Source organism: Aquabacterium sp. A3, from assembly GCF_038069945.1.
In the GTDB taxonomy this organism is placed as follows: domain Bacteria; phylum Pseudomonadota; class Gammaproteobacteria; order Burkholderiales; family Burkholderiaceae_C; genus Aquabacterium.
Genome location: NZ_JBBPEV010000001.1, coordinates 57,672 through 114,986, shown reverse-complemented (window position 1 = coordinate 114,986; position 57,315 = coordinate 57,672). Strand labels below are relative to the sequence as shown.

Annotated in this window: 52 protein-coding genes (2 of these 52 running past the window's edge); 27 read left to right on the top strand and 25 right to left on the bottom strand. The window is 63.7% G+C overall.

The annotated features are described in order from the left end of the window. Together rpiA and WNB94_RS00480 are read right to left on the bottom strand one after the other, a co-directional pair. On the bottom strand, positions 1-363 hold the 5' portion of the coding sequence (rpiA, locus tag WNB94_RS00485) for a ribose-5-phosphate isomerase RpiA (protein ID WP_341387634.1). 309 nt of this gene lie to the left of the window's left edge; only the first 363 of its 672 coding nucleotides appear in the window; the start codon lies at positions 361-363; its stop codon lies off the left edge, out of view. A gap of 47 nt (positions 364-410) precedes the next feature. After that, positions 411-1,217, bottom strand: a complete 807-nt coding sequence (locus WNB94_RS00480) for an acetyltransferase domain-containing protein (protein ID WP_341387633.1) — start codon at positions 1,215-1,217, stop codon at positions 411-413. Positions 1,218-1,257: 40 nt separating this feature from the next. Here WNB94_RS00480 and WNB94_RS00475 point away from each other — a divergent pair, with 40 nt between their 5' ends. From WNB94_RS00475 to WNB94_RS00455, 5 genes are all read left to right on the top strand, one after another. Continuing rightward, positions 1,258-3,255, top strand: a complete 1,998-nt coding sequence (locus WNB94_RS00475) for a peptidase U32 family protein (RefSeq protein ID WP_341387632.1) — start codon at positions 1,258-1,260, stop codon at positions 3,253-3,255. A gap of 76 nt (positions 3,256-3,331) precedes the next feature. Further along, positions 3,332-4,240, top strand: a complete 909-nt coding sequence (locus WNB94_RS00470) for a UDP-2,3-diacylglucosamine diphosphatase (RefSeq protein WP_445819007.1) — start codon at positions 3,332-3,334, stop codon at positions 4,238-4,240. A gap of 66 nt (positions 4,241-4,306) precedes the next feature. Continuing rightward, positions 4,307-4,621, top strand: coding sequence for a DUF2322 family protein (locus WNB94_RS00465; RefSeq protein ID WP_341387631.1), 315 nt, complete (start codon positions 4,307-4,309; stop codon positions 4,619-4,621). A gap of 54 nt (positions 4,622-4,675) precedes the next feature. Further along, positions 4,676-6,457 (top strand): YncE family protein, encoded by a 1,782-nt coding sequence (locus WNB94_RS00460; RefSeq protein ID WP_341387629.1) that lies wholly within the window; start codon positions 4,676-4,678, stop codon positions 6,455-6,457. After that, on the top strand, positions 6,454-7,071 hold the full coding sequence (locus WNB94_RS00455; RefSeq protein ID WP_341387627.1) for a class I SAM-dependent methyltransferase: 618 nt from the start codon (positions 6,454-6,456) through the stop codon (positions 7,069-7,071). The genes WNB94_RS00460 and WNB94_RS00455 overlap by 4 nt, the downstream gene beginning before the upstream one ends. 29 nt (positions 7,072-7,100) lie before the next feature. On the opposite strand, the gene WNB94_RS00450 is transcribed toward WNB94_RS00455, so the two are convergent. Together WNB94_RS00450 and purL are read right to left on the bottom strand one after the other, a co-directional pair. Next, complete coding sequence (locus WNB94_RS00450; protein ID WP_341387626.1) at positions 7,101-8,189, bottom strand: calcium/sodium antiporter; 1,089 nt, start codon at positions 8,187-8,189, stop codon at positions 7,101-7,103. Between the two features lie 46 nt (positions 8,190-8,235). Continuing rightward, complete coding sequence (purL, locus tag WNB94_RS00445; RefSeq protein ID WP_341389890.1) at positions 8,236-12,285, bottom strand: phosphoribosylformylglycinamidine synthase; 4,050 nt, start codon at positions 12,283-12,285, stop codon at positions 8,236-8,238. Positions 12,286-12,450: 165 nt separating this feature from the next. On the opposite strand from purL, the gene map reads away from it, so the two are divergent. Both map and WNB94_RS00435 read left to right on the top strand, forming a co-directional pair. Further along, a complete protein-coding gene (map, locus tag WNB94_RS00440; RefSeq protein ID WP_341387625.1) occupies positions 12,451-13,284 on the top strand; it encodes a type I methionyl aminopeptidase in 834 nt (277 codons plus the stop codon). Positions 13,285-13,328: 44 nt separating this feature from the next. After that, positions 13,329-15,920: a [protein-PII] uridylyltransferase gene (locus WNB94_RS00435; protein ID WP_341387623.1), complete on the top strand. Its 2,592-nt coding sequence runs from the start codon at positions 13,329-13,331 to the stop codon at positions 15,918-15,920. Positions 15,921-15,927: 7 nt separating this feature from the next. Here the strand turns inward: WNB94_RS00435 and WNB94_RS00430 are convergent, their stop codons facing one another. Continuing rightward, positions 15,928-16,131, bottom strand: coding sequence for a YdcH family protein (locus WNB94_RS00430; protein WP_341387622.1), 204 nt, complete (start codon positions 16,129-16,131; stop codon positions 15,928-15,930). A 102-nt stretch (positions 16,132-16,233) separates the two neighbouring features. Between WNB94_RS00430 and WNB94_RS00425 the strand changes: the two genes are divergently transcribed. After that, positions 16,234-16,998: a PP2C family protein-serine/threonine phosphatase gene (locus WNB94_RS00425; RefSeq protein ID WP_341387620.1), complete on the top strand. Its 765-nt coding sequence runs from the start codon at positions 16,234-16,236 to the stop codon at positions 16,996-16,998. Positions 16,999-17,002: 4 nt separating this feature from the next. Here the strand turns inward: WNB94_RS00425 and zapE are convergent, their stop codons facing one another. The 7 genes from zapE to xseA form a co-directional block, all read right to left on the bottom strand. After that, entirely contained in the window at positions 17,003-18,115 is a 1,113-nt protein-coding gene (gene zapE / locus WNB94_RS00420; protein ID WP_341387619.1) for a cell division protein ZapE, read from the bottom strand. Positions 18,116-18,232: 117 nt separating this feature from the next. Beyond that, positions 18,233-19,672: a dihydrolipoyl dehydrogenase gene (lpdA, locus tag WNB94_RS00415; RefSeq protein ID WP_341387617.1), complete on the bottom strand. Its 1,440-nt coding sequence runs from the start codon at positions 19,670-19,672 to the stop codon at positions 18,233-18,235. A gap of 20 nt (positions 19,673-19,692) precedes the next feature. Beyond that, the gene (locus WNB94_RS00410) at positions 19,693-20,034 is read right to left on the bottom strand and encodes a PspC domain-containing protein (protein WP_341387616.1); all 342 of its coding nucleotides are present in this window, start codon (positions 20,032-20,034) and stop codon (positions 19,693-19,695) included. Between the two features lie 70 nt (positions 20,035-20,104). Continuing rightward, the gene (gene odhB, locus WNB94_RS00405) at positions 20,105-21,385 is read right to left on the bottom strand and encodes a 2-oxoglutarate dehydrogenase complex dihydrolipoyllysine-residue succinyltransferase (protein ID WP_341387615.1); all 1,281 of its coding nucleotides are present in this window, start codon (positions 21,383-21,385) and stop codon (positions 20,105-20,107) included. A gap of 103 nt (positions 21,386-21,488) precedes the next feature. After that, positions 21,489-24,347 (bottom strand): 2-oxoglutarate dehydrogenase E1 component, encoded by a 2,859-nt coding sequence (locus tag WNB94_RS00400; RefSeq protein ID WP_341389887.1) that lies wholly within the window; start codon positions 24,345-24,347, stop codon positions 21,489-21,491. Between the two features lie 305 nt (positions 24,348-24,652). After that, positions 24,653-25,234: a superoxide dismutase [Fe] gene (gene sodB, locus WNB94_RS00395; RefSeq protein ID WP_341387614.1), complete on the bottom strand. Its 582-nt coding sequence runs from the start codon at positions 25,232-25,234 to the stop codon at positions 24,653-24,655. Positions 25,235-25,340: 106 nt separating this feature from the next. Next, a complete protein-coding gene (gene xseA / locus WNB94_RS00390; protein ID WP_341387612.1) occupies positions 25,341-26,651 on the bottom strand; it encodes an exodeoxyribonuclease VII large subunit in 1,311 nt (436 codons plus the stop codon). Positions 26,652-27,007: 356 nt separating this feature from the next. On the opposite strand from xseA, the gene WNB94_RS00385 reads away from it, so the two are divergent. The 11 genes from WNB94_RS00385 to hemH all read left to right on the top strand — a co-directional run bounded on the left by WNB94_RS00385 (position 27,008) and on the right by hemH (position 41,070). Next, complete coding sequence (locus tag WNB94_RS00385; protein WP_341387610.1) at positions 27,008-27,643, top strand: MotA/TolQ/ExbB proton channel family protein; 636 nt, start codon at positions 27,008-27,010, stop codon at positions 27,641-27,643. Between the two features lie 40 nt (positions 27,644-27,683). Further along, positions 27,684-28,118, top strand: a complete 435-nt coding sequence (locus WNB94_RS00380; RefSeq protein ID WP_341389886.1) for an ExbD/TolR family protein — start codon at positions 27,684-27,686, stop codon at positions 28,116-28,118. Continuing rightward, the gene (gene lpxK / locus WNB94_RS00375; protein ID WP_445819006.1) at positions 28,078-29,247 is read left to right on the top strand and encodes a tetraacyldisaccharide 4'-kinase; all 1,170 of its coding nucleotides are present in this window, start codon (positions 28,078-28,080) and stop codon (positions 29,245-29,247) included. Before WNB94_RS00380 ends, lpxK begins: the two co-directional genes overlap by 41 nt. Positions 29,248-29,276: 29 nt before the next feature. After that, positions 29,277-29,474 carry a Trm112 family protein gene (locus WNB94_RS00370; protein ID WP_341387607.1) on the top strand — a complete coding sequence of 66 codons (198 nt, stop codon included), beginning with the start codon at positions 29,277-29,279 and terminating at the stop codon, positions 29,472-29,474. 13 nt (positions 29,475-29,487) lie between these two features. After that, on the top strand, positions 29,488-30,267 hold the full coding sequence (gene kdsB / locus WNB94_RS00365; RefSeq protein WP_341387606.1) for a 3-deoxy-manno-octulosonate cytidylyltransferase: 780 nt from the start codon (positions 29,488-29,490) through the stop codon (positions 30,265-30,267). A gap of 111 nt (positions 30,268-30,378) precedes the next feature. Beyond that, positions 30,379-31,035 (top strand): adenylate kinase, encoded by a 657-nt coding sequence (adk, locus tag WNB94_RS00360; protein WP_341387605.1) that lies wholly within the window; start codon positions 30,379-30,381, stop codon positions 31,033-31,035. 75 nt (positions 31,036-31,110) lie between these two features. Next, a complete protein-coding gene (gene dnaG, locus WNB94_RS00355; RefSeq protein ID WP_341387603.1) occupies positions 31,111-33,168 on the top strand; it encodes a DNA primase in 2,058 nt (685 codons plus the stop codon). Between the two features lie 99 nt (positions 33,169-33,267). After that, positions 33,268-35,580 carry an RNA polymerase sigma factor RpoD gene (rpoD, locus tag WNB94_RS00350; RefSeq protein WP_341387601.1) on the top strand — a complete coding sequence of 771 codons (2,313 nt, stop codon included), beginning with the start codon at positions 33,268-33,270 and terminating at the stop codon, positions 35,578-35,580. 129 nt (positions 35,581-35,709) lie between these two features. Further along, the gene (locus tag WNB94_RS00345) at positions 35,710-36,645 is read left to right on the top strand and encodes an FHA domain-containing protein (RefSeq protein WP_341387599.1); all 936 of its coding nucleotides are present in this window, start codon (positions 35,710-35,712) and stop codon (positions 36,643-36,645) included. A 64-nt stretch (positions 36,646-36,709) separates the two neighbouring features. Then, positions 36,710-39,961 (top strand): ATP-binding protein, encoded by a 3,252-nt coding sequence (locus tag WNB94_RS00340; protein ID WP_341387598.1) that lies wholly within the window; start codon positions 36,710-36,712, stop codon positions 39,959-39,961. After that, positions 39,958-41,070, top strand: coding sequence for a ferrochelatase (hemH, locus tag WNB94_RS00335; RefSeq protein WP_341387597.1), 1,113 nt, complete (start codon positions 39,958-39,960; stop codon positions 41,068-41,070). The genes WNB94_RS00340 and hemH overlap by 4 nt, the downstream gene beginning before the upstream one ends. Here the strand turns inward: hemH and WNB94_RS00330 are convergent. The 7 genes from WNB94_RS00330 to WNB94_RS00300 all read right to left on the bottom strand — a co-directional run bounded on the left by WNB94_RS00330 (position 41,062) and on the right by WNB94_RS00300 (position 46,442). After that, positions 41,062-42,549 carry a DNA recombination protein RmuC gene (locus WNB94_RS00330; RefSeq protein ID WP_341387595.1) on the bottom strand — a complete coding sequence of 496 codons (1,488 nt, stop codon included), beginning with the start codon at positions 42,547-42,549 and terminating at the stop codon, positions 41,062-41,064. The two genes, hemH and WNB94_RS00330, sit on opposite strands and share 9 nt — an antisense overlap. Before the next feature lie 68 nt (positions 42,550-42,617). Beyond that, positions 42,618-43,250 (bottom strand): CoA transferase subunit B, encoded by a 633-nt coding sequence (locus tag WNB94_RS00325; RefSeq protein ID WP_341387594.1) that lies wholly within the window; start codon positions 43,248-43,250, stop codon positions 42,618-42,620. A gap of 3 nt (positions 43,251-43,253) precedes the next feature. Continuing rightward, on the bottom strand, positions 43,254-43,964 hold the full coding sequence (locus WNB94_RS00320) for a CoA transferase subunit A (RefSeq protein WP_341387592.1): 711 nt from the start codon (positions 43,962-43,964) through the stop codon (positions 43,254-43,256). 123 nt (positions 43,965-44,087) lie between these two features. Then, complete coding sequence (locus tag WNB94_RS00315) at positions 44,088-44,555, bottom strand: acyl-CoA thioesterase (protein ID WP_341387591.1); 468 nt, start codon at positions 44,553-44,555, stop codon at positions 44,088-44,090. 88 nt (positions 44,556-44,643) lie between these two features. Beyond that, positions 44,644-45,129: an RES family NAD+ phosphorylase gene (locus WNB94_RS00310; protein ID WP_341387590.1), complete on the bottom strand. Its 486-nt coding sequence runs from the start codon at positions 45,127-45,129 to the stop codon at positions 44,644-44,646. Further along, positions 45,126-45,593: an Xre family toxin-antitoxin system antitoxin gene (locus WNB94_RS00305; RefSeq protein WP_341387588.1), complete on the bottom strand. Its 468-nt coding sequence runs from the start codon at positions 45,591-45,593 to the stop codon at positions 45,126-45,128. Before WNB94_RS00305 ends, WNB94_RS00310 begins: the two co-directional genes overlap by 4 nt. A gap of 63 nt (positions 45,594-45,656) precedes the next feature. After that, complete coding sequence (locus WNB94_RS00300) at positions 45,657-46,442, bottom strand: SDR family oxidoreductase (protein WP_341387586.1); 786 nt, start codon at positions 46,440-46,442, stop codon at positions 45,657-45,659. A 238-nt stretch (positions 46,443-46,680) separates the two neighbouring features. Here WNB94_RS00300 and WNB94_RS00295 point away from each other — a divergent pair, with 238 nt between their 5' ends. Together WNB94_RS00295 and WNB94_RS00290 are read left to right on the top strand one after the other, a co-directional pair. Continuing rightward, positions 46,681-48,366: an electron transfer flavoprotein-ubiquinone oxidoreductase gene (locus WNB94_RS00295; RefSeq protein WP_341387585.1), complete on the top strand. Its 1,686-nt coding sequence runs from the start codon at positions 46,681-46,683 to the stop codon at positions 48,364-48,366. A 3-nt stretch (positions 48,367-48,369) separates the two neighbouring features. Then, the gene (locus WNB94_RS00290; protein WP_341387583.1) at positions 48,370-48,843 is read left to right on the top strand and encodes a ribonuclease HI family protein; all 474 of its coding nucleotides are present in this window, start codon (positions 48,370-48,372) and stop codon (positions 48,841-48,843) included. A gap of 17 nt (positions 48,844-48,860) precedes the next feature. On the opposite strand, the gene tadA is transcribed toward WNB94_RS00290, so the two are convergent. Then, a complete protein-coding gene (gene tadA / locus WNB94_RS00285; RefSeq protein WP_341387581.1) occupies positions 48,861-49,484 on the bottom strand; it encodes a tRNA adenosine(34) deaminase TadA in 624 nt (207 codons plus the stop codon). A gap of 49 nt (positions 49,485-49,533) precedes the next feature. Between tadA and WNB94_RS00280 the strand changes: the two genes are divergently transcribed. Further along, positions 49,534-50,028: a methyltransferase family protein gene (locus WNB94_RS00280; protein WP_341387579.1), complete on the top strand. Its 495-nt coding sequence runs from the start codon at positions 49,534-49,536 to the stop codon at positions 50,026-50,028. 48 nt (positions 50,029-50,076) lie between these two features. Beyond that, positions 50,077-50,475, top strand: a complete 399-nt coding sequence (locus WNB94_RS00275) for a SirB2 family protein (RefSeq protein ID WP_341387578.1) — start codon at positions 50,077-50,079, stop codon at positions 50,473-50,475. Between the two features lie 17 nt (positions 50,476-50,492). On the opposite strand, the gene WNB94_RS00270 is transcribed toward WNB94_RS00275, so the two are convergent. Further along, positions 50,493-51,218: a cytochrome c biogenesis CcdA family protein gene (locus WNB94_RS00270; protein ID WP_341387577.1), complete on the bottom strand. Its 726-nt coding sequence runs from the start codon at positions 51,216-51,218 to the stop codon at positions 50,493-50,495. A 31-nt stretch (positions 51,219-51,249) separates the two neighbouring features. Further along, a complete protein-coding gene (locus tag WNB94_RS00265) occupies positions 51,250-51,639 on the bottom strand; it encodes a thioredoxin family protein (protein WP_341387576.1) in 390 nt (129 codons plus the stop codon). A gap of 188 nt (positions 51,640-51,827) precedes the next feature. Between WNB94_RS00265 and WNB94_RS00260 the strand changes: the two genes are divergently transcribed. The 4 genes from WNB94_RS00260 (at position 51,828) to WNB94_RS00245 (ending at position 54,466) form a co-directional block, all read left to right on the top strand. Continuing rightward, positions 51,828-52,190, top strand: a complete 363-nt coding sequence (locus WNB94_RS00260) for a DoxX family protein (RefSeq protein WP_341387575.1) — start codon at positions 51,828-51,830, stop codon at positions 52,188-52,190. Positions 52,191-52,285: 95 nt separating this feature from the next. Continuing rightward, positions 52,286-52,912 (top strand): sigma-70 family RNA polymerase sigma factor, encoded by a 627-nt coding sequence (locus WNB94_RS00255; RefSeq protein ID WP_341387574.1) that lies wholly within the window; start codon positions 52,286-52,288, stop codon positions 52,910-52,912. Next, positions 52,909-53,544, top strand: coding sequence for a DUF1109 domain-containing protein (locus WNB94_RS00250; protein WP_341387573.1), 636 nt, complete (start codon positions 52,909-52,911; stop codon positions 53,542-53,544). Before WNB94_RS00255 ends, WNB94_RS00250 begins: the two co-directional genes overlap by 4 nt. Positions 53,545-53,596: 52 nt before the next feature. After that, entirely contained in the window at positions 53,597-54,466 is an 870-nt protein-coding gene (locus WNB94_RS00245) for a hypothetical protein (protein WP_341387571.1), read from the top strand. A 302-nt stretch (positions 54,467-54,768) separates the two neighbouring features. On the opposite strand, the gene WNB94_RS00240 is transcribed toward WNB94_RS00245, so the two are convergent. The 3 genes in view from WNB94_RS00240 to qatC are tightly spaced (at most 27 nt apart) and all read right to left on the bottom strand, a layout consistent with a single transcriptional unit that may run on beyond the window. After that, positions 54,769-55,914, bottom strand: a complete 1,146-nt coding sequence (locus WNB94_RS00240) for a competence protein CoiA family protein (RefSeq protein WP_290871137.1) — start codon at positions 55,912-55,914, stop codon at positions 54,769-54,771. A gap of 27 nt (positions 55,915-55,941) precedes the next feature. Beyond that, complete coding sequence (gene qatD, locus WNB94_RS00235; protein WP_290871138.1) at positions 55,942-56,697, bottom strand: Qat anti-phage system TatD family nuclease QatD; 756 nt, start codon at positions 56,695-56,697, stop codon at positions 55,942-55,944. After that, positions 56,694-57,315: the final stretch of a Qat anti-phage system QueC-like protein QatC gene (qatC, locus tag WNB94_RS00230; RefSeq protein ID WP_290871139.1), read on the bottom strand. It continues 647 nt past the right edge of the window; only the last 622 of its 1,269 coding nucleotides appear in the window; its start codon lies off the right edge, out of view — the gene reads right to left on this strand; the stop codon is at positions 56,694-56,696. Before qatC ends, qatD begins: the two co-directional genes overlap by 4 nt.

Below are 57,315 nucleotides of genomic sequence, written 5' to 3'. Positions count from 1 at the left end.
GGCAATGCACACAAAGCGCTCGGCCAGTTCCGCCACGATCTTCTCGCGCGTCAGGGCCGCGCCGCCGCCTTTGATCATGAAGCCCGCCGGGTCGATCTCGTCGGCCCCGTCGACGTACACACCCAGGCCGGTCACCGATTCGGCGGGCAAGACCTTCACCCCCAGGGCCTCCAAGCGCTGGGTGCTGCGCACCGAGCTTGACACCGCACCGGTCACGCGCTGAGGGTCGGCCTTCAAGGCTTCGCCCAGCGCATCGATGAACTTGTCCACCGTCGAGCCGGTGCCCACCCCCACGATGCAGCCGTGGGGCACATGGTCCAGGGCGGCGCGGCCCACCAGGGTTTTCAGTTCGTCTTGGGTCATGATGTTGGAAAGAAATCAGTCTTGCAAAAAGGATTCGAGCGCGGCGTTCACCACGATGGCAGGCCTCGGCCTGACAGGCTCATCCAGGCCAGCAGGCCACCGATCAGCACCGGCTGGTGCACCATGTAAAACGTCAGGCTCCACTGGCCCAGGTGCACCAGGCCTCGCCACCAGGCGGGCGTCGGGGTCGACACCCCGGCATTGTCGCCCGAAGCCGAGGGGCTCACGGCAGTGCTGAGCCACTCGGGGCGGTGCTTCAGGGCCCATTGCGTGGCCGCCATGCCCCACCACATCACGCCCAGCCAGGGCAGGATGGGCACGTAATCTTCGGTGATGGGCTTGTGTGTGACCAGGCCCACCCAGTTCGTCCACCGCGTGTCAAACCAGGGGTGGCTGAACCACCAGGGCAGGCACACCGCCAGCAGCCCGAGTGGCCACAACCAGACGCCCAGAGGCGCACTCAGGCGGGCGATCAGCAACATCACCACCATGCCGTGCAGCACACCGAAGGTGATGACACTGCGCGGAAACATCACATACGAGGCGGCCGATACCAGCAGCGCACAGGCCAGAATCTGCCCCTCTCGACGCCAAAACCGACCCCAGCTTTGACCCTGAGCCACGGCCAGCGCCTGGCCGGCGCCTGCGCACACCAGGAACATGGACAAGATCCAGGTGCGCTGGATGGTCCAGAACGGGTCACGGTAAAAATCGGCCTCGATCAGCTTGAAGGTGGCCAGGTCAAAGCAGAAATGGAACACGGCCATCCAGACCAGGGCGGCGCCCCGCAGGGCGTCCACGCAGTCCAGCCGCGAACCGGGGGGGCGAAGAAGCTTGCCTTTTTGAGCGTCCATCGCGATAGTATCGGCCCTCCCCCGCCTCCGTTTTGCCGCCATGTCTTTGCGCCCCCACCGTCTTGAGTTGTTGTCGCCTGCCCGCACCGCCGATATCGGCATCGAGGCCATCAACCATGGCGCGGACGCCGTGTACATCGGCGGCCCGTCCTTCGGTGCCCGCACCAATGCCAGCAATGAGGTGGCCGACATCGAGCGCCTGGTTCAGCACGCTCACCGCTACCACGCGCGCATCTTCGCCACGATGAACACCATCTTGCGCGACGACGAACTGGAAGCGGCACGCCGCCAGATCTGGCAACTGTATGAGGCGGGCGTGGACGCCCTCATCATCCAGGACATGGGCCTGCTGGAGCTGGACCTGCCCCCCATCCAGCTGCATGCCAGCACCCAGACCGACATCCGCACGGTCGAGAAAGCCAAGTTTTTGCAGGATGTGGGATTCAGCCAGATCGTGCTGGCCCGCGAGTTGACGCTGCCGCAAATCCGCGACATCGCCGCCCACACCCACTGCAACATCGAGTTCTTCATCCATGGCGCGCTGTGTGTGGCCTACAGCGGCCAGTGCTTCATCAGCCATGCGCACACCGGCCGCAGCGCCAACCGGGGTGATTGCTCGCAGGCCTGTCGCCTGCCCTACAACGTGACCGATGGTGCCGGCCAGGTGGTGGCGTTTGAGCAGCATGTGCTGTCCATGAAGGACAACGACCAGAGCGCCAACCTGCGCGCTTTGATCGACGCAGGCGTCAGCTCGTTCAAGATCGAGGGCCGCTACAAGGACATGGGCTATGTGAAGAACATCACCGCCCATTACCGATTGCTGCTGGACGAGATCCTGGAAGACCGTCCCGAGCTGGCTCGCGCCTCGTCCGGCGAATGCACCTTCTATTTCCAGCCCGACCCCGATCGCAACTTCAACCGGGGCAGCACCGATTACTTCGTCAACGGCCGCAAGGACGACATCGGTGCCTTTGACAGCCCCAAGCACCTGGGCTTGCCCATCGGAGAAGTGGCCCGCGTGGGCGACCGCTGGTTCGACGTGGCGCTGAGCGCAGCCGATGAGGCCCTGGCCCAAGGCGAGAGCACTGCCGGCATCGACGGCATCCACAACGGTGACGGCCTGAACTACCAGACCCTGCTCAAAGACATCGTGGGCGTGCAGGTGAACACCGCCGAGCCCGTGGGCAAATCGGGCCGCTTGTGGCGCGTGTTCCCCAACGAAGACATCGCGGCATTGAAGGACCTGAAACCCGGCGTGGCCATCAACCGCAACCGCGACCGCGCCTGGGACAAGCTGATGGCGGGCAAGTCGGCCGAGCGCCGCATTGGTGCCTGGTTGAGCCTGAGCGACACTGCCGATGGCCTGCGCCTGACCATCACCGACGAAGACGGCCATGTGGGCGAGGCCACCGTGGCCTGCGACAAGCAAGCCGCTCAGCACCCCGACAAGGCCGAAGCCACCCTGCGCGAACACCTGGGCAAGCTGGGCACCACCATCCTGTCGGCCCTTGAGGTGCAACTGAACCTGGCCCAGCCCTGGTTTGTGCCGGCCTCGGTGATCAACGCCCTGCGGCGCGATGCCGTGGCCACGCTGGAGGCCGCTCGCGTGGCGGGCCTGCCGCGCCTCGTGCCCGGCGAGGCTGTTCAGCCCCCGGTGGCCTATCCGGAAGACAGCCTCAGCTACTTGGCCAATGTGTTTAACCACAAAGCCCGCGACTTCTATGCCCAACATGGCGTGAAGGTGATCGACGCCGCTTACGAGAGCCATGAGGAAGAAGGCGACGTCAGCCTGATGATCACCAAACATTGCGTGCGCTTCTCGCTCAGCCTGTGCCCCAAGCAAGCCAAGGGCGTGACGGGCGTTCAGGGCCAGGTCAAGGCCGAGCCGCTGCAACTCATCAACGGCAAAGAAAAGCTCACCCTGCGCTTTGACTGCAAACCCTGCGAAATGCACGTGGTGGGCAAGATCAAGCGCTCGGTGATGAACCAGGTGCCAGCCGCCCCACTGCAGTTCTACCGCACACGCCCCTTGGCCTGAGAGGCCAACGCGCCTTGTCAAAGACTCGTCACCGCAACGACGCACCCGTGTCACACAAGGCCATCAGCATGGCCCCATGCGCCCCTGGATCAACAGCCCCTTCAGCGGCTCCTTCCTGAGAGCCGTGAGCGGCATGGCCGCTGCGCCACTGCCGGCCATTGCCGAGCCCGGTGATGACGGACATGCCGAGGGCATCGAGGCCTCTCGGACGGTGCGCACGGTGTGGATCTCGGATGTGCACCTGGGCACGCCAGGTTGTCAGGCCACCGCCTTGCTGGACTTCTTGAAGCACGTGGAGTGTGACACCCTGTTCCTGGTGGGTGACATCGTCGACGGCTGGCAACTGCGTCGCAACTGGTACTGGCCGCAAGCCCACAACGACGTGATTCAAAAGCTCTTGCGCAAGGCACGCAAGGGCACCCGTGTGATCTACGTGCCAGGCAACCACGATGAGTTTGCGCGCAAGTTTGCAGAGCACTCTTTCGGTGGCGTGGAGGTGGCCCATGAGTGGATGCACACCACGGCCGATGGGCGCCAACTGTGGGTCACCCATGGCGATCTGTATGACGGTGTCATTCAATGCGCCAAGTGGCTGGCTTACCTGGGCGACACACTCTACGAATTCACCCTCAAGCTCAATCGGCACCTCAACTCGTGGCGTGCGCGCATGGGGCTGCCTTATTGGTCGCTGTCCAGGTACCTGAAGCTCAAGGTCAAGCGTGCTGTGAGTTATGTGGCCGAGTTCGAAGGCACCCTGGCCCGCGAGGCCCACAAGCGAGGCGCGCACGGTGTGGTGTGTGGTCACATCCACCATGCCGAAATACGCCACATCGATGGCATCTTGTACTGCAACGATGGCGACTGGGTGGAAAGCCTGACCGCTTTGGTGGAAGAGCCCGATGGACGGCTTCACATCGTCGAGTGGGCCGATGTGATGGCTGCGCGTCAAAACGCCCCTGCCACCGCCGACATGACGCCGGCCTGAGGGCATCGCTCGGGCACAATATCCGATCCGAGGTTCTCGACAGACACCTCGGCCAACGGAGCATCCATGGCCTTTGCTGACAACCTGAAAAATCTGCCCTCGGCGGCCCACCTGGCCGCGATTGACCTGCTCGACGCTGCAGGTGAGTGTGTGGCCACGATCGAGAACAAGCCGGGCCAGGCCGGCTCGCTGACCTTGTATGCGGCCATGGCGGCCAAACATGGCGCCATCACCCCAGCCGCGGCACAGGAAGCACTGGCGTTGTACGCCGAGCACACCGAAGACGCCCGCCTGCACCCCGGCAAGCACCCCAACATCGACCGGCTGCTGACACTGCTGGCCCAAGGGCAAACGCTCAGCGTGCGACAGCACGCCGCCTGAACAGGCGCGCCGCCGCCCTGTCCGCCCCCATCAAGACACTCAGCACGGACGGACATGCCCACGCCGTCTTCTTCTCGCAAAACCTCGCGAGGCGCTCTGGTGCTGCTGATGATGGCCATCATCAGCGGGGCCATGGCGTTGTGGTCTGGCCAACAAGGCGCACGCATCCAGGGACCATCCACCCTGGGCAGCCTGCCCGACGGCTCGGTGTGGCTGGTGGTGGACCAGGCCATGTGGTTGTTGAGCCCCAGTGGCCGGCAACTGAGCACCGTGCCCATTCAGCAGGCGGGGCTGAACGCACCGCCTGCCGTGCTGGCTTACCGACACAATACCCAGGAGCTCTACGCCATCGCGCGAGGATCGGCCACGGTGTACGTGCTGCACCCTCGCACCGCACAAGTACAGCGACTGGTTCAGCTGCAATGGCCAGAGGCCTTCAAAGCGCAACTGGGTGGGGCCGTGTGGCTGGCTGTGGCAGACGACGGGCGGCTGGCCGTGGCCACCGGGGCGGGGCACGCCGTGCTGCTGTTCGACCCTGAAGGGCGCTACCTGACCCGAACGCGCGCCGGCCTCTATCGCTACACCAACGATCTCTGGTGGGACGGCAACACGCTGTGGACCACCGACACCAACGGCATGGCCTTGGTGCAACTGGACGGCGACACGCTGAACGAAACGGGTCGATTGCCCCTGCACAACGACCACCCTTGGCGTTACACCGCGTTGGCCAAACCGCATCCGCATGCGGGCATCTCGGCGCTGGCACCCCGAGCCACTTTGAGCCGCCTGGACGGCCACATGCGACTGGGGCGCGTCGTCCAGGTGTGGGCCGATGGCCGGGAAGAAGAGTTGAACCTGGGGCCGCTGTCTGAGCCGCTGGACCTGAGCTGGGCGGGCGACACCTTGCTGGTGGTGGACGGCCACGACTGGCGCTTGCGCCGCTTTGACACCCTCAATCAGGGCTTGAGCGACTTCGGCGACGCGCCCGTGAGAGATGCCCTGGCCTCACTCAAGCGAAGCAAACACCATCACCAACTGGTCAACCATGCGGGGATTGCCCTGGCGGTGTGCCTCTTGATGGCGGGTGTCTTGTGGGCATGGTGGTCACGCCACCAGCACGACGCCCCATTGCGCGCGCAGGCCAGACAGCAAGCCCGTTTTCTGGGCACCCCGTCGCTGACGCGTGGGCAACTTTGGCGTGGGATCATGGTGGTGCTGTGGCCACTCGCATCCCTGGTGCTGGTCTTGATCGCCACGCGCATCCTGATCACCCCGGTGGTGGTCACGACGCTGGGGTTGAACACCGCCACACTGCTGTGGCTGATGGCGGCAGCGGCCCTGGGCTGCACGGCGCTGGTGGTAACGCTTCACTGGTGGTGGCATCGTTGCGCACGCCAACCCGACCTGGAACCCATTGTGAATGCACTGCCTGTGCGCTGGCTGCTGCACAGTGCAGACTGGATGCAGCATGCACGTCCCGAAGAGCACGTGCGCGAAACCTGGATGCTTCGACACTGGCGGGGCCATCGCTGGATGGTGCTCACCAATCAGCGTTTGATGTCGTTCAGGGTGCGTGGCCTGGGTCGCCGTGAGCTCGAAGGCAGTTGGGACCGCAAACACATCCGCAAGGTGCAATTGTTGAGCTGGTCATCACTGACATGGACCGAACGGGTGACGATGTTGGCCGCCCTTGCCGGTGTCATGCGCATCCAGCTCCAGGATGGAAAGACCCTGCAAGGCGGCTTGCTCTCGCTGTGCACCGCCCAGCGAGTACAAGCCCAACTCAACTTGCGCAACCACCTGATGCGCACCCCACCCAGACTGCCTGCACCATGACCGAGAACTGGTACGAGCGCCACCTCTTGCCCTATTTGATCGATCTGGCCTGCGGCATCGGACCGGTCGGCCGACAAAGACAAAAGGTGGTGCCACAGGCACGAGGCCGTGTGCTGGAGGTTGGCATCGGCACCGGGCGCAACATCCCCTACTACGACAAGTCTCGTGTGAGCCGCATTGTCGGCGTGGACCCCGCGCTGCGCATGCACCACCTGGCCGACCAGCGAATCCGCCAGGCAGGCTTGTCTGTTGAACTGATGGGGCTGTCGGCCGAAAAACTGCCCACCGCCGATGCCAGCTTCGACACGGTGGTATGCACCTACACCCTGTGCACCATTGCCGACCCCTTGGCCGCGCTGGCCGAAATGAAACGCGTGCTGGTGCCTGGCGGGCGCCTGCTGTTTTCAGAGCATGGTGTGGCGCCGGATGCCAACGTGGCCCGATGGCAGGCACGTCTGCAGCCCTTGTGGAAACCGCTGGCCGGTGGCTGCCACCTGGACCGTGACATTCCGGCACTGCTGAAAGAGGCCGGGTTCAAAACCACCTTGCAATCCGCTTACATACCGGGCCCCAAGGTCGTGTCGTACCACTACTGGGGTCACGCCGAAGCGTGAGGGATCAGCCGCCACTCAGGCCGTGGCGCTCATCCGCGTTGCCGCACCTCACGCGAATGCTGAAACACCGACACCAGCAAGGTGATCACTGTCAGCGGCACGGCGAAATACACCATCACCGAGCTGAACATCGGCAATGCGTCATGGTGTTGCGAGGCCATGATCAGGTACGCGGTGTAGGCCGCGTAATAGCCCAGGAACACGCCGCCTTCCCAACGGGCAATTTCGCGTCCGGTGATGAAGATGGGCAGGCAGGCCAACGCCACCACCAGCATCACCCAGGCATCGAAATGGATGACCGACTCTGCCACCACCAGACCTGAACCCGACAACACCCCCGACACACCCAGGCATCCCAGGATGTTGAAGGTATTGCTGCCCACGACATTGCCCACGGCCATGTCACGCTGGCCCTTGAGTGCGGCGGTGATGGAGGTGGCGATCTCTGGCAGCGACGTGCCCAGAGACACGATGGTCAAGGCGATCACCACGTCGCTGACGCCAAACTGCCGGGCCGTGGTCACGGCAGCATCAACCAGCAACTGACTGCCCAGGACCAGCGCCACCAACCCGGCCAGGATGAGCCCCACCTGCACCGACCAGTGCCGATCCCAGGTGCTGCTCATGTCGACTTCTTCATCCAGCTCGGAAGACTCTGACGCGCTTTGCCGACGCGACTGCACCACCAGGAAGACGTTGTAAGCCACCAGCGCCACCACCAGCCCTGCGGCTTCTGGCACCGACAACACCCCGTTGGACATCATCAGAAACAGCACCAGTGTGGCGCCAATCATGATGGGCACCTCTTGACGGATCAACTGGGCGTGCACGACCAGGGGCGTGATCAGGGCCGAGGCCCCCAGGATGAGCAACACGTTCAGGATGTTGCTGCCCACCACATTGCCGATGGCGATGTCCACCTTGCCGTCCAGCACGGCCCCGGCCGAAACGGCGAGCTCTGGCGCACTGGTGCCAAAAGCAACCACCGTCAGGCCGACCACCAGCGGCGATATGCCGAACGACAGGGCCAGCTTGGCCGCCCCACGAACCAGCCAGTTGGCCCCCAGAACGAGGCTGACAAGGCCGCCTGCAAACATCAACAAAAGGGTGATGGACATGAGATCTCAGTGAGGTGGACCGACACATTGGGGCGCAAGCAGGCGATCAGCCAACCCACTTGCGTGCGTTGTGGAACATGCGCAGCCAGGGGCTGGGGCCGCTCTTGTCGCCGCTCGTCCAGCTCATCTGGATGTTGCGGAACACGCGCTCGGGGTGCGGCATCATCGCCGTGAAGCGGCCATCGGGCGTCGTCACGCCGGTCAGGCCTTCGGGCGAGCCGTTCGGGTTGAACGGATACACCTCGGTGGGCGCGCCCGTGTGATCCACGAAGCGCACCGCGCGGTGCACCTTGGCAGCGTCCCCGCGCTGCGAGAAGTTGGCAAAGCCCTCACCGTGTGACACGGCGATCGGCATGCGGCTGCCGGCCATGCCCGCAAAGAAGATCGACGGGCTCTCCAGCACCTCGACTTGGCTCAAGCGGGCCTCGAATCGCGTGCTCTGGTTGGTGGTGAACTTCGGCCAGTGCTCGGCACCCGGGATGATCGGGCTGAGTGCAGCCAGCATCTGGCAGCCGTTGCACACGCCCAGGCCGAAGGTGTCGCCACGCTGCATGAAGGCAGCGAACTGCTCGGCCAGCTGCGGGTTGAACAGCACCGAGCGGGCCCAGCCTTCGCCAGCACCCAGGGTGTCACCGTAGCTGAAGCCACCGCAGGCCACGAAACCCTGGAACTGGTCCAGGCGGGCGCGGCCAGCGATCAGGTCGCTCATGTGCACGTCGAAGGTGTCGAAGCCGCCCAGGTGCATGGCGTAGGCCATTTCCACGTGCGAGTTCACGCCCTGCTCGCGCAGGATGGCCACCTTGGGGCGAGCCTTGTGGATGAACGGCGCGGCCACGTCTTCCAGCGGATCGAAGCTCAGCGACACGTGCAGCCCGGTGTTGGCCACATCGCCGATGGCGGCGTGTTCGCTGTCGGCGCAGGCCGGGTTGTCGCGCAGCTGGGCGATGCGCCAGCTCACCTCGTCCCAGGTCTGGTGCAGTTGCTGCAGCGGGGCCTTGAAGATGTCCTTCGCATCGCGCCACACCTGCACTTCGTGCTTGCCCGCACCCGTCAGGATGGGCTTGCCGATCACGTGGCTGTGTGCGCTCAGGCCATGCTCGCGCAGGGTCTGCATCACCTCGTTGCGCTCGGCCGTGCGCACCTGCAGCACCACGCCCAGCTCCTCGTTGAACAGCGCGCGCAGGGTCAGCTCATTGCGGCGCTCGCTCACCTGGCCAGCCCAGTTCTTCGAGTCACCGTACTCGGCACGGCTGTCGTCAATGCCTGCGCCTTCGGTCACCAGCATGTCCACATTGATGGCCACGCCCGTGTGGCCCGCAAAGGCCATTTCGCACACCGTGGCCCACAGGCCGCCGTCACCACGGTCGTGATAGGCCAGCAGCTTGCCCTGGGCCCGCAAGGCGTTCACAGCCTCCACCGTGGCCTTCAGCATGGCCGGTGAATCGACATCGGGCACCTCGTTGCCGAACTGGCCCAGCACCTGGGCCAGCATCGAGCCGGCCATGCGCTTTTGGCCTTGGCCCAGATCGATCAGGATCAGGCTGGTGTCCAGCGGCTGGCCGTTCTCGGTGGTCACCAGTTGAGGCGTCAGCGTGCCGCGCACATCCGAAATCGAGGCAAACGATGTGACGATCAACGACACCGGCGCCGTCACCTGCTTGGTCACACCGTTGTCAGACCACTTGGTGCGCATCGACAGCGAATCCTTGCCCACCGGGATGGAGATGCCCAGCGCCGGGCACAGCTCCATACCCACGGCCTTGACCGTGTCGTACAGCGCGGCGTCTTCGCCCTTTTCACCGCAGGCCGCCATCCAGTTGGCCGACAGCTTCACGCGCGGCAGCTCGATGGGCGCGGCCAGCAGGTTGGTGATGGCTTCGCCCACGGCCATGCGGCCCGAGGCGGGCGCGTTGACCGAGGCCAGCGGCGTGCGCTCGCCCATGGCCATGGCTTCGCCAGCAAAGCCCTGGTAGTCGGCCAGGGTCACGGCCACGTCGGCCACCGGCACCTGCCAGGGGCCCACCATCTGGTCGCGGCTGTTGAGGCCACCCACCGTGCGGTCACCGATGGTGATCAAAAAGCGCTTGCTGGCCACCGTCGGGTGGCGCAGCACGTCAAAGGCTACCTTGTCGAGCTGCACACCCGTCAGGTCCAGCTGGCCGCCGTCCCACTGCACGCGCTCGACCACGCGGTGCATCTTGGGCGGCTTGCCCAACAACACCTCCATGGGCATGTCCACGGCCTTGTCGGCCTCGGGCTTCGTGGTGTCTTCCAGCACCAGCTCCAGCGCCTCGGTGGCGGTGCCGATCACGCCGAAGGGGCAGCGCTCGCGCTCGCACATGGCCGTGAAGATGGGCAGGCTCTCAGGTGCGATGGCCAGCACGTAGCGCTCCTGGCTCTCGTTGCACCAGATTTCTTTCGGGGCCATGCCGGACTCTTCCAGCGGCACCTTGCTCAGGTCAAACCGTGCGCCCTTGCCCGCGCCGTCCACCAACTCAGGGAAGGCGTTGGAGATGCCGCCCGCGCCCACGTCGTGAATGGCCAGGATGGGGTTGTTGGCGCCCAGGCCCCAGCAGTGGTTGATGACCTCTTGTGCGCGGCGCTCGATTTCGGGGTTGCCACGCTGCACCGAATCAAAGTCCAGTGCGGCAGAGTTGGTGCCCGCCGCCATCGACGACGCGGCCGCACCCGCCATGCCGATGCGCATGCCCGGGCCGCCCAACTGAATCAGCAGCGTGCCCGCGCCGAACACGATCTTCTTGGTCTGCTCGGCGCTGATGGTGCCGATGCCCCCGGCGATCATGATGGGCTTGTGGTAGCCACGGCGGATGGCGCCAGCGCCTTCGCCCACGGTCTGATCGAACACGCGGAAGTAGCCGCCCAAATTGGCGCGGCCGAACTCGTTGTTGAAGGCCGCGCCACCCAGCGGGCCTTCGACCATGATCTGCAGCGGGCTGGCGATGTGCTCGGGCTTGCCGACGGGGTGTTGCTCCCAGGGTTCGTTGGTGCCGGGCAGGTGCAGGTTGGACACCGAGAAACCGGTCAGGCCCGACTTGGGGCGCGAGCCACGACCCGTGGCGCCTTCGTCGCGGATCTCGCCGCCCGCGCCGGTCGAAGCCCCCGGGAAAGGCGAGATCGCCGTCGGGTGGTTGTGGGTCTCGACCTTCATCAGCACATGGGCCAGCTCGTCGCGGGCCTGGTACTGCGGCGCGTTGGTGTAGCCGGCCGGCATCCAGCGCTCGATCTGATGGCCTTCCATCACCGAGGCGTTGTCTGAATAAGCCACCACCGTGTGCTGGGGGCTCAGCTTCTCGGTGTTGCGGATCATGCCGAACATCGACAGGTCTTGTTCCTGTCCGTCGATGGTGAACTTGGCGTTGAAGATCTTGTGGCGGCAGTGCTCGGAGTTCGCCTGCGCGAACATCATCAGCTCGACGTCGGTCGGGTTGCGCTTCAGGCCCGTGAAGGCGTTGACCAGGTAGTCGATTTCATCATCCGACAAGGCCAGGCCGAACTCGGTGTTGGCGGCTTCCAGCGCGGCGCGCCCTTGGCCCAACACATCCACGTGCGCCATGGGGGCGCCCTGCTTTTCGTCGAACAGGTGGCGGGCTTCGTCGCGGCTGGCCAGCACGCTTTCGGTCATGCGGTCGTGCAGCAGCGCAGCGATGGCGGTGCGCTCCGTCTCGGTCAGGCCCTTGGGGCCGCTGCCGGTCAGACTGCCGATCAAACCATCGATGACACCCGACTTCAGCACCACCCGGTACTCCACCACCCGCTCAACGCGACGGACAGCCAGTCCACAGTTGTGGGCGATGTCGGTGGCTTTGGAGGCCCAGGGAGACACGGTGCCCAGGCGAGGGGCCACCACCAAGAGTTCGCCTTCGGTGGCGCCGTCGTAGGCATCGCCGTAGGTCAGCAAGGCAGCCAGCTTGTCCATTTGCCCAACCGCCAGGGGCTGGTCCAAGGCCACCCAGTGCACAAAACGGGCGTGAATCGCGCCGATCTTGGGCTGAATGGCCTGCAGCTTGCTCAGCAAGGCGGTGGTCTGGTGAGGTGCCAGGGCGTTGCCGCCCTCGAAATGGATCAGGGTGGACATCGCAGTGGGGGTGGGGGTACCGTTGGGCGTGGAAGCGGTCACAGCAGGCTGCGGCTGGTAAAACAGAGATTTTACCGGTCGCGGCAGGGAAAACGATGGTTCATCGCCCCCCTCAAAGCCATGAAGGGCGCTGGCAGGGCCCGATTTGCGGATAATCCGGGGTCTATGAGCATCACGATCAAATCAGGCGCCGAGATTGACGCCATGCGTGTGGCCTGTCGATTGGCCTCGGAAGTGCTGGATTACCTGACTCCGTTCATTCAACCTGGCATCACCACCAAGGAAATCGACCGGCTGGCACATGACTACATGGTCAATGTGCAAGGCACCACATCGGCCACGCTGAACTACCAACCCCCAGGGCATGTGCCCTACCCGGCGTCCTTGTGCACCTCGGTCAATGACGTGGTTTGCCATGGCGTGCCCAATGACACCCCCCTGAAGTCTGGCGACATCATCAACATCGATGTCACCGTGATCAAAGACGGTTGGTACGGCGACAACAGCCGCATGTTCCTGATCGGCAAGGCATCGATTGCGGCCGAACGTCTGTGCCGCGTCACTTACGAGTCGATGTGGAAGGGCATCGTCAAGGTCAAACCGGGCGCGCGCCTGGGCGACATCGGTCACGCCATCCAGACCTTTGCCGAAAACGCCGGCTATTCGGTGGTGCGCGAGTACTGCGGCCACGGCATCGGCCAACGCTTCCACGAAGACCCACAGATCCTGCATTACGGCCGCCCGGGCACCGGGCTGGAGCTGGTGCCGGGCATGATCTTCACCATCGAGCCCATGATCAACCTGGGCAAACGGGACATCAAGGAAGGGCGCAAAGGCGGCCAACCCTACGATGGCTGGACCATCGTCACCAAAGACCGGTCGCTGTCTGCACAATGGGAGCACACGGTGCTGGTCACAGAGACCGGTTACGAGGTGCTGACCTTGTCTGAGGGCAGCCCCACGCCGCCGGACTTCGTGCGCGCACTCACCCCTGCCTGAGGCAGGACCACTGGTCACGATGGGCCGATTGGCAGTACCCACTCATGTCGTTTGACATCACCTCCCTGCGCAACGAATTCAGGGCCGGCAAGGCCGAGTTGTTGTCGCAGTTTCAAGACAATCGCCCCACCACGGCCTCGGCCAGCCGGCTGCTCACCCGCATGGCGCGCCTGGTCGACCGAACCCTGACACAGCTTTGGAGTGGCGTGAGCCCGCCCGATGGTGCCGCGCTGGTGGCCGTCGGTGGCTACGGTCGCGGCGAGCTGTTTCCACACTCCGACATCGATGTGCTGGTGCTTTTGCCAGTGTCACCGTCCGTGACGGGCGATGAAAGCCTGGCGCCCTGCATTGAAGGCTTCATCACCGCCTGCTGGGACATCGGGCTGGAAATCGGCTCCAGCGTGCGCACCGTTGAAGAGTGCGGCGAAGAAGCCCGCCGAGACGTCACGGTTCAAACCGCCTTGCTCGAAGCCCGCTACCTGTGCGGCTCGCGTTCTCGCTTTGACGAACTCGAACGCGAAACCTTCGAGCACCTGGATGTGCCCGCCTTCATGACGGCCAAGATGCTGGAGATGCGCCAGCGGCACACAAAGTACGAAGACACCCCCTACTCGCTGGAGCCCAACTGCAAGGAAAGCCCCGGCGGATTGCGCGACCTGCAGGTGGTGCTGTGGCTGGCGAGGGCCGCCCGCCAGGGCCGCACATGGCACGAAATGGCTCGCAATGGCCTGCTCACGCCATTTGAAGCCCGCCAGTTGCAGCGCAACGAAGGCACGCTCAAGCTCATCCGCGCCCGCCTCCACCTGGTGGCCGGGCGCCGTGAAGACCGGCTTGTGTTCGATTTGCAAACAGCCGTGGCCGAATCGTTTGGCTACGCCAACACGCCGGCCCTGCGGGCCAGCGAAGTGCTGATGCGGCGGTACTACTGGGCGGCCAAAGCGGTCACGCAGCTCAACCACATCCTCATTTTCAATCTGGAGGAACGCATCCGTGGGTCACAGAACGCACCGATGCGTCCGCTGGACGGCCCGTTCTTCGACCGTGGTGGATTCCTGGAGGTCGGCCGCGATGACCTGTTCATCCAGCAGCCTCACACCATCCTGCAGGCCTTTCGGGTGCTGCAAGACGATGACACGCTCAAGGGCCTGTCGGCGCGAACCATGCGTGCGCTGTACAACGCCCGCAACGTGATGGACGGGGCGTTCCGCAAGGATCCCGTCAATCAGGCCACCTTCATGGCCATCCTGCAGGCCCCCAAGGGCCAGACGCGACTGTTTCGCCTGATGAACCAGACGTCGGTGCTGGGGCGCTACCTGTGGGTTTTTAGGCGCATCGTCGGCCAGATGCAGCACGACCTCTTCCACGTGTACACCGTGGACCAGCACATCCTCATGGTGCTGCGCAATGTGCGCCGCTTCTTCATTCCTGAACACGGTCACGAATACCCGTTTTGTACCCAACTGGCCGCGGAATTCGACAAACCCTGGCTGCTCTACATCGCCGCGCTGTTTCATGACGTGGCCAAAGGACGGGGTGGAGACCATTCCGTGCTGGGTGAACAAGAGGTGCGCCGGTTCTGCAAGGAACACCAGGTCACGGGCGACGATGCCCGGCTGGTCGAGTTCCTGGTGGCCGAGCACCTCACCATGTCCCGGGTGGCACAGAAAGAAGACCTGTCCGACCCCGACGTGATCCAGGCCTTTGCGCGACGCGTGGGCAATGAGCGCGCGCTCACGGCGCTGTACTTGCTGACCGTGGCCGACATCCGCGGCACCAGCCCGAAGGTGTGGAACGCCTGGAAAGGCAAGCTGCTGGAAGACCTGTACAAGCTCACCCTGCGTGCCTTGGGGGGCGCCCGGCCTCACATGGACGCCGAGATCGAGGCCCGCAAACAGCAAGCCCGACACACCCTGGCCCTGCACTTTCTGCCCGCTGGCGTCGAGCAGGCGCTGTGGCAGACCCTGGACATGCGGTACTTTGCACGGCACGACGCGCAAGACATCGCCTGGCACACACGGATGCTCTGGCGCTTTGTCGACACCAGCACGCCCGTGGTGGCCGCGCGCCTGTCACCGGTGGGTGAAGGGCTGCAGGTGCTCGTGTATGCCCCGGACCAGGCCGACCTCTTCGCCCGCATCTGCGGCTATTTCGACCGCACGGGCTTCAGCATTCAGGATGCCCGCGTGCACACCACGGCCGGCGGGTATGCCCTGGACACCTTCCAGATCATGTCAGGCGAGAACCACGCCTTCGAGGGCGTTCACTACCGGGACATGATTGCACTGGTGGAAACGCAGTTGTCACAGGCGGTCTCGTCTGCCGACGACCTGCACGAGCCCACCAAGGGGCGACTGTCGCGCCGGGTGAGGTCTTTTCCGGTCACGCCCCGTGTCAGCCTGCGGCCCGATGAGCGCGCACAACGCTGGCTGTTGACCGTGTCCGCCAGCGACCGATCGGGCTTGCTCTATGGGATCGCGCGCGTCCTGGCCAAACACCAGATCAGCGTGCAACTGGCCAAGGTCAGCACCCTGGGCGAACGCGTGGAGGACACCTTCCTGGTCACCGGCCCCACCCTGAGACAGGACAAGGCTCAACTGGTCATCGAGCGCGAATTGCTGGACACGCTGACCGCGTGAGCGGTGGTCATGCCGGCTCTTTGGGGTCCAGCATGAGCTCCAGGCGCCTGATTTGATCTCGCAGCGAAAGGCGGCGTTTTTTCAGACGGCGCAATGTCAGCTCGTCCAACGGGGCGTGCTCGGCGGCACGGTCGATGAGGCTGTCGAGATCGGCATGTTCCATGCGCAGTTCGATCAGGCGCCGCTGGGGAGAGTGCAGATTGTCTTGCATGAACAGAAAAAGCAACGAACCTGATCACATCCGCCCGAACGTGGGGATCTCCTGAAGAGAACAACCCGAGGCGGCGTGCACTTTCACGATTATAGTTTTCAGATGTTCGACACCACACCATTTCGACTGGTTGCAGCCACCGGCATTCACCGGGGCGATCGGCTTTACCAGCAAGATCAGGTGGTGGTGCTCACCCACGGCCGTTTCAATGGGTGCCTGATGGCGGTCGTTGCCGATGGCATGGGGGGCAAAAGCGGTGGTCGCAAGGCGGCCGATCAGGTCATCCTGACGGCGCGTCAGGTGTTCGAGCGCTACGTGCCCACCCAGGACCCGACCGATCACACACTGGATCAACTGGTCAATGAGAGCCACCTCATGATCCGGCTGACGGCGATGGCGTTCGAAGAAGAGCCTCACAGCACCATCGGCGCGTTCATCGTCAACCCGGATCGCTCGGCCTACGTGGTGCACGTGGGCGACACCCGGGTGTATCACTTCAACGGCCCGGACCTGGCCCATCGCACCATCGACCATTCTTTTGTGCAGAAGCTGGTAGAAGAGGGCCAGATCACCGAAGAAGAGGCCAATGTCCACCCGCAGTCCAACCTGCTGACGGCCTGCCTGGGGGCTCAGACAGAGCCCCCCTGCCCCATCCACCGCATTGGGCATCTGGAGGTGGGCGACACCTTGCTGGTGTGCTCGGACGGGCTGTGGCACTACTTCACGCCCAAAGAACTGGGGGCCATCGTGCACACCTTGCCGCCACGTGAAGCGGCAGAAATGCTGGTCACCAAAGCCCGGCACCGCGCCCGTGGGGGTGGTGACAACCTGTCACTGGCCCTGGTGCGTGTCGAGGCCCTGGCCTGAGGTTTCAGGTCAGCGAGGTGTCCACCACGCGGCGCTCTTCGCTGAGGTATTCCTTCGATTGCATCTCGTTGAGGCGCGACACCGTGCGCGGAAACTCATGTGACATGGGCCCTTCGGTGTAGAGCGCCTCGGGCGGCACCTCGGCCGACACCACCAGCTTGCAGCGGCGGTCGTACATCACATCCACCAGCCAGGTGAAGCGTCGCGCTTCTGATGCCAGGCGCACCGGCATGTGGGGCACGTTGCTCAGCATCACCGTGTGAAAGCGCGACGCCAGCTCCAGATAGTCGTTCTGTGAGCGCGGACCGCCACACAAGGTTTGAAAGTCAAACCACACCACACCACCCGCACGACGGCGGGCCTGCAACACCCGGTGCTCGATGTTCAGGGCCGGCTCTTCATCGGCCGATTCGGCCAGTTGGTCGAAGATGGCGCCCATCTCGGCATCGGTCTGATCATTCAGCGGGGTCAGGTACAGGCGGGCCAGCTCCAGCGTGCGGCGGCGGTAGTCGGTGCCACTGTCCACATTGATCACCTCCAGCTGGCTCTTCAACAGCTCGATGGCCGGCAGGATGCGGTCGCGGTGCAGTCCGTTGGGGTACAGCCCGTCGGGGTGGAAGTTCGACGTGGTGACGATGCTCATGCGGTTGCGAAACATCGCGTCCAGCAGCTTGTAGAGGATCATGGCGTCCGTCACGTCGGCCACGTGAAACTCGTCAAAGCAGATCAGGCGGTGCTTGCGCGACATGCGCTTGGCCAGCACTTCCAGCGGGTCTTGCTGGCCTTTCAGTTCGTGCAACTGACGGTGCACCTCGCGCATGAACTCGTGAAAGTGCAAGCGGGTTTTGCGCTCCAGCGGGACGGCGTTGTAGAAGCAGTCCATGATGAAGCTCTTGCCCCGCCCCACCCCACCGTACATGTACACGCCCTTGGGCAGGTCGGGATAGCGCAGCATCTTGGTCAAGGCGTTGCTGCGCTTGGCCTTGTAGTTGGCCCACTCGTCCTGGCAGCGTTGCAGGGCTGCGATGCCCTTGCGCTGGGCATCATCGGCCTTGTAGCCCCGCTCGGCCAGGCTCTGCTCATAGAGTTGGGTGACGGATTGCGTGTAGGCGGGCATGATGACGCGGGTTTGAAGAGGTGATCCGGGCGCATCAAGCAAAAGGGGCAGCTCAGCCGCCCCTTGCTCGATCACACCTGTGCTCAGGTGCGGTGATTATCGCGTGGTCTGCACCATTCAGAAGTTCAGCGTCCGCTTGTCCACAGCCAGTGCGGCCTCTTTGGTCGACTCGCTCAGACTGGGGTGGGCGTGGCAGATGCGCGCGATGTCTTCGGCGCTGGCCTTGAACGCCATGGCCACGCAGGCCTCGGCGATCAGCTCGCTGGCAAAGGGGCCGATGATGTGCACGCCCAGAATCTCGTCCGTCTTCTCGTCGGCGATGAACTTGACGAAGCCGGTGGTGTCACCCAGCGCACGGGCACGCCCGTTGGCAATGAAGGGGAAGGAACCGGCCTTGTAGGGCCGGCCCTCCGCTTTCAGCGCCTGTTCGGTTTTGCCGACCCAGGCGATCTCCGGGCTGGTGTAAATCACCCAGGGGATGAGATTGAAATCGACGTGTCCGTGTTGACCAGCGATGCGCTCGGCCACGGCCACGCCTTCTTCTTCAGCCTTGTGGGCCAGCATGGGGCCACGCACCACATCACCCACCGCCCACACATTGGGCAGGTTGGTCTTGCAGTCGTCGTCCACCACGATGGCGCCGCGTTCGTCCAGCTTCAGGCCCACGCTCTCGGCGCTCAGGCCCTGCGTGTTGGGCACCCGGCCAATCGACACGATCAGCTTGTCCACGTCCAGCGACTGGGCGGCGCCAGCCGCGTCGGTGTAGGCCACGCTCACGCCCGTGGCCTTGCCCCGCTTCGTGACCTTGATGTCGCCAATCTTCACGCCCAACTGCAGCTTCAGGCCTTGCTTGGTGAACAGCTTCTGGGCCTCCTTGGCCACCTGCTCGTCCACAGCGGCCAGGAAGGTGGGCATGGCTTCCAGCACGGTCACCTCGGCGCCCAGGCGGCGCCACACCGAGCCCATTTCCAGCCCGATCACGCCCGAGCCGATCACGCCCAGCTTCTTGGGCGTCTCGGTCAGGGCAAGGGCTCCCTCGTTGGAGAGGATGAACTTCTCATCGAACTCGGCACCCGCCAGCTGGCGTGCGCTCGAGCCCGTGGCCACCACCACGTGCTTGGCCACGAGCGTGTCAGGCTTGTCGCCCGTCACGGCGATCTCGTAAGCACCCTCAGCGGCCTTGGCAAACGAACCACGCCCGTGGAAGAAGGTCACCTTGTTCTTCTTGAACAGGTACAGGATGCCGTCGTTGTTCTGCTTCACGACGGTGTCCTTGCGGGCCACCATCTTGTTCACGTCAATCGACAAGCCTTCCACGGTGATGCCATGGTCCACGAAGTGGTGGGCGGCTTGCTCATAGTGCTCGGACGACTGCAGCAGCGCCTTCGACGGGATGCAGCCGACGTTGGTGCAGGTGCCTCCGGGGGCAGGACCACCCTTTGCGTTCTTCCACTCGTCGATGCAGGCCACCTTGAAGCCCAACTGGGCTGCGCGAATGGCTGCGATGTAACCGCCGGGACCGGCGCCGATGACGACCACGTCAAATTGTTGGGACATGCTTGCCTGCCTTTGTGAGGTCAAGGTTGTGCCGGGGATGACTCGTCAGGGACGAAAATCCACAGCAGGATGTAAAACAGTAGACCGGCACCCCAAAACAGGAACAGGCCCGCAAAGGCCAGCCGCCAGACCCAGGATTCCAGCGAGGTCTGCTCGGCCAGGCCACCACACACGCCGCCCAGCCAGCGGTCGCTGCGCGATCGGCGCAGCCGGTTCACGGCCAGGTCGGAGCGGTTGGGATCGAGCGGACGCACCGCCCCCTGCTCGATCAACTGCACCTTCAGACGAGCAAACTCGTCATCGCTGAGCACACCGCGTTCACGCAGGGCGGCCAGGCGTTCCAGTTCATCGGCCAGGGACATGGGCAAGGTCTCCGTCAGGGATGCAGGTCCGGAGCGGGCCCTTGTGGGGCCCGCCCGGCCGCAAAACTCGTCAGATATCGAACAGCAGGCGCGCCGGGTCTTCCAGCGCTTCCTTCATGGCCACCAGCCCCAGAACGGCTTCGCGGCCGTCGATGATGCGGTGGTCGTACGACATGGCCAGGTAGTTGATCGGGCGGATCACGATCTGACCGTTTTCCACCACGGCACGGTCCTTGGTGGCGTGCACACCGAGGATCGCCGATTGAGGCGGGTTGATGATGGGGGTGGACAGCATCGAGCCGAACACGCCACCGTTGGAGATCGAGAACGTGCCGCCGGTCATCTCTTCAATGCCCAGCTTGCCGTCACGGGCCTTCACGCCAAACTCGGCGATCTTCTTTTCGATTTCCGAGAAGGTCATTTGATCTGCATTGCGCAGCACGGGCACGACCAGACCACGCGGCGAGCCCACGGCCACACCGATGTCGAAGTAACCGTGGTACACGATGTCGTTGCCATCCACCGAGGCATTGATCACCGGATACTTCTTGAGCGCATGCACCGCAGCCTTGACGAAGAAGCTCATGAAGCCCAGCTTGACACCGTGCTCCTTCTCGAACTTTTCCTGGAACTTCTTGCGCATCTCCATCACGGGCGCCATGTTCACTTCATTGAACGTGGTCAGGATGGCGTTGGTGGCTTGCGACTGCAGCAGGCGCTCGGCCACGCGGGCACGCAGACGGCTCATGGGCACGCGCTGCTCGGGGCGTTCGCCCAGGTTCACACGGGGCATGGGCGCATTGACCGCTGGCAGGCTGCTGGACGGCACCCCCGTGGGGATGCTGGAGCCCGCCGCAGGCGCGGGGGCTGCCGCAGGTTTGGCGCCACTTTGCACAGCGGCCAGCACATCGCCCTTGGTGATGCGGCCATCTTTGCCGGTGCCGGTCACTTGTGCGGCCGTCAGGCCGTTGTCGGCCATGAGCTTGGACGCCGCCGGCATGGCCACATCCGATTTCGCTCCGCCCGTGGCTGCCGCGGGTGCGGCCGCCGGGGCCGCCGCCGGTGCAGGCTCGATGGCCTTCAAGGGCAAGGGGCTCACGGCCTCCTGGCCTTCGGTGTCGATGCGGGCGATGATTTCATCGCTGACCACCGTGTCGCCATCATTCTTGATGATCTGGCACATGACCCCGGCAGAAGGCGCCGGCACTTCGAGCACCACCTTGTCGGTTTCGATCTCGATGATGATTTCATCCACAGCGACAGCCTCGCCGGGACGTTTTTTCCACTGGAGCAAGGTGGCCTCGGCCACGGACTCGGAAAGTTGGGGAACCTTGACGTCGATGATTGCCATGATATGTATCTCCATTCGCGCTCACCAGGCGGGGCGGTTGCCGGTCAGCGGCCCTGTGGACCCGCGCTGACCCAGGCAACACCCGCCGGCGTCGCCTTGTGCCTTACTTGGTGAGAACGAAACCCTTGAGCTTGGCAAACGCCTGATCCAGCAGCGCTTTTTGCTGCTCGATGTGCAAGTGCGCATACCCCACAGCGGGCGAGGCCGAGGCCGGACGACCGGCGTAACCCAGGCGCTGGCCCTCTGCCATGTTCTCGTGGATGTAGTGCTGCACAAAGAACCAGGCCCCCTGGTTTTGCGGCTCATCCTGGCACCACACCAGGTCTGTCGCGTTGGGGTACTTCTTGATCTCGGCGGCAAAGGCCTTGTGCGGGAACGGATAGAGCTGTTCGACGCGCAGGATCACCACATCGTCCGACTTCTTCTCGGTGCGCTTCTTGACCAGGTCGTAATAGACCTTGCCAGAGCAGCAGATGATGCGCTTGACCTTGCTGGCCTGGATGGAGTCGTCGTGTTCGCTGATCACGGTGCGGAACTCACCGCGCGTGAACTCGGACAGCGGCGACGTGGCGTCCTTGTGTCGCAGCAGGGACTTCGGCGTCATGATCACCAGCGGCTTGCGGAACATGCGCACCATCTGACGACGCAGCACATGGAAGATCTGGCTGGCCGTGGTGGGCTGCACGATCTGCATGTTGTTGTCGGCGGCCAACTGCATGAAGCGCTCCAGACGCGCCGAGCTGTGCTCGGGGCCCTGCCCTTCGTAGCCGTGGGGCAGCATCAACGTCAGGCCGTTGGCACGCCCCCACTTCACTTCGCCCGATGCGATGAACTGGTCGATCACCACCTGCGCGCCGTTGACGAAATCACCGAACTGCGCCTCCCAGATCACCAGGCTGTTGGGATCAGAGCCGGCATAACCGTACTCAAAACCCAACACCGCCTCTTCAGAGAGGATGGAGTCGATCACCACGAACGGTGCCTGGTTCTCGGCCACGTGCTGCAAAGGCACGTAAAAGCCCTCGTCGTACTTCTCGCGGTTCTGGTCGTGCAAGACCGCGTGGCGGTGCGTGAACGTGCCGCGACCACAGTCTTCACCAGACAGTCGCACCGGATAGCCCGAGGACACCAGGGACGCGAACGCCATGTGTTCGCCCATGCCCCAGTCGATGTTGACCTCGCCTCGGCCCATGGCCGCACGGTCGTCAATGACCTTTTGCACCAGGGGATGCAGCTTGAAGCTGTCAGGGATGGTGGTGATGCGCTCGGCCAGTCGACGGAACTCGGCCAGTGGCACCGCCGTGTCAGCGGCATCGGTCCACTTCTTGCCCAGGTAGGGTGTCCAGTCAACCGCGTACTTGCTCTTGAAATTGGTCAGCACCGGGTCGACCGTGTGGCGCCCTGCCTCCATGGCCTCGCGGTAGGCCTTCACCAGCGCGTCGGGCGTGTCTGCCGACATGCTGCCGCCGGCCACCAGGCGATCGGCGTACACCTTGCGGGTGCCGGGGTGCTTGGCAATTTTCTTGTACATCAGGGGCTGGGTCATGGCAGGCGTGTCCTGCTCGTTGTGGCCCAGCTTGCGGAAGCAGACGATGTCCACCACCACATCCTTGTTGAACTCCTGGCGGTAGTCCAGCGCCAGTTGCGTGGACAGCACCACGGCCTCCGGATCGTCGCCGTTGACGTGCAGCACAGGCGCCTCGATCATCTTGACCACGTCGGTGCAGTACAAGGTGGAGCGGCTGTCGCGCGGGTCGGAGGTGGTGAACCCGATCTGGTTGTTGATGACGATGTGCACCGTGCCGCCCGTGTAGTAGCCACGGGTCTGGGCCAGTGCCAGCGTTTCCATCACCACGCCCTGGCCTGCAAAGGCGGCGTCGCCGTGCACGACGATGGGGAGCACCTGGTCGCCTTCGGCGTCACCCCGTCGGTCTTGTCGCGCACGAACCGAACCTTCAACCACCGGGTTGACGATTTCGAGGTGCGATGGGTTGAACGACAGCGACAGGTGCACCGGGCCGCCAGGCGTGGACACGTCGGAGGAAAAGCCCTGGTGGTACTTCACGTCACCCGAGGCCAGTTGCTCGGGTGCGGTGTGCTCGAACTCGGAGAAGAGGTCCTTGGGCTGCTTGCCCAGGGTGTTGACCAGCACGTTGAGGCGGCCACGGTGGGCCATGCCGATCACGATTTCCTGCACACCGCGCTCGCCGCCGCGCTGGATCAGCTCGTCCATCGACGCAATGAAGCTCTCACCACCTTCAAGCGAAAAACGCTTCTGCCCCACGTACTTGGTGTGCAGGAAACGCTCAAGGCCTTCCGCAGCGGTCAGACGCTCAAGGATGTGCTTTTTCTTCTCGGCTGAAAAGGTTGGCTTGGAGCGAATGCTTTCCAGGCGCTCTTGCCACCAGCGTTTTTCAGCCGGATCGGTGATGTGCATGTACTCGGCACCGATGCTGCCGCAGTACGTTTCACGCAAGGCCTGCACGATCTCCCGCAGGGTCATGTGCTCGGACTTGGTGAAGTAGGTGTTCGTGGCGCTGAACGTCATGTCCATGTCGGACTCGTTCAGGCCATAAAACGAGGGCTCAAGTTCAGGGATCTTGGGGCGTTCCTGACGCTTGAGCGGGTCAAGGTCTGCCCAGCGGGAGCCAAGGAAACGATAAGCAGCGATCAAGGACTGAACGTGCACTTGCTTGCGCGCCACATCCAGGTCGGCCGAACTGGTCTTGACCTGAAACGCATTGGCTTTGGCGCGTTGCGCAAACGACTCGACGACCGGCGCGTGAGCAACATCTCGGCTCTGCGTGCCATCGGCGGCGGGAACGTTCTGGAGGGCGTCGAAGTAGGCGCGCCAGTTGTCTGGCACCGAGCCCGGATTGTCGAGGTAAGCCTCGTACAACTCTTCAACGTATGGGGCGTTGCCCCCGAACAGGTACGAGTTCGACCTGAACTGCTGCATCATTTCGCTCACCTCACTCCCGGGTCTGCCGGGTTGTTGGCTGGTTGATCAACCTTCCGCGACACGGCTTGACCGGTTAGCGGATTGCGACGTGCCTGGTGACCGAAATCAACAGGTCGGCGGAAAGGGCCGTTACATCAAGGCCGCACTTTAACACCGAAACACCGGCGCAAGGACAGGCTGCGTGAATTTCTCTCTTGGCGCGCCGAACTGGCGCCACCAAGCCCTTGATTGGACGCGCGAAAGATGACACGTTCGCAACAAAAAAGCCGGGCATCGCCCGGCTTTTTGCACCCTTCGCTGAAGGATCAGCCGAAGTTCTTCTCTGCAAATTCCCAGTTCACCAGGCTGCTGAGGAACGTTTCCACGAACTTGGGGCGGGCGTTGCGGTAGTCGATGTAGTAAGCATGCTCCCACACGTCGATGGTCAGCAGCGGGGTGTCGCCGGTGGTCAGCGGGGTGCCGGCCGGGCCCATGTTGACGATGTCGACCGAGCCATCGGCCTTCTTGACCAGGAAGGTCCAGCCCGAGCCGAAGTTGCCCACGGCCGACTTGGTGAAGGCTTCCTTGAAGGCATCGTAGCTGCCGAACTTGGCGTTGATGGCATCGGCCAGCTTGCCAGAGGGTGCGCCACCGCCGTTGGGCTTCATGCAGCTCCAGAAGAAGGTGTGGTTCCACACCTGGGCAGCGTTGTTGTACACGCCACCGCTGGACTTCTTGATGATGTCTTCCAGCGACAGGCTCTCGAACTCGGTGCCGGGAATCAGGTTGTTCAGGTTGGTGACATAGGCCTGATGGTGCTTGCCATAGTGGAACTCGAAGGTTTCCTTGCTGATGTGCGGCGCCAGGGCGTCTTGGGCATACGGCAGTGGGGGAAGCGTGTGTGCCATGTTGGTTTCCTGAAAGTGGTTGGACAAAACAACGAACGGTGCATTGTAGGCACGCACCCGGGCCTTGCACGGGGCGCACTGCAGAGCCCACCCGGGGGCAGGGGCTTCACACAGGCTTGCCTGACTCGACGTTCAGTTGCAACACCCCATCGGCAAGACGGGCCTGCACCGCCTCGCCGGGCTGCACATCGCTCACGGAGGCAATCACGTGGCCCGAGGGCGTGCTCAGCCAGGCATACCCCCGATCAAGCACCCGCTGCGGCGACAGCGCATTGAGCGCGGCCTCCAAGCCGCGCAGCCGGGCGTCGTCATGCCGGCAGCGAGCAGGCACCGCAACGGACAAGCGGTGCTGCCATTGCGCCAGCGTGGCATGGGCATGCGCCTGCCTGGCAGGCCAGTGGCTGCGCAGTGCCGCCTCCAGCGAGGCCAGCCTGGTGCGGTCACGGGCCAGCAGCGCACCGGGCCGCGTCAAACGGGATGCGGCGCGATCAAGTCGCTGAGCGTGGCTGTCCAGCAAGCGTCGGCTGCGGATTTGCAACTGCCAGGCCAGGCCGTCGAGCGCGCTCGACGACTCGGCCGCATCGCGGCACACCAGTTCAGCGGCCACCGATGGCGTCGGCGCGCGCAGATCGGCCGCAAAGTCTGACAAGGTCACATCGGTTTCATGCCCCACCCCACACACCACGGGCAAGGTACAGGCTGCGACGGCGCGCACCACCCGCTCGTCATTGAAGGCCCACAGGTCTTCCATGCTGCCGCCACCGCGACAAAGAATCACCGCATCGATGTGCACGCCGCTGTGGTGCAGCGCCTGCACCTGGTTCAGGGCCGCCACGATCTGGGGCGGGGCCTCAGCGCCCTGCACCATGCAGGGCGCCACACAGACTTCGACGTGAGGAGCGCGGCGCGCCAACACCTTCAGCACGTCCTGCAGGGCCGCCGCCGCGACAGAAGTGACCACCGCCACCCGCTGCGGGTAAGCCGGCAATGCGCGCTTGCGCGCAGGATCAAACAGTCCATCGGCCTCCAGCCGGGCCTTCAGGCGCAAGAACTGCTCGTACCACGCGCCATCGCCCGCCGGCTGCAAGCGTTCGACAACGAGTTGCAACTCGCCACGCGCCTCATACACGGCCACCTGCCCCACGGCCTCCACCAACTGGCCATCACGCGGCACAAACCCGCCCTGCGTGGCCGCCGCATAGGCTCGGCGGAACATGGCGCACCTCAATGTGGCCGCACCCCGGTCATCCTTGAGCGTGAAGTAGGCGTGCCCGCTGGCGGCCCGCGTGAACCCGCTGATCTCGCCACGAACCGCCACACTGGCAAAGCGCACCTGCAGCGCATCAGCGATGGCATGAACCAAACCCGACACGGTCCAGACACGGGGCCGCCCGCCAGTTTCAACCGTCAATTGCACGTGTGCACCTCACACCAACCTCCACGCCCACCACCTGGAACATCCACAATTTGCCACACACCCCCAAGCACCCCACAAAGGCTGTCATGAATACGTCAAATTGTGTTAAGTGTTTGATTTAAAAGAAAAAAATAGTGCTCAAAAATGAAGCAAAGCAAGCAGAAGCCCGACAGAACGGGCGTCTTCGGCCCCCGTCCCAAGCTTGCCCACAAAGTTATCCACAGCTTCGGTGGATACCTTGGCGTCGCAGGTCAAGCCGTGGCCTCAGGGTGACGCCCCGCCGGCGGCACATGCATTCACCCGCATAATCAGCCGCGTTCCTTTCCACTGCGACCCAGGCCTGAGGGGGTACTCTTTTGCTGTCGATCTTACAAGCTGCCGGCTGGCCCATCATTCCGCTGCTGCTGGCGTCCATCGTGGCGCTGGCCCTGATCGTTGAACGTTGGCTGAGCCTGCGCGTGGCCCGAATTGCACCGCCGACGCTGGTCGATGAAGTGATCGGCGTGACCAAAAGCCACTTGCCAACCAACGACACCATCCAGAAGCTGGCCGACAACTCCTTGCTGGGTCGCGTGCTGGCCGAAGGGTTCAAGGTGGCAGCCAACGAGCCGCGGGCACCTGAGGCCCGTTTGCGACAGGCGCTCGAATCGGCCGGGCGTGACGCCGTCCATGCCATGGAGCACTACCTGAACGCCTTGGGCACCATCGCCAGCGCAGCGCCCATGATGGGGCTGCTGGGCACGGTGATCGGCATGATCGAGATCTTCGGCGCGTCGGGCGGGGGCACCGGGGGCGGCACCGACCCCACGCAGCTGGCCCATGGCATCTCCATCGCCCTGTACAACACCGCCTTCGGTCTGATCGTGGCCATTCCGGCGCTGATGTTCTACCGGCACTTCAGGGCCAAGGTGGAGGCCTACACCCTCACCCTGGAGCAGGCTGCCGAGCGCATGGTGCCCCATCTGCTCAAGCTCACCGGCGGTCGTCGCTGAGCACCGCCAGCAGGCACGCAGACAGGAGCAGCCCATGGCCATGAATTTCCGCAAGCGCCCGGCGCTGGAAGAACCCGAGATCAACCTGATCCCGTTCATTGACGTCTTGTTGGTCATCCTGATCTTTCTGGTGCTCAACACCACCTACACCAAGTACACCGAACTGCCCATCAACCTGCCCTCGGCCAACGCCCGGCAGGCGCAAACCAGGCCTCAAGAGGTCGTGGTCACCGTCACCTCTGATGGTCGTTACGTCGTGAACCAGCAGTTCGTCGAGGGGCGCAGCGTTGAGTTGTTGGCCGCCGGATTGCAGCGCGCCGCCGCAGGACGCAACAACCTGGTGGTGGTGATCAATGCCGATGCTGCGGCCTCCCACCAAAGCGTCATCAACGTGATGGACGCCGCCCGACGCGCCGGCTTGTCTCAACTGACCTTTGCCACGCAAGGGCAGGCCGAGGCCCGCACCGCGCCCTGAGACCATCGTGACCGCGCTGGCCCACGTGCTGCAGCAGGCCTGGTTGAAGCGCGGTGCGCTGGCCTGGGCCTTGAGGCCCATCTCCTGGCTGATGCTGACGGTGGTGACTTTGCGCCGCCAGGCCTACCGGCATGGACTGCTCAGCAGGCACCGCTTGCCAGTGCCCGTGTTGGTGGTGGGCAACCGCATTGCGGGCGGTGCAGGCAAGACGCCCGCCACCCTGGCCATCCTGGCTCACCTGAAGGCACATGGCTGGCACCCCGGGGTGCTCAGCCGGGGTTATGGCGCCGCGCAGCGCCCAAGGCCTGAATCACCGCTGCTCGTTCGGGCCGACGGCAAGCCCCCGGACGCCTGCCAGACGGGTGATGAACCCGTGCTCATCTGGCGGCGACAGCGCGTGCCCATGGCCATCGCCAGCGACCGGGTGGCCGGCGGGAGGGCGCTGCTGCAGCAACATCCCGACATCGATATTTTGGTGTGTGACGACGGCCTGCAGCACCTGCGTCTGCAGCGCGACATCGAAGTCATTGTGTTTGACGAGCGAGGGGCTGGCAACGGCTGGCTGCTGCCGGCCGGCCCACTGCGCGAGCCCATCAATCTGCGCCCCCTGCCGGGCTTGGTGGCCGCGCCGGTGGTGCTGTACAACGCCCCCCGTGCCAGCACGGATTTGCCAGGTCACGCCAGCACCAGCGCCTTGGGTCTGCCGGTGGCGCTGTCCAGTTGGCACGACCACAAGCACAGCCACAACCACGACCACAAACACGGTGCCGACCTGGCCCACATCACGCCACCAGTGCCCAGCGCCACACGACCCGATCAGTGCTGGGCCATGGCCGGCGTGGCACACCCGGAGCGATTTTTCAGGGCGTTGCGCCAGCAGGGTTGGGCGTTCACGCCCTTGCCGCTGGCAGACCACGCCAGCCTGCAAGGTCCGCTGGCATGGCCAGCCGCGGTACGAGACCTCCTGATCACCGAAAAAGACGCCGTCAAACTGGACCCCGCACGCTGCGCGCGTGAGCGTCCCAACACACGCATCTGGGTGATCGGCTTAGACTTCCAACCAGTGCCCGACTTCTGGCATGAACTGGATGCCGCCCTCGCCCTCATCAAGGCGCGGCCATCCGCCTGAGCTGCCGATTCACGAAACACATCCCTCTCATGGACACCCGACTCATCCAATTGCTGGTCTGCCCTGTGTGCAAAGGCCCGCTGCAGCGAGAGCTGCAGGCCCCCTTCCTGGTGTGCAAGGCCGACCGACTGGCCTTTCCCATCCGTGACGGTATTCCCGTGATGCTGGAAAGCGAAGCCCTTCCGCTGGACGAGAACGACGCGCCCGTGCTGGCGCCGTCTGCCTGACACCGGAGGAACCATGGGCTCTCGCGGTTTCACTGTGCTCATCCCTGCCCGGCTGGCCTCGTCGCGGCTGCCCGATAAACCACTGGCCGACATCCTGGGTCTGCCCATGGTGGTGCGTGTGGCCCAACGAGCTCGCCTCAGCGATGCGCAGCGCGTGGTGGTGGCCACAGACCATCCGCGCATTGCCGCCGCCTGTGAGGCCCACGATGTGGCCGTGGTCATGACGCGCGCCGACCACCCCACCGGCAGCGACCGCCTGGCCGAAGCCTGTCGCGGCCTGGGGCTCGACGGAGATGACCGGGTGGTGAACGTGCAGGGCGATGAGCCGCTGATCGACCCCGCACTGATCAACGCCTGCGCCCAACTCCTGTTGGATCGCCCCGACTGCGTGATGAGCACGGCGGCCCACGCCATCCATGCCGCGCACGAGTGGCGCAACCCGAACGTGGTGAAGGTGGTGACCGATGCCAAAGACCGGGCGCTGTATTTCTCGCGCGCACCGATCCCCTGGTGGCGCGAAGCGCCGTCAAACGACGTGCTGCCCCCCGATGCGGCCGGCGTGATGCGCCACATCGGCATCTACGGCTACCGCGCAGGCTTTCTCAAGCGTTTTCCCGAGCTGCCCGCCAGCCCGCTGGAGCAGGTTGAATCGCTGGAGCAGTTGCGTGTGCTGTGGCATGGCGAGCGAATTGCCGTGCACCGCAGCGCCCACGCCCCCGGCCCGGGCGTTGACACCCCGGAAGACCTGGAGCGTGTCCGTGCACTGATTCGGGGCATGGACACCACACCCTGAGGTGATACCCCCCTTCCGAATGGGGTTGGCATGGTATTCTCACAAGCTTGTCATGCGGCCGAGTTCGGGGGCACAACTCCCAGGTTCAGGCGCCGCGACTCAAGGAGACCCATGAAACTCATTCTCTTGGGCGCCCCTGGCGCCGGCAAAGGCACTCAGGCCGCTTTTTTGTGCCAGCACTACGGCATTCCCCAGATCTCGACGGGCGACATGCTTCGTGCCGCCGTGAAAGCCGGCACCCCGTTGGGTCTGGAGGCCAAAAAAGTGATGGATGCCGGCCAACTGGTCAGCGACGACATCATCATCGGCCTGGTCAAAGAGCGCATCAGCCAGCCCGATTGTGGCCAAGGCTTTCTGTTTGATGGCTTCCCGCGCACCATCCCGCAGGCCGAAGCCATGAAGGCTGCCGGCGTGAAGATCGACTACGTTCTGGAAATCGATGTGCCGGACTCATCGATCATCGAGCGCATGAGCGGTCGTCGCGTGCATGTGGCCTCAGGCCGCACCTACCACGTCACATTCAACCCGCCCAAGGTGGCCGGCAAGGACGACGTCACGGGCGAGGACCTGATCCAGCGTGACGACGACCACGAAGACACCGTGCGCAAGCGCCTGGACGTGTACCATCAGCAGACGCGTCCGCTGGTGGATTATTACGGTCAGTGGGCCGCCACCGGCGACAACAACGCCCCGCAGTGCCGCAAGATCAGCGGCGTGGGCACCGTCGACGAGATCACCGCCCGCGCACTGGACGCCCTGTCGAAGTAAGCGCCTCTCCGGTTTTCACACAGTGTTCGACGGCCCCGCCGCACCGGCGTCGGGGCCGTTTTTCATGGCAGTCACGTGATCCCACCTTCGTTCATTCAGGACCTGCTGGCCCGCACCGACATCGCAGATCTGGTCGGCCGCTACGTCACGCTGAAAAAGGCCGGGATCAACTTCAAGGGCCTGTGCCCCTTCCACGGCGAAAAAACACCGTCGTTCATCGTCAGCCCCAGCCGCCAAACGTACCACTGCTTCGGCTGCGGCGTACACGGCAATGCCGTCGGTTTTTTGATGGAGTACAGCGGTCTGAGCTTTGTCGAGGCCGTCAAAGACCTGGCCCAGCAGCACGGCATGCAGGTGCCGGACGACCGCAGCCGCCCGGAAGACCGCGAACAACAGCGCCAGCTCAAAGAAAAGCAGCGCACCTTGAACGATGTGCTGGCGCGCGCCGCACAGCACTGGAAACAGCAACTCAAGCAAACGCCCCGGGCGGTCAACTACCTCAAAGGGCGCGGGCTGACGGGCGAGATCGCCGCGCGCTTTGGCCTGGGTTATGCCCCGGACAACTGGCGCGGCCTGGCCAGCGTCTTCCCATCCTACGACGACCCGCTGCTGGAAGAGTCCGGCCTGGTGATCGTGCACGAGGCCGTGCCAGGTGAACACGATGGCAAGCGCTACGACCGGTTCCGCGACCGCATCATGTTCCCCATCCGCAACCCTCAGGGAGAGGTGATCGGATTTGGTGGCCGGGTGCTGGACAAAGGCGAGCCCAAGTACCTGAACTCACCGGAAACACCGGTGTTCATCAAGGGCCGCGAACTGTACGGTCTGTACGAAGGCCGTGCCGCGCTGCGCAACAAGGGCTACGCCATCGTCACCGAAGGCTACATGGACGTCGTGGCCCTGGCGCAGTGGGGTTTTGGCAATGCGGTGGCCACCCTGGGCACCGCCTGCTCGGCAGAGCATGTGCAAAAGCTGTTCAGGTTCACCGACCAGGTGGTGTTCTGTTTTGACGGCGACGCAGCCGGACGCAAGGCGGCCGGTCGCGCGCTCGAAGCCGCCCTGCCTTTCGCCACCGACACCCGGCGCATCAGCTTTCTGTTCCTGCCCGCCGAGCACGACCCAGACAGCTACATCCGCGAACACGGCGCAGAGGATTTCGAGCGCTGCGTGCACAAGGCGGTCCCCTTGTCGAGGCAGGTTCTTGAACACGCCGCCGCCGATTGCGACCTTGACAGCGCCGAAGGCCGCGCGCGCCTGCTGGTGCAGGCCATCCCGATGCTGGCCCAGCTCCCTCAAGGAGCGCTGCAAGGACTCATCGCGGACGAGCTGGCCCAGATGGCCCGCACCGCTGGTGATGAGGTGCGCCGTCGTCTGACGGCCCACACCGCCCAGCACACCACCCAGCACGCCACCCAACACAGCGCGACTCGGCGCGCCGCCGACGCCCCGGGTGCCCCCCGGGGGGCAGATGACGACATGCCCATGTTCGAGCCTGATCAGGGCTGGCCCGGCGGCGACGCCGACTGGGGCGGGTCACAGGCATACGACTCCACCCACCGGCGTTCAGACGGACAAGCGCGCTTTGGCGCGGGCCGCCGAGGCCGCTGGCAAGGCTCACGGTGGGATGCACGCGGCGCGCCACAACCCCGGCGCCCCCTCCCCCGCGCAGCCACGCCACTGGACAGGGTGGTCTGGGCGCTGGTCAGCCGCAGTGCCCTGTGGCTGGAAGTGCCACCAGGCACCCAAGACCTGTTGTGCGACCAACCGCCGCCATACGGCATGTTTTTTCGGTGGCTGGACCGCATCGTGCTGGATCAGGGGCAAGTTGAGCGTGACGAACTGCTGCAACTCATGCGCAGCCCGGAAAGCGGCGCGCCAGACGCTGAAGCGCCATTCGCCGCCATGGCCGACCGCATACTGCAACTTCACGACCTGCCCGACAATCAGGACACCGCCGACAACCTGATCGGCTTGATCCGTCCGCTGGAGCTGGAAGCCCTTCGGGAAGAGCTGAACCTGCTGCTGCAATCAGGGGAATTGTCAGAATTGGCCGAAGCCAGAAAACTCGAATTGCTGCGCCTGACCCAGGCTTTGAAACTTGAAATCAGCCAGCATCGTCCCATTTCAACTTGAGTCCCTGCCGCCTGATCAACCCCCATTTTTGACGCGCCCCGCCTCTTGCGCGATAATGTAAGGTTCGATCAGCCCTAAGAATCTCTTTCGAGGAAGCGCATGACCGCGAAAAAAACCGCGAAATCTGCTGCAAAGACTGCCGCTGTTGAGGCCGACGTGGCCGACGTGACCGACAAGAAGGTCGCTCAAGCCACCAAAACTGCCGCCAAGACCGCAAGCAAGGCCGCCACCAAGACCCGCGCGGCCAAGGCAGCTGAGCCGGTTGACGACGCGAATGCGGTCGCCGATACCAGCGAGCCCAAAAAACGCGGCCGCAAGCCCAAAGCCGCCACGACCGAACCAGCCGCCACGGGCAAGAAGGAACCTCGCAAGGCCGCATCGTTTGATGAAGACGATGTGGGCGAGATCGAGGCCGACTTCGACGCCGAGGTGGAGACCACCGAAGCCGAGGCCGACACCCCCGACGACAGTGGCGAAGACAAGCCCAAGGCCAAGCCGCTGCGCATGAAGGTGTCGCGCGCCAAGGAGCGCGCCTTGATGCGCGAATTCGGCATTGACGACACCGCCCTGTCTGAAGAAGAGGTCAACAAGCGCCGCCAGGAGCTCAAGACCCTCATCAAGATGGGCAAGACGCGCGGCTACCTGACCCACCAGGAAATCAACGACCACTTGCCCGAAAAGCTGGTCGAAGCCGAAATCCTGGAGGCCATCATCTCCATGTTGAACGACATGGGGGTGGCCGTCTACGAACAGGCGCCTGACGCGGCCACCCTGCTGCTGACCAACCAGGTCACCAACACGGCCACGGAAGAAGAAGCCGAAGAAGAGGCCGAAGCCGCCCTGTCCACCGTGGACTCGGAGTTCGGTCGCACCACCGACCCCGTGCGCATGTACATGCGCGAAATGGGCACGGTCGAGCTGCTGACCCGCGAAGGCGAAATCGAAATCGCCAAGCGCATCGAAGGCGGCCTGCAAGCCATGATGCTGGCCATCTCGGCCTCGCCCACCACCATCGCCGAGATCCTGTCGCTGTCCGACAAGATCCGCGCCGGTGAAATGACCATCTCCGAGGTGGTCGATGGCTTCGTGGCCGAAGATGAAGCCGACGACTATGTGGCCGAAGAAGACTTCGACGAATTCGACGAAGAAGACGACGACGACGGCAACGGCGGCTCCAAGGCCCTGACCAAAAAGCTGGAAGAGCTGAAAAACGCCGCGCTGGTGAAGTTCGACAACCTGCGCGTTCAGTTCGACAAGATGGCCAAGGCCTTCGAAAAGGATGGCTACCGCTCGGCGTCCTACAACAAGGCCCAGCAGGCCATCAGCGACGAGCTGATGACCATCCGCTTCACCGTGAAGATCATCGAACGCCTGTGCGACGTGCTGCGCTCGCAGGTGGACGATGTGCGTCGTTGCGAACGCGAGCTGCGCAAGATCGTGGTCGACAAGTGCGGCATGCCGCAAGAGCACTTCATCAAGACCTTCCCGCCCAACGTCCTGAACCTGGAATGGGCGGTCAAGGAGTCGCAGGCCGGCAAGAACTACTCGCCCGTCATGGGCCGTCAGTTGCCCGCCATCCAGGAGCTGCAGCAAAAACTGATCGACCTGCAGGCCAAGGCCGTCGTGCCGATTGAAGATCTGAAAGAGATCAACAAGCGCATGAACGAGGGCGAAAAGGCCAGCCGCGACGCCAAGAAGGAAATGATCGAGGCCAACCTGCGTCTGGTGATCTCGATCGCGAAGAAGTACACCAACCGGGGTCTGCAGTTCCTGGACCTGATCCAGGAAGGCAACATCGGCCTGATGAAGGCGGTGGACAAGTTCGAATACCGTCGTGGCTACAAGTTCTCGACCTACGCGACCTGGTGGATCCGTCAGGCCATCACGCGCTCGATCGCCGACCAGGCCCGCACCATCCGCATCCCGGTTCACATGATCGAGACGATCAACAAGATGAACCGCATCTCGCGTCAGCACTTGCAGGAATTCGGCTTCGAGCCGGACGCCCCCACGCTGGCCGAGAAGATGGAAATGCCCGAGGACAAGATCCGCAAGATCATGAAGATCGCCAAGGAGCCGATCTCGATGGAAACACCCATCGGGGACGACGACGACAGCCACCTGGGCGACTTCATCGAGGACACCAACAACACCGCGCCCATCGAAGCGGCCATGCAGGCTGGCTTGCGTGACGTGGTGAAGGACATCCTCGACAGCCTCACCCCGCGCGAAGCCAAGGTGCTGCGCATGCGCTTCGGCATCGAGATGTCCACCGACCACACGCTGGAAGAAGTGGGCAAGCAGTTCGACGTCACCCGCGAGCGCATCCGCCAGATCGAGGCCAAGGCCATCCGCAAGCTCAAGCACCCCACCCGCTCGGACAAGCTCAGGACCTACCTGGACAACCTCTGATCACCCCCAACCCGGCTCTGGCCGGGTTTTTTGTGCCCAGGCTCTGACATCGGTGTCTGACATCTCCACCCCAAATCACGTGCAATTCATCACGCTTTTCGGGTGTAATTCGGGTGAAGATACAACCCCATGAGCGACACCAAGGACCGGGCCATCCTGTTTGCCGACCTGCGCGGCAGCACGGCCCTCTACCTCAAGCTGGGCAACAGCGAAGCGGCCACCCTGGTCACGCACAGCCTTGCCCGGCTGGGTCAACACATCGCGGCCTGTGGCGGGCATGTCATCAAAACCCTGGGGGACGGCCTGATGGCGTCGTTCGATCACGCCGATGCGTCCGTCGAGGCGTCCATCATCCTGCACGACGCCATCGAAAAAATGGCCCCCGATGCAGATGGCCTGCCCGCCCGGAGCCCGGCCATCAAACTCAAGGTGGCCATCGCCTGGGGAGAAACCGTCGAGGTGGATGGCGACTGTTTTGGCGATGCCGTGAACGTCGCAGCAAGACTGCTGGACCTGGCTGGCGAAGGCGAAACACTCATCACGGGCCCCTTGCAGCGAGAACTGCCCTCGGACCAGCAAGAACACTTTCGCAGCATCGACAACCTGCACCTGCGCGGACGCCAGGAGCCTGTGGCCGTGCTGCGCATGGAAGCCCGCCGGTTTGGTGACACCCTGTCCACCCAGATGCTGGAATCGCCAGCCACCGACTTTCCTGAAGGTTTGCGCCTGGCATGGCTGGGCATGGAGCGCGTGTTCTCGACCAGCAACATGCCCGTGGTGCTGGGCCGCAGTCCGCAGGCCTCGTTTTGCGTCAGCGACAGCCGGGTGTCACGCTCTCATGCCCGCATCGAATCCCACAGCGGCCAGATCTACCTCACCGACCTCAGCTACAACGGCACCCATGTGCGTTTTGAAAACGACGAACAGGTGCTCACTTTGCGCCGAGGCACCTGCACTCTCCATGGCAGCGGGGTGATTTGCCTGGGCGCCCCACCCACAGACCCCACCAGCACGCAGATCCACTTCGAGGTGTTGAGCTTCTCGGACACCTTGCCTCAGTACTGACCAGGGGCCACAAACGGCCTCAGGCCCGCTACAGTGTGGGGTTGGTTCACCCTGTTTCCTTCGCATGAGCGCCGTCAACAAGGCCGACGCTGAACGCATAGCCCTGCTGCGGGTCACCAGCCTCGTGCAAGGGGGGCCACACCCTGCCTGTGAGGCCCTGGTTCGGCTGGCGGCTCGCCACACAGGCGCCCCGGTGGCGGCCATCAACCTGGTCGACGAACACAGTGTGACGGCGCTGGCACACGTGGGCGAGGTTCATCGCCAACATGGCCGGCAGGTCTCGTTGTGCGGCTGGGTGGTAGACCACCGCTGTGAGCTGGTGGTTGTCGACATGCTCGACGACGATCGACTCGCTGACCGCCTTGGTGGTCTGCCGGCTCCCACCAAGACCGCCTACCTGGGTTACCCCATCATGGTCGAAGGGCAAGCGCTGGGCACGGTGTGCGTGCTTGACCAGGGGCCGAGGCAGTGGCGGGACGACGACCTGGCCAGCCTGCGTGATGTGGCCTCTGCGGCGGCGGCGCTCATCGAGGGCGAACTCAAAGGGCAGCGCGCCCGGCGCATGGAGGCCAGGGTGCGCACCGCCAGCCAGGCAGGCAGCGACTGGCTGTGGGAAACCGATGCCGAGGGCAAGCTTCAGTGGGTATCGGCGTCCTTGGTGCACCACACCGGGCTGGACCCGGCTGTGGAAGTCGGCGTGATCGGAGCGGCACTGTACCGCCCACACCCCGACCACCTGGACAACTGGGATCGTTTCCAGTTGGCACGGCAGCGCCGCGAACCGTTCGTCGACATGATCGGCATGCGCGACACCCCTCGTGGGCCCCTGGTGGTCAGCGTTTCGGGCATCCCGGTGTTTGACAGCGCCGGCACCTTCAAAGGCTACCGAGGCGCCAGCCGCAACGTCACCCGGCAGATCGAGGCCGAACAACAAGCTCGCAGGCTCAATGAGCTCTTGCGGCAGGCGGTCGAGGGCTTCCATCTGGGCGTCATGGTGTCGGACAGCGAAGGCCGCATCCTCATTTCCAACCAGCAGTGGCGTCAATGGGCGGGGAGCGCCTACCAGGCAGATGACCCCTGGTGGCCGGCCACGGTGCAACGCATGCTGGCCCAGGGCGACTGGCCCGATGCCGGTCACGACGGCTCGTTCATGCCCTGGATCATGGGGCTGCGGCACAGCAACCTGGCCCATGAGCAACGCTTTCGGCACGGTTGGGTGCAGTTGCGCGATACCTTGCTGCCCAACGGCAGCACCGTTCACGTGGTGGTCGACATCACCGATCGCCGCCAGGCGCTGGACAAGCTGCAGGTCAGCGAAACCTTGTACCGCACCGTGGCGTCGACCATCAACGATGGATTGCTGATCACCGAGTTGAGCGGGCGCGTGGTGGCGCTCAACCCGGCGGGCTGTCGCATCCTGGGCGTGGAGCGCGGCCAGCTGAAGCACCTGGATGAAGGTCACGGTTTGTGCCTGCTGGACGAGTCACAGGCGCAAGCCCTGGCACCTGATCAGCATCCCGTGCTGGTGGCCTGTCGGCGGGGGGTTCCCGTCAGCGAACGCACGCTGCCCCTGCGCCGCCCAGACCAACAGATCTGCTGGGTGAACTTGTCGTGCCACCCCTTGCGCACAGAGCCTCAAAGCGACCCCTTTGCGGTGCTGACACGACTGCGGGATGTGACCCATGAGCGTGAGGCCTTGATGCAGCTGGCCCAGTCTGAAGAACGCTGGAAATTCGCATTGGAAGGCGCAGGCGACGGTGTGTGGGACTGGGATCTGGACACCGGTCAGGTGTTCCTGTCCACACAATGGAAAGCCATGCTGGGCTACGCGGACAACGAACTGCCCAACGCGGCACCGTCGTTCTTCGAACATGTGCACCCCGACGACAAGGCGCGGGTGGCCAGCAGCCTGCAGGCGTATGTGGAGCACGGTCAGGGAGAGCACCAGCTCGAATACCGCATGCTGCGCCGCGATGGCAAGGTGCTGCATGTGCTGTCGCGCGGCAAGGTGATGTTGCGCACGGCACAAGGGCAACCTCGCCGCATCGTGGGCACCAATTCGGACGTGACGCTGCTGCGTGAGGCGGCACGCAACCTGGCAGAAAAGCAACTGGCAGAGGCATCCAGTGCAGCCAAGAGTGCCTTTTTGTCGCGCATGAGCCATGAAATCCGCACGCCACTGAATGCCATCCATGGCTTTGCACAACTGCTGCGACTGCAACCCGACGTCCAAAGGGGGGTGATTCCGTCCATGCGAGAGCACGTTGAACAGATCCTCTTGGCCAGCCAGCACCTGGGCGGCCTGATCAACGAAGTGCTGGACCTGCAACAGGTCGAAGCCGGGCGCATGCAATTTCACCTGGAGCCGGTGAACCTGCTGGCGTCGGTCGAGCGCATGGTGCGCCTGCTGGAGCCGCTGGCCCATGAGCACGGCGTGACCCTGCTGGTGCAGGCGACGGCTTCGCAGCCCGTGCTGGCCGACCGACAGCGCCTGGAGCAGGCACTGATGAACCTGCTGTCCAACGCCATCAAGTACAACCGACCGGGTGGGCAGGTGGCGATCTCAAGCCAGGACGGCGATGGTCACACGCTGCACTTGTCCATCCAGGATACCGGGCGGGGCATGAGCCCAGAGCAACTGTCGCGCCTGTATCAGCCTTTTGAACGCCTGGGGCGCGAAACATCGGGCATTGAAGGCACCGGGCTTGGGCTTATCATCACACGATCGTTGGTCGAGGCCATGGGCGGCAACCTCACGATCAGCAGCCAATTGAACGAAGGCACCCGTGCCATCTTGAGTTTGCCCAAGGGCAGCACCCATGCCCCAGGCAACTTGTTGTCAGTTTCCCCCCCGCCAGCCACAGGCGCCGAGCCTGCATCAGTTTTGTCAGCTGAACACACACCGGCCCCACCCGCTCTGCCATCCAAGACCCTCCAGGTGTTGTATGTAGAGGACAACCGCATCAACGCGATGTTGTTCGAGGAAGCGCTGCGCCCGTTCGAAGAACTGCAGCTGACGGTGGCTGAAGACGGCGATGCAGCCATCGAAATGGCCATGGCCCATTCGCCAGGGGTGCTGGTGCTGGATGCCCACCTGCCCGGCATGTCGGGCTTTGATGTGTTGCGCGTGCTGCGCACCCTGCCGGGGCTGGCCACCGTGCCGGCGTACATGTGTTCGGCCGACGCCATGCCCGAAGACATCGAACGCGCCTTGGCCGAAGGCTTCACCGGCTACTGGACGAAACCCATCGACATTGTTGCAGTGACCACAGAGCTGCGCAGGTTGGCCGCCAGCGCGCACAATGACGCTCCATGAGCGTTGCCAAAGAACCTGCCTACACCCACGGTAGCGAGCCCCACACTGCCGTGGTGCTCGTCAACCTCGGCACCCCCGACGCGGCCGATGCGCCCTCTTTGCGGCGCTACCTGGGCCAGTTCCTCAGCGATTCGCGGGTGGTGGAGATCCCTGCCCTGCTCTGGAAGCCCATCCTGCACGGCATCATCCTGCGCGTCAGGCCAGCCAAGTCGGCCGCCAAGTACGCCAGCATCTGGATGCCTGAGGGCTCGCCATTGCGCTACTGGACCGAGCGCCAGGCCAAACGGGTGGACGGCTCGCTGGGCGAGCGGGGGCATCGGCTGGTCGTTCGACATGCCATGCGCTATGGGCAGCCCAGCGTGGCGTCGGTGCTGGACGAGCTCAAGGCGCAGAACGTCACCCGCGTGCTGATCGTGCCCATGTACCCCCAATATTCAGGCGCGACCACCGCCAGCGTGATGGACGAGGTGTTTCGCTGGGGGCTGCAGACCCGCCGATTGCCCGAACTGCGCCACATCAACCATTTTCACGACGACCCGGCCTACATCGAGGCCCTTGCCAATACCGTGCGACAGCACTGGCAACAGCAGGGTCGATCGGGTGTGGGCCCCAAGGGCAAGCTGGTGATGAGCTTTCATGGCATGCCGCACCGCACCTTGCTGCTGGGCGACCCCTACCACTGCGAATGCCACAAGACGGGCCGACTGCTGGCCGAGCGCCTGGGCTTGCGCCAGGACGAGTATTTGGTCACCTTCCAGAGCCGCTTTGGCAAGGCCAAGTGGCTGGAGCCCTACACCGAGCCCACACTCAAGGCCTTGGCCGCACAAGGCACGCAAGGGGTGGACGTGATTTGCCCGGCCTTCGTGTCGGACTGCATCGAAACCCTGGAAGAAATCGCCATGGAGGCCAAGGAGGCCTTCCTGGGTGCTGGCGGCCGCGAGTTTCACTACATTCCGTGCCTGAACGACCAACAGCCCTGGATCTCGGCCTTGTGTGATCTCATCGAGCGCCACCTGCAAGGCTGGCCCACACGCCCGGCCGAGGCCGTACCCGCTGCAGCGTTGTCGGCGCAGGGCGAGCGAGCCCGCGCCATGGGGGCGTCACAGTAAGCGGCCGTTGTCCTCGGGCTCGGCGGGGTCCAGGGCCTCGGCCGCCGCCCCACCGGGCAGCAGGGCCTGGGCTTGAGTTTCAGGCAGGGCCTCGACCTGCTTGAGCGCGCGGCCCATGACCCGGGTGCGCGTCTCGATCGTCGAGATGGTGTTGCCAGCCTCTTCCAGCTTCTTTTTGGTTTTAGCCAGCACATCGCCAAACTTGGCGAACTCGGTCTTGACCGCACCCAGCACCTGCCAGACCTCGGCCGAGCGCTTCTCCAGCGCCAGCGTGCGAAACCCCATCTGCAGGCTGTTGAGCGTGGCCAGCAGCGTGGTGGGGCCCGCCAGCATCACGCGGTGCTCGCGCTGCATGGCCTCCATCAAGCCGGGGCGGCGCAAGGCCTCGGCATACAGGCCCTCGGTGGGCACAAACAGGATGGCGAAGTCGGCCGTGTGCGGCGGCGCGACGTACTTCTCGTGAATGGACTTGGCCTCCAGTCGCAGGCGCTGCTCGATGGCCTTGGCGGCCGCCTCCACCGCCGGTGCATCGGCGCGGTCTTGTGCCTCCAGCAAGCGCTCATAGTCTTCGCGCGGAAACTTCGCATCAATGGGCAGCCACAGTGGCTGATCGCCCTGATCGGCCGGGCCACGCCCCGGCAGGCGAATGGCAAACTCGACGCGGGCCCCGCTGCCCGGCACGGTTTCCACATTCACACCGTATTGTTCGGGCGTGAACACCTGCTCCAGCAGCCCGGCCAGCTGCACCTCGCCAAAAATACCGCGCGTCTTGACGTTGCTCAGCACGCGGTTGAGCGAGCCCACATCGCTGGCCAGGCGCTGCATCTCGCCCAGGCCCTTGTGCACCTGCTCCAGTCGGTCGGCCACCTGCTTGAAGCTCTCGCCCAGGCGCTGCTCCAGTGTGGCGTGCAACTTCTCGTCCACGGTCTGGCGCATCTGCTCCAGCTTTTTTTCATTGTCGGCCTGCAGCGACTGCAAGCGCTGCTCCACCGTCTGACGCACCTCATTCAAGCGGCGGTCGTTGGCCTCTGACAGGGTGCGCAGTTGCTCGGCCATCGCATCGCTCAGCCGCTTGAGGGCCGACTCCTGGGCCTCGTTGAAGCGCGACAGTGCCTGGGTTTGAGCCTCGCGCAGGGTGTTGGACTGCTGCGCCGACTGGTGTGCCGTGTCGCGCAGCGTGTCGGCCAGGCCTTGCTGCATGCCCGCCAGTTGCACCCGGAAGCTGTCGAGCTGTTCGTTTTGCGTGCGGGTGGCGTCGCCCTGCTGGGTCACCAGGGTTTGCTGCAGCAGGCCCATGGACTGGGCCATGCCCTGCCCCAACTCCTGACGCGTGCCGCTGGCGCTGCGCTGCAACTCATCGCGCAGGTCGCGTGTCATCTGCGCCAGGGCGGCGTCGTTGGACGGGGCCGGGCGCCACAGCAGCCACAGCACCAGCAAGAGGTTCAAGGCCGTCAGGCCGATCAGGATCCAGATGGTCATGCGCCTGATTGTCGCAGTGCCCGAAGCCTAGAAGCTGCAGGCACTGCGACGCCCGGCAGACATCGGGCTCAAACGAACTCGACGTGGGCCCCGGTCTTGGTGCGGATTTCGTCTTCGGTCACGCCAGGGGCGATCTCGATGCACTTGAAACCCTGTGGCGTCACGTCCAGCACACACAGCTCGGTGATGATGCGGTCGACCACGCCCACGCCCGTCAGGGGCAGTGTGCACTGCTGCAACAGCTTGTGTTCGCCGTTCTTGGCGGCGTGCTCCATCAGCACCACCACACGCTTGACGCCGGCCACCAGGTCCATGGCGCCGCCCATGCCTTTGACCATCTTGCCCGGGATCATCCAGTTGGCCAGATCCCCCTTCTCGGACACCTGCATGGCGCCCAGGATGCTCAGGTTGATCTTGCCGCCACGGATCATGGCAAAGCTCTCGTGGCTGCCAAAGATCGAGCTGCCGGGCAGCACGGTCACGGTTTGTTTGCCGGCGTTGATCAGGTCGGGGTCGACCTCGGCCTCGTCAGGAAACGGGCCGATGCCCAGCATCCCGTTTTCGGACTGCAACCACACATCGATGTCGGGGCTCACGTGGTTGGCCACCAGGGTGGGCAAGCCGATGCCCAGGTTCACGTAGAAGCCGTCTTCCAGTTCCTTGGCCGCGCGGGCGGCCATTTGATCATGGGTCCAGGGCATGGCTCAGGCTCCCTTCGGGTTCTGTTGGGTGGTGCGCTTTTCGATGCGCTTCTCGGGCGTGGCATTCAGCACCAGGCGGTGCACGTAAATGCCCGGCAGGTGGATCGAATCAGGGTCGAGCGAACCCGTCTCGACGATCTCCTCCACCTCGGCCACGGTGATCTTGCCGGCCATCGCCGCCGCCGGATTGAAGTTGCGCGCCGTGCGTCGGAAGATCAGATTGCCCGATTTGTCGGCCTTCCACGCCTTGACCAGGGCCACCTGAGGCACCAGGGCACGCTCCATCACATAGGTTTCGCCGTCAAACTCGCGCAGCTCTTTACCTTCGGCCACCACCGTGCCCACGCCCGTTTTGGTGAAGAAGGCCGGAATGCCCGCACCGCCCGCACGCAGCTTCTCGGCCAGCGTGCCTTGGGGCGTGAACTCCAGCTCCAGCTCGCCAGCCAGGTACTGGCGCTCGAACTCTTTGTTCTCGCCCACGTAGCTGGAAATCATCTTCTTGATCTGGCGCGTGTTGAGCAGCTTGCCCAGACCAAATCCGTCCACGCCCGCGTTGTTCGAGATCACCGTCAGGTCTTTGACCCCACTGGCCTGCAAGGCGTCGATCAGGGCCTCCGGGATTCCGCACAGGCCGAAGCCCCCCACGGCCATCAACTGACCGTCCTTGACGATCCCGGCCAGTGCGCTGGCGGCATCGGGATAGACTTTGTTCATCCGCACACTCCTTGGCAAAAAAGGATGTTCGCTGCACTGCAGCATGAGCCAGCGTACACCAGCTGCCAAGCAAAAATCCAGCCCACCCAACGAAAAACGCACACCAGTGTGGTGTGCGTGTGATCAGTGCTCTGGCAATGCGGGAGGTTTGTCCGAGGGCGGCAAGGCCAACGTGCCCTTGAGCGCCCGGATGGGCTCTGGCAAGGGCACAGGCCGGCCATCGGCCGAGCCCACCCACACCAGCGTCGCACCACCTGCCGCGTAGGGCGAGCCGGGCTCGTCGGCCCGCTCCACCGTGGCATAGGTGTCGATGCTGGTGCGTCCAGGGTCACCCACGTACAACTTCACCACCACGTCACCCGGAAACACCAGTGGCCGGTAGTAGTTGAAGAACGCGTTGGCGATCACCGGGCCGTCTTCGGTGTTGTTCACCTCGCCACGAATGGCATTGATCCAGTCCACCCGGGCCTGCTCCATGTAGCGAAAGTACACCGAGTTGTTGATGTGCCCCAGGGCGTCCATGTCACCCCACAGGATGGGCAACTGGATCTGATGCACGAGGATCTTGTGTTCGGGGATGTCGAGACGCATGGTGGAATCGGGGTTGGCTCAATCGATGATCGGGTGTTGAGGCAGATGGCGACGGCGTCGATGATTTCAAGACAGACGGCACACGGGCTCAAAACAAGCGGCCATCCAGTTGAAACGGAAACTCTTCCACCACCACGGCCATCAAGCGATAGGCCTCGTGGTACGGATTGATCAGCAGGTTGAAGTCTCCGTTGACCACAAATGAAGGCACCCACAACCCCAAGCTGTCTTCGGCATCCAGCCAGGCCATGCCCAGGGCCTGGGTGTGTGCCACATCATCCCGCCAGTCTGCCTTCAGGCCCAGATCACTCGCGCGTTGGATGGGCGCGCCTTCGGGCAAGGTCAGCCTGAACATGGCTTGGTGGACGGGCTGCACACCGTTGCAGTGCACGCGCTTTTCAAGGTGGCACAACGCCCGGGTGGCGCCCGCGTACACCAGCATGCGGGGGCTCATGCGGTGCCAGCGGCCGCTGCCCAGCGTGGCGCCGTACCCCAGATGCCTGAGCAGTTGCCGGGCCTCGGGCACCGGGCTGGGGCAATAGCCGATGCGCCAGACCGTGACGCCCGCGCTCACACCACGCCGCCGTACTTGATGCTCACCAGCATGTCTTTGACGCGTTGCGCACCATAAGAAGACCTGGCGGCTTCCACCGGCGCGGCCTCATCAAACAGCGGGTGTGGCCGCTGGAGCCACGCCTTGGCCTGCTCCAGGGTGCCGAACACGTCGGTGGCCAACTCGTGGAGCTCCAGCAGGCGCAGCACGCTTTCGGCCGAATGCATGGGCACGGTCTTGTCTGCCGCCGACAGGCGCGTGGCGGTCGATCGGTCCAGCCCCATCAAGATCGCCAGATCTGCCTTGGCCATGCCCAAGGTCTGGCTGATGGGGTCAACCAGGCGGGCAGGCATGCCTTGACTCACCAGGCGATAGGCGCGTTCGGCACTCAGCTGCAGGCCGTGATGCTGCCGAACGTTGTCCAGCAACTCATCCCAGCCGAACTGCGCGGGACGTGCTCTGGTGGAGGTGGCTGCCTTCATCATGATGCAATTACAACACGATGGGCGTGCAATTGCAACAATACAGGCCTCAAGCTCAGCCGGAACTCACCCCGCCACCATCCCGTCGTCTGCCGAAATCACCGCGCCATTGATGAAGTCGCTCTCGGCAGAGCACAGCATCACCAGCAGTGCGTCCAGGTCACGCGGGTGGCCCACGCGCTTGCGGGGCAGCATGTTCACCAGTTTCTGGCCCGCCTCGGTCTGCCAGTGGTGGTGGTTGATCTCGGTGTCGATGTAGCCGGGGCAGATGGCGTTGGTGGTGATGCCAAAGCGGCCCCATTCACCCGCCATGGCCTTGGTCATGTGCACCACGGCGGCCTTGCTCATGCAATACACCCCGATCTGCGGCAGGGTGCGCAAGCCGGCGGCCGAGGCGATGTTGACGATGCGCCCGCCCGTGAAGGTGCCCGGCGCAGCGCCCTTGGCACGGGCCAGCATGCGCTTGGCCACTTCCTGGGCCATGAAAAAGGCGCCGCGGGTGTTCGTGTCGAAGACGTAGTCGTAGCTTTCTTCAGACACATCCACCAATCGCTCGGTGGTGCTGACCCCCGAGTTGTTGATCAGGATGTCGATGGGGCCGACTTCGGTTTCAGCGTGGGCCACGGCCGAACGGATGCTGGCCAGGTCGGTGACGTCCAGGCCGACCACGTGGGCATCACCACCGCCGGCCTCGATCTCAGAGCGCAGGTCTTTGAGGCGCTCGATGCGCCGCCCGCCCAGCACCACGGCGGCACCGGCCTTGGACAAGGTCAGGGCAAACTGCTTGCCCAGGCCGCTGGAAGCGCCAGTGATCAGGGCCACGCGGCCAGAGAGGTCCAGGGTGTAACTCATGCATGCTCCTCAGGTGACTGCGAAGCACCTTAGCACGGCCACACCACCTGATGAAACGCATGGAAGGGGGCTGCGGCATCGCTGTTTTCCACATCGGCCCCCTGGGCATGGGGTGGCGCCTGGCCGTTTTCGAACGGTCGTGCTATTTTTTGCGTGATTTTGAACGCGCCTCGACATAGAATCGCGGACTTGATCCAAAACACCCCGAATCCTGTTGCCCCGAACAGAAGGAATCACGATGACGCCCCAGGAAATCCTTGAGCAGTTTGGCCCCCGCGAGTCGATGGAATACGACGTCGTGATCGTTGGCGCCGGTCCCGCTGGTCTGTCCACCGCCATCAAGCTCAAGCAACTGGCTGAAAAAGCTGGCAAAGAAATCTCGGTGGTGGTGCTGGAGAAGGGTTCCGAGCCAGGCGCGCACATTTTGTCGGGCGCCGTGATGGACCCGATCTCCATGAACGAGCTGTTCCCCAACTGGAAAGAGCTCGGCGCACCGCTGAACCAGCCCGTCACCGCCGACGAAGTGCTGGTGCTGACTGAAACCGGCGCCATGGCCACGCCGCAGGCCCTGATTCCCAACAACTTCCACAACGAAGGCAACTACGTCATCAGCCTGGGCAGCGTGGTGCGTTGGCTGGGCCAGCAGGCCGAGGCCCTGGGCGTGGAAATCTTCCCCGGCTTTGCGGCTGCCGAGGTGCTGTACAACGACGACGGCTCGGTCAAAGGCATCGCCACGGGCAACCTGGGCATCGACAAGTCAGGCGAGCCCACGGGCGACTTCCAGCTGGGCATGGAACTGCTGGGCAAGTACACCATCTTCGCCGAAGGCGCGCGTGGCCACCTGGGCAAACAGCTGATCGCCAAGTTCAAGCTGGACCAGGGCAAAGACCCGCAAAGCTACGCCATCGGCATCAAAGAATCGTGGGAAATCGACCCGGCCAAGGCCAAGCCTGGCCTGGTGGTGCACACCGCCGGTTGGCCCATGGACACGCAAACCTACGGCGGCGGCTTCTTGTATCACCTGGAAGACAACAAGGTGACCTTGGGCTTTGTGACCGGTCTGGACTACCAGAACCCCTGGCTGAGCCCGTTTGAAGAAATGCAGCGCTGGAAGACGCACCCCAGCATCAAACAGTATCTGGAAGGCGGCAAGCGCCTGAGCTACGGTGCCCGCGCCATCACGGCCGGTGGCATCCTGTCGCTGCCCAAGTTCGTGTTCCCCGGTGGCGCCCTGGTGGGTTGCGACGCCGGCTTCCTGAACGCCGCCCGCATCAAGGGTTCGCACGCCGCCATGAAGACCGGCATGCTGTGTGCCGAAGCCATCTTCGAGGCCCTGAACGCTGGCCGCCAGAACGACGAGCTGACGGCTTACGCCACCTCGTTCGACAAGAGCTGGCTGAAGGAAGAGCTCGACACCTCGAAGAACTTCAAGCAGTGGTTCAAGAAGGGCATGTACGTGGGCATGCTGATGACCGGCATCGAGCAGTGGCTGTTGCCGCGCCTGGGCATGAAGGTGGCCCCGTGGACCATCCACCGCACCGAAGCCGATCACACCCGCCTGCTGCCCGCAGCACAGTGCGCCAAGATCGACTACCCCAAGCCCGATGGCAAGATCACGTTTGACCGCCTGAGCTCGGTGTTCGTCTCGAACACCAACCACAATGAGCACCAGCCGGCCCACCTGACGCTGAAGAACGCATCGGTGCCTGTGCAGACCAACCTGGCCAAGTTTGCCGGCCCCGAGTCGCGCTATTGCCCGGCCGGTGTGTACGAGTTCGTGAAGACCGATGACAACCAGGACAAGCTGGTGATCAACGCGCAGAACTGCGTGCACTGCAAGACCTGCGACATCAAGGACCCGACCCAGAACATCGTGTGGGTGACGCCCGAAGGCGGCGGTGGCCCGAACTACGCTGGCATGTGATCCATGCCTGATCAAGGGGCCCTCGGGCCCTTTTTTCATGGCTGGCGCCTGCACATTGATGGCGGCGCTGCGCCCAACCCCGGCCGCATGGCCGTGGGCGCATGGCTGTGCGGCCCCGATGGGCAGGTGCACACCTTGTCCATGATGTTGCCCGGCACGGGTTGCAACAACGAAGCCGAACTGCGCGCTTTGATGGAGGCACTGCCCTGGGCGGCCAGCCACGGGGCCACGCAGGTACAGCTATACACCGACAGTACGGTGTTGGTGGCGCTGATGAACACATCAGACACGCGCAAGGTGCTGCGGCTACAGGCTTTGATCCAAGAGGCTCAACAGCTGATGACGTTGCATCAAGCGCGGGGCTTGCAATGGGTGCCACGACACCGCAATGCGCAGGCCGATGCTCTGGCCCGATCGGCCCTGGGTTTGCCTCCCAAGGCGGTGAAGACGCCCCACCCTGCCCGCCGCAGGCGTTGACATTGACGTGGCCAGCGTCAATGCCCGTGGCGAGGGGTTTGCTCGATGTCGTCGATGACCTGCCCCACCGGAATGGGCTCGATGTCATCCCCGCCTTCGAGCACCTCAAGGCCATTCAGCGCCTGACGGGCCGCCAGGGCCTGTCGGGCATCGCGCTCTGCCTTGATCTGAGCGCGCCGCTCGGCAAAGAACTGTTTGAGCAAGGCGCTGGCAGGCTCGGCCAACACGCCACCCACGATCTGCGTGTGGTGATTGAGCTGCGGGATGGCGAACAAATCAGTCACCGAGCCGGCCACGCCGGTTTTGGGATCGGGCGCGGCAAACACCACCCGCTTGAAACGCGCGTGCATCAAGGCCATGGCGCACATGGCACAGGGCTCCAGCGTGACGTACAGCTCGCACTCGGGCAGCCGGTAGTTCTCCAGCAACTGCGCGGCGTGCCTGAGCGCCACGATCTCGGCATGGGCGGTGGGGTCGTGCGTGGTGATGGGGCGGTTGTAGCCCGTGGCAATCACCTGCCCTGCCCGCATGATGACGGCGCCCACCGGCACCTCGCCCGCCAGCCAGGCGTTGTGGGCCTGGTCCAGCGCCAGACGCATGGCGAACTCGTCTTGAGACGATGGTGGGGCGGCGGTGCTCATCAGGCGAGTTTAGCCCGAGGCAGGCAGAGGCATCCCCTTGTGCGCTAGCATGCATGACCACTCAACCTTCGTGCGCCTGTCCATGTCGTTCCTCAACAACCGAGTGCCGCCACCGGTGGTGGCCTTGCTGGTGGCCGCCCTGATGTGGTGGCTGCCAGACGCCGGCGCAGATGCGCTGGTCTGGCCATCGTGGGTGCACTGGATGGCGCTGCCGGCCCTGGCGATGGGGCTGGGTTTTGATCTGGCGGGGCTGTACGAGTTCTGGCGTTTCAAGACCACCGTCAACCCCTTGAGCCCCGCACGGGCCAGCCAACTGGTGACGCGCGGGGTGTACCGCATCACGCGCAACCCGATGTACGTGGGCTTGGCCCTGAACCTTCTGGCCTGGGCGCTGTACCTGGACAAGCCGCTGACCCTGCTGGGGCCGGTGGCTTTCATGGCCTACATCACCCGGTTTCAGATCCAACCCGAAGAGCAAGCGCTGCTTGGGTTGTTTGGTGAGCCTTATGCCCACTACATGCAGTCGACTCGCCGCTGGTTGTGAGCACGCTTCGCCTTGATCATCTACCTTTGAAACTCAACCACACTCAACATGACCTTGCTGGAGATCTACCCCAAACTCAAGGCCAGCCACGCTGGATTTGCCATGCTCACCATCATGGTGTTCACCGTTCGAGGCTTGGGCGTGCTGGCAGGTATGCGGTGGCCCATGCACAAGCTGCCGCGCATCGGCAGCATGGTGATCGACACCCTGCTGCTGGCCACCGCCGTGGCCTTGTTGGCGGCCATGCAGTTCAGCATGCTGAACACGCCCTGGTTGCAACTCAAACTGGTGCTGCTGGTGGCCTACGTGGTGTTGGGCGTGTTCGCGCTGAAGCGCGCTCCCACCCGATCAGGCAAGGCCTTGGCCTTTGTGGCGGCCCTGCTGTGCTATGCCCACATGTATGGCATGGCGCGCCACAAGGATGTGTTGGGCTGGTTTGCCATGTGATGTTGGTGCCTGCTGGCTCAGAACCGCGTGGTGAGGTCAATCCAGCCCGAGGGCATCAGGGGAAGCAAGCGGGCCTCCAGCCACTTGTCACCCCCGGCCAGTATGGCCAGGCCCAGCAGCAGCACCAGCACACCGAACCCGCGCTTGACCCGATCCATGTGCGTCATCACCCATCCGCGCACGCGACCAAATCCAGCGCGTGAGGCATAGGCGGCCGCCACCAGCACGGTGGCCGCCCCCAGGCCGAAGGTGCCCAGCACCAGCGTGCCACGCAAGGCACCGCCCTCAGTGGCCACGATGGTCAGGGCGCTGGCCAGCATGGGGCCCGAGCAGGGGCTCCAGACCATGCCCAACAAACCGCCCACCGCAAACGCCCCACCCAAGGAGCCCGCGTTGAAGCGCGACGAAGCCTGATTGGCCCCTGAGGCCACCGGGGCCATGAGGTTGGTGAAGCGCTCGTTCAACCACGGCACCAGCATCACCACACCAAAGCAGATCAACAGCACCGCACCGGCCATGCGGATGTGATCCGGGTCCAGCCCCAGGGCGTCACCCGCCACGCCCACCAGCAGGCCCAGCAGCGCAAACGCCGTCACCATGCCCGCGCCCATGGCCACGGGTGCCAGGCGATTTTCTTGCACGGCCCCGCCCAGCACCAAGGGCAAAAGCGGGAACACACAGGGGTTGAGCGTGGTGAGGCTGCCGGCCACCCAGGCCAGGCCGATGTCGGTGACAGAGATCATGGGGCGTGATGTGCTGAGGGTGGCGCGGTGATCACAGGGCCTTGGCCAGGGCCTGGGCGATGGGCTCGGGCTGGGTTTGACCACCCAGGCGGGCCACCTCTTGATCGCCCTTGAAGACGATCAACACCGACTGCGAACGCACCTTGTACTGCCGTTTGAGATCTTTCTCTTTGTCGTAATCGGCCACCAGCACGGTCATGCCTTTGAGTTGGTCACGGGCCTTCAACTGCTCCAGCGACTGCGCCTGTTTGACGCACGTGGGACACCAGTCGGCATGGAAGTGCACTGCCACGGGCTTGCCCGCGTTTTGCAAGCCCGCGAGTGCCGTGGCGTTGTAAGGCTGAACCTCCAGCGCATGCGATGCAGCACCCAAGGTCAGGAAAGCGGTGGCCAGCAAGGCAGAGAACGTGCGACGGATCATGAGAGCGCTCCTTTGGCTGTGGACGAAAAAACAACTGATATCAACCCATACGCACGGCGGAGCACATTGGTTACAGCGACACGCATCTTTTTTTTCGCCGCTTGTGTAACCACCGTCTGCCGCCGTGCGAATCAACAGACATGGGCCGACGCAGGCGCTCGTCTTTTTCTCAACTGGAGTGATCCACCATGACCTACCTCACTGCTGTGCTGTCGTTGATCTTTGTGCTGTCCGGTGGCGCCAAGCTGGCTGGACTGGACTTCGAGATTCAGGCTTTTGAGCGCTGGGGCTATGCCCTGTGGTTCATGTATGCGACTGGTGCGGCCGAGGTGGCCGGTGGCCTGGCCCTGTGGTGGAAACGCTGGTCGGCGTGGGCCTCTGCCGGGCTGAGCATGGTCATGGTGGGTGCCGTGGGCACGCACCTCCTTCATGCCGAATGGGGCATGCTGGCCGTGGCCTCGACCATCCTTGGCTTGTCGGTGTGGCGCACCTGGCATGGGTTTTCCACCCTCGGCGCCGGCCAGGTTCCAGTCATGACGGCCAAGGCGTGAGCGCGTGGGGTCGATCGATGGGAGAGGCGATTTCAGGCATGATGCTCGGCACATTCAGCTTCGCATCCTCGCCACAGGCGCCTGGCTTGGCGCTGATGCCCCCGAGCTCTGCGCACTCCGTCTGCGTCACGCCGATCACGCCCCACATGCCCGTCAATGCCGCTCATGGCGACCTTGAACAAACCCTCAAGCCCCTCTGGCTGCGCGCCCAAGATGGTGATGAGGCCGCTTACCGGCAGAGTCTGTCCCTGCTGGCCGGCAGGCTGCGCGCCTACCTGAGACGGCGCCTGTCGGCACAACCCGACGAAGTGGAAGACCTGGTGCAAGAAACCCTGCTGGCCTTGCACCTGCAACGGGGCACCTACGACCCCAGCCTGCCTGTCAGCGCGTGGGCGGTGGCGATCGCACGCCACAAACTGGTGGATGCATGGCGCCGTCGTGGTCGTCGTGATGCCTGGCACGATGCCATTGAGGACGTGGACGAGGCCCTGCTGGCGTGCGAGCCCGACGACGGCGGTGCCCGCCGCGATCTGGCCGTGCTGCTGAACGACCTGCCCGAGGCTCAACGTCAGGCGATTGTGCTGACCAAGCTGGAAGGTTTGTCGGTGGCTGAAGCGGCAGCCAGCACAGGCGCTTCTGAATCAGCCATCAAGGTACAGGTGCACCGTGGGTTGAAGCGCCTGGCCGAACTGGTGCGTCGCCACGCTGGAGGTACCGCATGAAAACCGACACCCTGATCGATTTGCTGGCCCATGAAGCAGGCCCGGCACCGCAAGGCCTGGTGACCAAGCGGCTGTCCCTGGTGGCACTGCTGGGTTTGCCTGCCAGTGCTGTCGCGGCCATCACCTTGTTCGGCCTGCTGCCACCGGCGATGTTCGCCACTGGCGTGCCCTGGATGAAAATCGCCTACGCGATGGCGGTGGGTCTGTCTGCCGCCTGGCTGACCGCGCGCCTGGCCAAACCGGGGGCGCCGTTTGTGTGGGCACAACGCCTGACCCAGTCGGTGCTGGCCGTGATGCTGGCGCTGGGCGTGGCATCCATCTTGAACACGCCGCCAGAGACTCGCTGGGATGATGTTCTGAGTACGTCGTGGTGGCTTTGCCCTGTCAGGGTGCTTGCGCTGTCCTTGCCCGCCCTGGCGGCTGCCATCTGGGCCTTGCGCGGGCTGGCCCCAACAAGGCCGCTGCTGGCAGGCATGGCCGCTGGCTGGATGGCCGGCGCCGTGGGGGCTCTGGGCTACGCCCTGTCCTGCCCAGAATCTTCGTTGCCCTTCGTGGCGCTGTGGTACACCCTGGGCATGGCCTTGTCTTCGGCCGTGGGCGCCTGGTTGGGCGCCCGGTGCTTGCGCTGGTGACCCCAGCGAACGAGCCCCAACCCCTCTGCCAGCATGGAGCGCCACCTGAGCCATGATGCGCACCCAAGAGCCTGATCTTCTCAACACTCGACAGCGGGTCGCCCTGGGCCTCATTGGCCTGCTCGTTTTTCAGTTTGCGCTCGTGGCCGCCGCCAATGGGGTGCTGTACTTGCCAGGTAAAAACGGCGGGATCCTCTTGTCAGGGATTCCCACTGGGCTGGTCGTGCTGTCGTGTCTGGCCCTGTCAACGGCGTTGATGCTGCGCCTCTTCAGCCATCATGACCGACCGTGGCTCGCCCGCCATCAGCCTCGCGTCATCAGTGTGCTGGCGTGGAGTTCTGCAGGTCTGTTCGTCATGGCCCTGGTGATGGCCCTGATGATGGCGGTGTTGCCCATCTCGGCATCACCAGCCATCCCGTGGAGGCTGGACTGGTTTGACCTCACACCGCAGACGGTTGCGGGATGGATGGCCCACGTTCCTCAGGAAGTCAAGCCGTCGACCGGCAGTTTCCTGGTCGGGTTCGGCTTCCTGATGCTGGCGGCGTTGTGGACCCTGCTGCATCCCACGCCCCACACATCAAGGGTCACCGGTCTGCTGTGTGGCGTCAGTCTGGTGCTGCTGGGCAGCGCGTGGCTGCTTCACCTGCTGTTTCAGATCGCCTCGGGGCAATTTAAGCCGCTGTTCAGCGCACTGCCGGTGACCTGGTCTGTGGAGGCCCCCGCCCACTTTCAGGCCGTCGTGGCGACCCTGTTGACCCTGGCCTTGCTCACTTTGCTGATGGGCGCGCTGATGCTCATCCTGGCATGCATCCCCAGCAGGGATCGCGATCGTTCCTCGCCACCAAACCCACGACGAACAAGCCAACGGCCGCACAGGGGACGCCGTCGCAGCGCGCGCCGACACCGCTCACCCGCTCGGTAAATCAAAGCCCCTGCAGGGGCTTCGACAAATCACTCCCACTCGATCATTTCCGGCACCTTGAGAGCCGCATGAACACTAGGTTTTTGGAGTTCCAAGATTTCTTTCTACCGTCATTTTTACCGACGCTAAAAGGCGGTGATTGCAACGATGGTTGCCGGTCAACCGACAGCCATAACGCGCTTTCTAGTGTACACGGCGAGCCTGAAAATGTGGGTTGAACTGCACTCACGGTTTGAGGCGTCAAGCACCAAGCCTGGTCCTGGAAGCGATCGTGGCGTCCTCTTTGCGGGACACCAAAAAGTTTAGCTCTGTGGAGCATCCTCTGCGGCACCGTCGCATGGTCGATCGTCAAACCACCACCTATCGATGGCATCCCGATCCTCCAGGTGAGAAACCCAGCGGTCGTCGAACAGCACATCGACACTTAAGACCGGCTGCGCGTCGTAGGCGACCTCGTGGTCGAAGAAACGCCCTTGCAGCGCGTCGCAGTGGATACACCCGTTGGAAAGGCAGGTCCGCCCTTCCGTTCGACTGAATCGCGGCTTGATCGCACCGATGCCGTGGCGTGCAAGGGTTTCGACCGGCAGCGTTGCCATCAACAGGTCGGCTCCCCTACGCTCGTCGTCGAAGTCGTAGATATTCGCGGTTACGTCTGCGGCACCCTGAAGCACCCGACTGGCTGCGAAGCATAGGTCGATAACGAGGCCCGTCGTCTTCTTGCAGCGCCAGCACTCGGTGTATGCAACGCAAACGTCCAACGGCAAGGTGCACCCAACCTGTGGTGCAAAGCGCAACTTCCCCGCCAATGCACCTTCGACAAAGCTGCCCAGATCGACGTGCTGCTGCCAGTAGTTCGGGCCTTCGCTGTTCTTGCTGCTCGCGAAAACTGGATGGTAGCAAGGCCCCGGCAAGGACACAAAGCACGTGTTGGTATCAACATCATGGCTAAGCCTGAATGCCGGAGTAGCCTTTTCGACTGGAATGCTCTGCTGCCGCATGAACCAGAGTGTGCGGATTCCCGCAGCCTGAGACATGGCCTGGTAGTGAGCCACTTCATCCAACGGCAAGCGCCCCCATTGGACCTTGAACGCCACCGGCTTCCCTCCCTCGCGGTCTGCCTGCACGTCGAGCGTCCACCCGCCTTCTTCAACCAGTGCTCTAGGCATTTCGAGCGAAGCATTCCATCCCGCGCGTCGCACCGCTTTGGCGATTGCCTCTCTTGCAATCATGGCCTCTGCCGTGTCTGTAACGGCCGTGCAACGCCCCTTCTTGGCATGGGCGAAGTACTGGGTACCGAGCTTCGTTTGCCGAAGCACCACGTCAGCGCCGCAGCATGTCATCTTCAACGCACGATCTTTTCGGTTTCGCGCCCGCAGATTTTCCCAGCCCTCATTATCGAAATCGATGGAGAGCAGTTCTTGATCATTTGAAGTGCATTTGAGTGACATACGAAATGGTGCGTTTTTCTCTGCTGGTCATTCGATCCCGCCAGTAGTCAACAGTCCTGGCACGATAGTTTTGAGGTTGGAAACTAGCTGCCCACGAACCTGTTCAACCGGCATCTTCCAAATGCCGCACAACGTCTGAACTGCATGGACTGTTTCCCATGGGAACCACGGCGTTCCATCCGCCTTGGTTGCAAATGGTCCGTCCGTCTCCAGCAACACGTTGGCAGCAGGCATTTCTGCCACGAGCTGCCGACCTTTCTCACTCGCAACCATCGAGGGCCCGACACTGAACCAGGCACCCTGATCAACCGCGCGACGTAGCTGTTTCTTCGTGCCAGAAAACCAATGAAGCACAGGCGTGCCAGCTTTCGGATGTGCCTCTAGAGCATCCAGAACTTGGTCCGCCGCACCACGAGAGTGCAGACTCATGACTCGCCCGCCGACACGCTCGCATTCCGCAAGGACCACATCCAATATCCTTCGCTGCAGTGCCAGCGAATGCTTGAAGCGTGGCGATCCATCCAGACCGATCTCGCCGATGAACTCGGCTTGCGCTACGAGACTGACCAAGAGATCCATCTCCGCCGCCTTCGCAACGGCTATCTCTGGATGAAGTCCAAGGGCCACCTTGATGTTGGAATACCCCGCAAATACTCGCGATGTGGCCAACCAAGCTCTGGGACTTGTGGAAACAACCAGCGTAAAGATGTTCTGCTTCGCAACTTGTGGGAGCAGGCTCAGGGCATTCGGATACAGATCCAGGTGACTGTGGAAATCGATCAAATGATGCCCTCGTGCTCGAGAAATGCACCCAACTCGCCGATGCCAGCCTCTACCACCCGCTGGAACGAAGCGCGCTCATCTGGTGTCGCAAAGGTCAATGCTCCGGCAGCCATGGGACCAACGCCGTCTGACAGATAACGGAGATAAGCGATCGCTGCAGCATGGGTGTCATTTGCGTTACCTGAAGGCGCGGTTGCCTTGAGATTTCCATAGCGATAACTTGGCGTTGGATCTTGGGTGTCGGCCCTGAAGAAGGCTGCCCGTCTGACCAAGCATGGAAGACATCTTCCGCAATGCTCGTTCAATCGGCCGTATTTACCGCAACTCGTCGTCCGCGGCATCAAATGGTTCATCAAAGGCAAATCTTGGCATCCCATGAGAACCTCTCCCTTGGTCAGATACTTGTAAGGCGAGTGAAATGACGCCCCAATGCCCAGCGCATCCCAGAGATCTTGCAAGTGATGCAGAAACACGGGGTGGGTGGTTTTCGTGCTGAGTGAACCCATGCGGCCCGGGTTCAACGGAATGTTGAGGCTGATAAATCCGTTCTCCGGAACGTAAACATAAAGGGGATCGATGTCTGGCAACGCAGATGCTGCCAAGGCAGCAAAGCCGTAG

Excerpts from the sequence above, each read along its gene's own strand:
- WNB94_RS00480 (WP_341387633.1), bottom strand. The coding sequence starts at position 1,217 with ATGGACGCTCAAAAAGGCAAGCTTCTTCGCCCCCCCGGTTCGCGGCTG.
- WNB94_RS00475 (WP_341387632.1), top strand. The coding sequence starts at position 1,258 with ATGTCTTTGCGCCCCCACCGTCTTGAGTTGTTGTCGCCTGCCCGCACC.
- WNB94_RS00470 (WP_445819007.1), top strand. The coding sequence starts at position 3,332 with ATGCGCCCCTGGATCAACAGCCCCTTCAGCGGCTCCTTCCTGAGAGCC.
- WNB94_RS00465 (WP_341387631.1), top strand. The coding sequence starts at position 4,307 with ATGGCCTTTGCTGACAACCTGAAAAATCTGCCCTCGGCGGCCCACCTG.
- WNB94_RS00460 (WP_341387629.1), top strand. The coding sequence starts at position 4,676 with ATGCCCACGCCGTCTTCTTCTCGCAAAACCTCGCGAGGCGCTCTGGTG.
- WNB94_RS00455 (WP_341387627.1), top strand. The coding sequence starts at position 6,454 with ATGACCGAGAACTGGTACGAGCGCCACCTCTTGCCCTATTTGATCGAT.
- WNB94_RS00450 (WP_341387626.1), bottom strand. The coding sequence starts at position 8,189 with ATGTCCATCACCCTTTTGTTGATGTTTGCAGGCGGCCTTGTCAGCCTC.
- purL (WP_341389890.1), bottom strand. The coding sequence starts at position 12,285 with ATGTCCACCCTGATCCATTTCGAGGGCGGCAACGCCCTGGCACCTCAC.
- map (WP_341387625.1), top strand. The coding sequence starts at position 12,451 with ATGAGCATCACGATCAAATCAGGCGCCGAGATTGACGCCATGCGTGTG.
- WNB94_RS00435 (WP_341387623.1), top strand. The coding sequence starts at position 13,329 with ATGTCGTTTGACATCACCTCCCTGCGCAACGAATTCAGGGCCGGCAAG.
- WNB94_RS00430 (WP_341387622.1), bottom strand. The coding sequence starts at position 16,131 with ATGCAAGACAATCTGCACTCTCCCCAGCGGCGCCTGATCGAACTGCGC.
- WNB94_RS00425 (WP_341387620.1), top strand. The coding sequence starts at position 16,234 with ATGTTCGACACCACACCATTTCGACTGGTTGCAGCCACCGGCATTCAC.
- zapE (WP_341387619.1), bottom strand. The coding sequence starts at position 18,115 with ATGCCCGCCTACACGCAATCCGTCACCCAACTCTATGAGCAGAGCCTG.
- lpdA (WP_341387617.1), bottom strand. The coding sequence starts at position 19,672 with ATGTCCCAACAATTTGACGTGGTCGTCATCGGCGCCGGTCCCGGCGGT.
- WNB94_RS00410 (WP_341387616.1), bottom strand. The coding sequence starts at position 20,034 with ATGTCCCTGGCCGATGAACTGGAACGCCTGGCCGCCCTGCGTGAACGC.
- odhB (WP_341387615.1), bottom strand. The coding sequence starts at position 21,385 with ATGGCAATCATCGACGTCAAGGTTCCCCAACTTTCCGAGTCCGTGGCC.
- WNB94_RS00400 (WP_341389887.1), bottom strand. The coding sequence starts at position 24,347 with ATGATGCAGCAGTTCAGGTCGAACTCGTACCTGTTCGGGGGCAACGCC.
- sodB (WP_341387614.1), bottom strand. The coding sequence starts at position 25,234 with ATGGCACACACGCTTCCCCCACTGCCGTATGCCCAAGACGCCCTGGCG.
- WNB94_RS00380 (WP_341389886.1), top strand. The coding sequence starts at position 27,684 with ATGAATTTCCGCAAGCGCCCGGCGCTGGAAGAACCCGAGATCAACCTG.
- WNB94_RS00370 (WP_341387607.1), top strand. The coding sequence starts at position 29,277 with ATGGACACCCGACTCATCCAATTGCTGGTCTGCCCTGTGTGCAAAGGC.
- kdsB (WP_341387606.1), top strand. The coding sequence starts at position 29,488 with ATGGGCTCTCGCGGTTTCACTGTGCTCATCCCTGCCCGGCTGGCCTCG.
- adk (WP_341387605.1), top strand. The coding sequence starts at position 30,379 with ATGAAACTCATTCTCTTGGGCGCCCCTGGCGCCGGCAAAGGCACTCAG.
- rpoD (WP_341387601.1), top strand. The coding sequence starts at position 33,268 with ATGACCGCGAAAAAAACCGCGAAATCTGCTGCAAAGACTGCCGCTGTT.
- WNB94_RS00345 (WP_341387599.1), top strand. The coding sequence starts at position 35,710 with ATGAGCGACACCAAGGACCGGGCCATCCTGTTTGCCGACCTGCGCGGC.
- WNB94_RS00340 (WP_341387598.1), top strand. The coding sequence starts at position 36,710 with ATGAGCGCCGTCAACAAGGCCGACGCTGAACGCATAGCCCTGCTGCGG.
- hemH (WP_341387597.1), top strand. The coding sequence starts at position 39,958 with ATGAGCGTTGCCAAAGAACCTGCCTACACCCACGGTAGCGAGCCCCAC.
- WNB94_RS00330 (WP_341387595.1), bottom strand. The coding sequence starts at position 42,549 with ATGACCATCTGGATCCTGATCGGCCTGACGGCCTTGAACCTCTTGCTG.
- WNB94_RS00325 (WP_341387594.1), bottom strand. The coding sequence starts at position 43,250 with ATGCCCTGGACCCATGATCAAATGGCCGCCCGCGCGGCCAAGGAACTG.
- WNB94_RS00320 (WP_341387592.1), bottom strand. The coding sequence starts at position 43,964 with ATGAACAAAGTCTATCCCGATGCCGCCAGCGCACTGGCCGGGATCGTC.
- WNB94_RS00315 (WP_341387591.1), bottom strand. The coding sequence starts at position 44,555 with ATGCGTCTCGACATCCCCGAACACAAGATCCTCGTGCATCAGATCCAG.
- WNB94_RS00305 (WP_341387588.1), bottom strand. The coding sequence starts at position 45,593 with ATGATGAAGGCAGCCACCTCCACCAGAGCACGTCCCGCGCAGTTCGGC.
- WNB94_RS00300 (WP_341387586.1), bottom strand. The coding sequence starts at position 46,442 with ATGAGTTACACCCTGGACCTCTCTGGCCGCGTGGCCCTGATCACTGGC.
- WNB94_RS00295 (WP_341387585.1), top strand. The coding sequence starts at position 46,681 with ATGACGCCCCAGGAAATCCTTGAGCAGTTTGGCCCCCGCGAGTCGATG.
- WNB94_RS00290 (WP_341387583.1), top strand. The coding sequence starts at position 48,370 with ATGCCTGATCAAGGGGCCCTCGGGCCCTTTTTTCATGGCTGGCGCCTG.
- tadA (WP_341387581.1), bottom strand. The coding sequence starts at position 49,484 with ATGAGCACCGCCGCCCCACCATCGTCTCAAGACGAGTTCGCCATGCGT.
- WNB94_RS00280 (WP_341387579.1), top strand. The coding sequence starts at position 49,534 with ATGCATGACCACTCAACCTTCGTGCGCCTGTCCATGTCGTTCCTCAAC.
- WNB94_RS00275 (WP_341387578.1), top strand. The coding sequence starts at position 50,077 with ATGACCTTGCTGGAGATCTACCCCAAACTCAAGGCCAGCCACGCTGGA.
- WNB94_RS00270 (WP_341387577.1), bottom strand. The coding sequence starts at position 51,218 with ATGATCTCTGTCACCGACATCGGCCTGGCCTGGGTGGCCGGCAGCCTC.
- WNB94_RS00265 (WP_341387576.1), bottom strand. The coding sequence starts at position 51,639 with ATGATCCGTCGCACGTTCTCTGCCTTGCTGGCCACCGCTTTCCTGACC.
- WNB94_RS00260 (WP_341387575.1), top strand. The coding sequence starts at position 51,828 with ATGACCTACCTCACTGCTGTGCTGTCGTTGATCTTTGTGCTGTCCGGT.
- WNB94_RS00255 (WP_341387574.1), top strand. The coding sequence starts at position 52,286 with ATGCCCCCGAGCTCTGCGCACTCCGTCTGCGTCACGCCGATCACGCCC.
- WNB94_RS00250 (WP_341387573.1), top strand. The coding sequence starts at position 52,909 with ATGAAAACCGACACCCTGATCGATTTGCTGGCCCATGAAGCAGGCCCG.
- WNB94_RS00245 (WP_341387571.1), top strand. The coding sequence starts at position 53,597 with ATGATGCGCACCCAAGAGCCTGATCTTCTCAACACTCGACAGCGGGTC.
- WNB94_RS00240 (WP_290871137.1), bottom strand. The coding sequence starts at position 55,914 with ATGTCACTCAAATGCACTTCAAATGATCAAGAACTGCTCTCCATCGAT.